The 57,671-nt window shown below is 41.7% G+C and carries 61 protein-coding genes (2 of these 61 only partly in view); 53 read left to right on the top strand and 8 right to left on the bottom strand.

The window, feature by feature from the left end; translation table 11 throughout:
* Nucleotides 1-1,428, top strand: partial view of an arginine--tRNA ligase gene (argS, locus tag MHH41_RS17005; RefSeq protein ID WP_050944459.1) — the 3' portion only. The gene continues 246 nt to the left of window position 1, outside the view; only the last 1,428 of its 1,674 coding nucleotides appear in the window; the start codon falls outside the window, past its left edge; its stop codon occupies nt 1,426-1,428.
* 51 nt (nt 1,429-1,479) lie between these two features.
* On the opposite strand, the gene MHH41_RS17000 is transcribed toward argS, so the two are convergent.
* Nucleotides 1,480-1,797, bottom strand: a complete 318-nt coding sequence (locus MHH41_RS17000) for a hypothetical protein (protein WP_003215379.1) — start codon at nt 1,795-1,797, stop codon at nt 1,480-1,482.
* 405 nt (nt 1,798-2,202) lie between these two features.
* Nucleotides 2,203-3,174, bottom strand: a complete 972-nt coding sequence (locus MHH41_RS16995; protein ID WP_340866584.1) for a S66 family peptidase — start codon at nt 3,172-3,174, stop codon at nt 2,203-2,205.
* Between the two features lie 152 nt (nt 3,175-3,326).
* On the opposite strand from MHH41_RS16995, the gene cls (MHH41_RS16990) reads away from it, so the two are divergent.
* The 3 genes from cls (MHH41_RS16990) (at nt 3,327) to MHH41_RS16980 (ending at nt 7,727) form a co-directional block, all read left to right on the top strand.
* On the top strand, nt 3,327-4,829 hold the full coding sequence (cls, locus tag MHH41_RS16990; RefSeq protein WP_284907440.1) for a cardiolipin synthase: 1,503 nt from the start codon (nt 3,327-3,329) through the stop codon (nt 4,827-4,829).
* 105 nt (nt 4,830-4,934) lie between these two features.
* Nucleotides 4,935-6,650: an ABC transporter ATP-binding protein gene (locus MHH41_RS16985; protein ID WP_050944708.1), complete on the top strand. Its 1,716-nt coding sequence runs from the start codon at nt 4,935-4,937 to the stop codon at nt 6,648-6,650.
* A gap of 78 nt (nt 6,651-6,728) precedes the next feature.
* Complete coding sequence (locus MHH41_RS16980; protein WP_340866583.1) at nt 6,729-7,727, top strand: S66 family peptidase; 999 nt, start codon at nt 6,729-6,731, stop codon at nt 7,725-7,727.
* 29 nt (nt 7,728-7,756) lie between these two features.
* Here the strand turns inward: MHH41_RS16980 and MHH41_RS16975 are convergent, their stop codons facing one another.
* The 3 genes from MHH41_RS16975 to cls (MHH41_RS16965) all read right to left on the bottom strand — a co-directional run bounded on the left by MHH41_RS16975 (nt 7,757) and on the right by cls (MHH41_RS16965) (nt 10,256).
* A complete protein-coding gene (locus MHH41_RS16975) occupies nt 7,757-8,011 on the bottom strand; it encodes a hypothetical protein (RefSeq protein WP_003215306.1) in 255 nt (84 codons plus the stop codon).
* Between the two features lie 73 nt (nt 8,012-8,084).
* Entirely contained in the window at nt 8,085-9,047 is a 963-nt protein-coding gene (uvsE, locus tag MHH41_RS16970) for a UV DNA damage repair endonuclease UvsE (RefSeq protein WP_340866582.1), read from the bottom strand.
* A gap of 12 nt (nt 9,048-9,059) precedes the next feature.
* The gene (cls, locus tag MHH41_RS16965; protein WP_340866581.1) at nt 9,060-10,256 is read right to left on the bottom strand and encodes a cardiolipin synthase; all 1,197 of its coding nucleotides are present in this window, start codon (nt 10,254-10,256) and stop codon (nt 9,060-9,062) included.
* Between the two features lie 143 nt (nt 10,257-10,399).
* Between cls (MHH41_RS16965) and MHH41_RS16960 the strand changes: the two genes are divergently transcribed.
* The 14 genes from MHH41_RS16960 to pyrG all read left to right on the top strand — a co-directional run bounded on the left by MHH41_RS16960 (nt 10,400) and on the right by pyrG (nt 24,877).
* Nucleotides 10,400-12,511 (top strand): heterodisulfide reductase-related iron-sulfur binding cluster, encoded by a 2,112-nt coding sequence (locus MHH41_RS16960; protein WP_340866580.1) that lies wholly within the window; start codon nt 10,400-10,402, stop codon nt 12,509-12,511.
* Nucleotides 12,512-12,613: 102 nt separating this feature from the next.
* Entirely contained in the window at nt 12,614-13,789 is a 1,176-nt protein-coding gene (locus tag MHH41_RS16955) for an acetyl-CoA C-acetyltransferase (protein ID WP_340866579.1), read from the top strand.
* Between the two features lie 19 nt (nt 13,790-13,808).
* The gene (locus MHH41_RS16950) at nt 13,809-14,672 is read left to right on the top strand and encodes a 3-hydroxybutyryl-CoA dehydrogenase (RefSeq protein ID WP_003214728.1); all 864 of its coding nucleotides are present in this window, start codon (nt 13,809-13,811) and stop codon (nt 14,670-14,672) included.
* 11 nt (nt 14,673-14,683) lie between these two features.
* A complete protein-coding gene (locus MHH41_RS16945) occupies nt 14,684-15,796 on the top strand; it encodes an acyl-CoA dehydrogenase family protein (RefSeq protein WP_137054270.1) in 1,113 nt (370 codons plus the stop codon).
* A 16-nt stretch (nt 15,797-15,812) separates the two neighbouring features.
* Nucleotides 15,813-16,955 carry an acyl-CoA dehydrogenase gene (locus MHH41_RS16940; RefSeq protein ID WP_340866578.1) on the top strand — a complete coding sequence of 381 codons (1,143 nt, stop codon included), beginning with the start codon at nt 15,813-15,815 and terminating at the stop codon, nt 16,953-16,955.
* Nucleotides 16,956-17,307: 352 nt separating this feature from the next.
* On the top strand, nt 17,308-17,499 hold the full coding sequence (locus MHH41_RS16935; RefSeq protein ID WP_310425428.1) for a hypothetical protein: 192 nt from the start codon (nt 17,308-17,310) through the stop codon (nt 17,497-17,499).
* A gap of 1,051 nt (nt 17,500-18,550) precedes the next feature.
* Nucleotides 18,551-18,841, top strand: coding sequence for an uberolysin/carnocyclin family circular bacteriocin (locus MHH41_RS16930; protein WP_025093875.1), 291 nt, complete (start codon nt 18,551-18,553; stop codon nt 18,839-18,841).
* Nucleotides 18,842-18,990: 149 nt separating this feature from the next.
* Nucleotides 18,991-19,170, top strand: a complete 180-nt coding sequence (locus MHH41_RS16925; protein ID WP_310425431.1) for a hypothetical protein — start codon at nt 18,991-18,993, stop codon at nt 19,168-19,170.
* A 695-nt stretch (nt 19,171-19,865) separates the two neighbouring features.
* The gene (locus MHH41_RS16920; protein WP_339206223.1) at nt 19,866-20,312 is read left to right on the top strand and encodes a hypothetical protein; all 447 of its coding nucleotides are present in this window, start codon (nt 19,866-19,868) and stop codon (nt 20,310-20,312) included.
* A gap of 13 nt (nt 20,313-20,325) precedes the next feature.
* Nucleotides 20,326-20,859: a stage II sporulation protein M gene (locus MHH41_RS16915; protein ID WP_310425435.1), complete on the top strand. Its 534-nt coding sequence runs from the start codon at nt 20,326-20,328 to the stop codon at nt 20,857-20,859.
* A gap of 30 nt (nt 20,860-20,889) precedes the next feature.
* Nucleotides 20,890-21,504 (top strand): ATP-binding cassette domain-containing protein, encoded by a 615-nt coding sequence (locus MHH41_RS16910; protein WP_335365250.1) that lies wholly within the window; start codon nt 20,890-20,892, stop codon nt 21,502-21,504.
* Nucleotides 21,483-21,986, top strand: coding sequence for a hypothetical protein (locus MHH41_RS16905; RefSeq protein ID WP_310425439.1), 504 nt, complete (start codon nt 21,483-21,485; stop codon nt 21,984-21,986). Before MHH41_RS16910 ends, MHH41_RS16905 begins: the two co-directional genes overlap by 22 nt.
* Before the next feature lie 505 nt (nt 21,987-22,491).
* Nucleotides 22,492-23,031, top strand: coding sequence for a DNA-directed RNA polymerase subunit delta (gene rpoE, locus MHH41_RS16900; RefSeq protein WP_003214586.1), 540 nt, complete (start codon nt 22,492-22,494; stop codon nt 23,029-23,031).
* Between the two features lie 238 nt (nt 23,032-23,269).
* On the top strand, nt 23,270-24,877 hold the full coding sequence (pyrG, locus tag MHH41_RS16895) for a glutamine hydrolyzing CTP synthase (RefSeq protein ID WP_003215143.1): 1,608 nt from the start codon (nt 23,270-23,272) through the stop codon (nt 24,875-24,877).
* Between the two features lie 42 nt (nt 24,878-24,919).
* On the opposite strand, the gene MHH41_RS16890 is transcribed toward pyrG, so the two are convergent.
* Nucleotides 24,920-25,450, bottom strand: coding sequence for a DUF2529 domain-containing protein (locus MHH41_RS16890; RefSeq protein WP_050944447.1), 531 nt, complete (start codon nt 25,448-25,450; stop codon nt 24,920-24,922).
* 180 nt (nt 25,451-25,630) lie between these two features.
* Between MHH41_RS16890 and MHH41_RS16885 the strand changes: the two genes are divergently transcribed.
* From MHH41_RS16885 to MHH41_RS16840, 10 genes are all read left to right on the top strand, one after another.
* On the top strand, nt 25,631-26,005 hold the full coding sequence (locus MHH41_RS16885) for a response regulator (protein WP_003214681.1): 375 nt from the start codon (nt 25,631-25,633) through the stop codon (nt 26,003-26,005).
* A gap of 178 nt (nt 26,006-26,183) precedes the next feature.
* Nucleotides 26,184-27,041 (top strand): class II fructose-bisphosphate aldolase, encoded by an 858-nt coding sequence (locus MHH41_RS16880; RefSeq protein WP_003214879.1) that lies wholly within the window; start codon nt 26,184-26,186, stop codon nt 27,039-27,041.
* A gap of 112 nt (nt 27,042-27,153) precedes the next feature.
* Complete coding sequence (gene fsa, locus MHH41_RS16875; protein WP_003215343.1) at nt 27,154-27,792, top strand: fructose-6-phosphate aldolase; 639 nt, start codon at nt 27,154-27,156, stop codon at nt 27,790-27,792.
* Nucleotides 27,793-28,039: 247 nt separating this feature from the next.
* A complete protein-coding gene (locus MHH41_RS16870) occupies nt 28,040-29,329 on the top strand; it encodes a UDP-N-acetylglucosamine 1-carboxyvinyltransferase (protein WP_003214820.1) in 1,290 nt (429 codons plus the stop codon).
* A 32-nt stretch (nt 29,330-29,361) separates the two neighbouring features.
* Entirely contained in the window at nt 29,362-30,327 is a 966-nt protein-coding gene (glpX, locus tag MHH41_RS16865; RefSeq protein ID WP_003214904.1) for a class II fructose-bisphosphatase, read from the top strand.
* Between the two features lie 364 nt (nt 30,328-30,691).
* Nucleotides 30,692-31,975, top strand: a complete 1,284-nt coding sequence (gene rho, locus MHH41_RS16860) for a transcription termination factor Rho (RefSeq protein ID WP_003215202.1) — start codon at nt 30,692-30,694, stop codon at nt 31,973-31,975.
* A 130-nt stretch (nt 31,976-32,105) separates the two neighbouring features.
* Nucleotides 32,106-32,306 carry a 50S ribosomal protein L31 gene (gene rpmE / locus MHH41_RS16855; RefSeq protein WP_003215407.1) on the top strand — a complete coding sequence of 67 codons (201 nt, stop codon included), beginning with the start codon at nt 32,106-32,108 and terminating at the stop codon, nt 32,304-32,306.
* Nucleotides 32,307-32,393: 87 nt separating this feature from the next.
* Nucleotides 32,394-32,996: a thymidine kinase gene (locus MHH41_RS16850; RefSeq protein WP_003214626.1), complete on the top strand. Its 603-nt coding sequence runs from the start codon at nt 32,394-32,396 to the stop codon at nt 32,994-32,996.
* Nucleotides 32,997-33,275: 279 nt separating this feature from the next.
* A complete protein-coding gene (gene malS / locus MHH41_RS16845) occupies nt 33,276-34,976 on the top strand; it encodes an oxaloacetate-decarboxylating malate dehydrogenase (protein ID WP_003215037.1) in 1,701 nt (566 codons plus the stop codon).
* An 88-nt stretch (nt 34,977-35,064) separates the two neighbouring features.
* Nucleotides 35,065-36,021, top strand: a complete 957-nt coding sequence (locus MHH41_RS16840; RefSeq protein WP_003214757.1) for an AEC family transporter — start codon at nt 35,065-35,067, stop codon at nt 36,019-36,021.
* Nucleotides 36,022-36,056: 35 nt separating this feature from the next.
* On the opposite strand, the gene racA is transcribed toward MHH41_RS16840, so the two are convergent.
* The gene (gene racA / locus MHH41_RS16835; protein ID WP_340866577.1) at nt 36,057-36,605 is read right to left on the bottom strand and encodes a chromosome-anchoring protein RacA; all 549 of its coding nucleotides are present in this window, start codon (nt 36,603-36,605) and stop codon (nt 36,057-36,059) included.
* Between the two features lie 210 nt (nt 36,606-36,815).
* Between racA and prfA the strand changes: the two genes are divergently transcribed.
* The 21 genes from prfA (at nt 36,816) to MHH41_RS16730 (ending at nt 53,770) form a co-directional block, all read left to right on the top strand.
* Nucleotides 36,816-37,883: a peptide chain release factor 1 gene (gene prfA / locus MHH41_RS16830; protein WP_050944445.1), complete on the top strand. Its 1,068-nt coding sequence runs from the start codon at nt 36,816-36,818 to the stop codon at nt 37,881-37,883.
* On the top strand, nt 37,873-38,757 hold the full coding sequence (prmC, locus tag MHH41_RS16825) for a peptide chain release factor N(5)-glutamine methyltransferase (RefSeq protein WP_340866576.1): 885 nt from the start codon (nt 37,873-37,875) through the stop codon (nt 38,755-38,757). Before prfA ends, prmC begins: the two co-directional genes overlap by 11 nt.
* Nucleotides 38,758-38,899: 142 nt before the next feature.
* A complete protein-coding gene (locus MHH41_RS16820) occupies nt 38,900-39,379 on the top strand; it encodes a hypothetical protein (RefSeq protein WP_003214608.1) in 480 nt (159 codons plus the stop codon).
* Between the two features lie 118 nt (nt 39,380-39,497).
* Nucleotides 39,498-40,154 (top strand): stage II sporulation protein R, encoded by a 657-nt coding sequence (gene spoIIR / locus MHH41_RS16815; protein WP_339206217.1) that lies wholly within the window; start codon nt 39,498-39,500, stop codon nt 40,152-40,154.
* A 63-nt stretch (nt 40,155-40,217) separates the two neighbouring features.
* Nucleotides 40,218-40,661, top strand: a complete 444-nt coding sequence (locus tag MHH41_RS16810) for a GNAT family N-acetyltransferase (RefSeq protein WP_340866575.1) — start codon at nt 40,218-40,220, stop codon at nt 40,659-40,661.
* Nucleotides 40,662-40,822: 161 nt separating this feature from the next.
* Nucleotides 40,823-41,875: an L-threonylcarbamoyladenylate synthase gene (locus MHH41_RS16805; protein WP_339206213.1), complete on the top strand. Its 1,053-nt coding sequence runs from the start codon at nt 40,823-40,825 to the stop codon at nt 41,873-41,875.
* Between the two features lie 60 nt (nt 41,876-41,935).
* Nucleotides 41,936-42,490: a manganese efflux pump MntP gene (locus MHH41_RS16800; RefSeq protein ID WP_137054279.1), complete on the top strand. Its 555-nt coding sequence runs from the start codon at nt 41,936-41,938 to the stop codon at nt 42,488-42,490.
* A gap of 63 nt (nt 42,491-42,553) precedes the next feature.
* Nucleotides 42,554-43,012 carry a low molecular weight protein arginine phosphatase gene (locus MHH41_RS16795; RefSeq protein WP_284907427.1) on the top strand — a complete coding sequence of 153 codons (459 nt, stop codon included), beginning with the start codon at nt 42,554-42,556 and terminating at the stop codon, nt 43,010-43,012.
* A gap of 140 nt (nt 43,013-43,152) precedes the next feature.
* A complete protein-coding gene (gene rpiB / locus MHH41_RS16790; protein WP_003214714.1) occupies nt 43,153-43,602 on the top strand; it encodes a ribose 5-phosphate isomerase B in 450 nt (149 codons plus the stop codon).
* Nucleotides 43,603-43,614: 12 nt separating this feature from the next.
* The gene (locus MHH41_RS16785) at nt 43,615-44,154 is read left to right on the top strand and encodes a TIGR01440 family protein (protein ID WP_003214786.1); all 540 of its coding nucleotides are present in this window, start codon (nt 43,615-43,617) and stop codon (nt 44,152-44,154) included.
* A gap of 177 nt (nt 44,155-44,331) precedes the next feature.
* Nucleotides 44,332-45,579: a serine hydroxymethyltransferase gene (gene glyA, locus MHH41_RS16780; protein ID WP_012011552.1), complete on the top strand. Its 1,248-nt coding sequence runs from the start codon at nt 44,332-44,334 to the stop codon at nt 45,577-45,579.
* A gap of 148 nt (nt 45,580-45,727) precedes the next feature.
* The gene (gene upp, locus MHH41_RS16775) at nt 45,728-46,357 is read left to right on the top strand and encodes a uracil phosphoribosyltransferase (RefSeq protein ID WP_003214553.1); all 630 of its coding nucleotides are present in this window, start codon (nt 45,728-45,730) and stop codon (nt 46,355-46,357) included.
* A 496-nt stretch (nt 46,358-46,853) separates the two neighbouring features.
* A complete protein-coding gene (locus MHH41_RS16770; RefSeq protein WP_003215321.1) occupies nt 46,854-47,237 on the top strand; it encodes an ATP synthase subunit I in 384 nt (127 codons plus the stop codon).
* Nucleotides 47,238-47,244: 7 nt separating this feature from the next.
* Nucleotides 47,245-47,979, top strand: coding sequence for a F0F1 ATP synthase subunit A (atpB, locus tag MHH41_RS16765; RefSeq protein ID WP_003215198.1), 735 nt, complete (start codon nt 47,245-47,247; stop codon nt 47,977-47,979).
* Between the two features lie 48 nt (nt 47,980-48,027).
* Nucleotides 48,028-48,240 (top strand): F0F1 ATP synthase subunit C, encoded by a 213-nt coding sequence (gene atpE, locus MHH41_RS16760; RefSeq protein WP_003214968.1) that lies wholly within the window; start codon nt 48,028-48,030, stop codon nt 48,238-48,240.
* Between the two features lie 120 nt (nt 48,241-48,360).
* Nucleotides 48,361-48,882 (top strand): F0F1 ATP synthase subunit B, encoded by a 522-nt coding sequence (atpF, locus tag MHH41_RS16755; RefSeq protein ID WP_003214532.1) that lies wholly within the window; start codon nt 48,361-48,363, stop codon nt 48,880-48,882.
* Nucleotides 48,879-49,424 carry a F0F1 ATP synthase subunit delta gene (locus tag MHH41_RS16750; protein WP_012011549.1) on the top strand — a complete coding sequence of 182 codons (546 nt, stop codon included), beginning with the start codon at nt 48,879-48,881 and terminating at the stop codon, nt 49,422-49,424. Before atpF ends, MHH41_RS16750 begins: the two co-directional genes overlap by 4 nt.
* A 16-nt stretch (nt 49,425-49,440) precedes the next feature.
* Nucleotides 49,441-50,949, top strand: coding sequence for a F0F1 ATP synthase subunit alpha (gene atpA / locus MHH41_RS16745; RefSeq protein WP_003214775.1), 1,509 nt, complete (start codon nt 49,441-49,443; stop codon nt 50,947-50,949).
* 88 nt (nt 50,950-51,037) lie between these two features.
* Nucleotides 51,038-51,904, top strand: a complete 867-nt coding sequence (locus MHH41_RS16740; RefSeq protein ID WP_003214656.1) for a F0F1 ATP synthase subunit gamma — start codon at nt 51,038-51,040, stop codon at nt 51,902-51,904.
* Between the two features lie 24 nt (nt 51,905-51,928).
* Nucleotides 51,929-53,350, top strand: coding sequence for a F0F1 ATP synthase subunit beta (gene atpD, locus MHH41_RS16735; RefSeq protein WP_034660283.1), 1,422 nt, complete (start codon nt 51,929-51,931; stop codon nt 53,348-53,350).
* Between the two features lie 24 nt (nt 53,351-53,374).
* Complete coding sequence (locus MHH41_RS16730; RefSeq protein ID WP_050944437.1) at nt 53,375-53,770, top strand: F0F1 ATP synthase subunit epsilon; 396 nt, start codon at nt 53,375-53,377, stop codon at nt 53,768-53,770.
* A gap of 42 nt (nt 53,771-53,812) precedes the next feature.
* On the opposite strand, the gene MHH41_RS16725 is transcribed toward MHH41_RS16730, so the two are convergent.
* Complete coding sequence (locus MHH41_RS16725) at nt 53,813-54,295, bottom strand: hypothetical protein (RefSeq protein WP_445661615.1); 483 nt, start codon at nt 54,293-54,295, stop codon at nt 53,813-53,815.
* Nucleotides 54,296-54,456: 161 nt separating this feature from the next.
* Between MHH41_RS16725 and MHH41_RS16720 the strand changes: the two genes are divergently transcribed.
* The 4 genes from MHH41_RS16720 to spoIID all read left to right on the top strand — a co-directional run.
* On the top strand, nt 54,457-54,687 hold the full coding sequence (locus tag MHH41_RS16720) for a DUF1146 family protein (RefSeq protein WP_003214947.1): 231 nt from the start codon (nt 54,457-54,459) through the stop codon (nt 54,685-54,687).
* A 128-nt stretch (nt 54,688-54,815) separates the two neighbouring features.
* Nucleotides 54,816-55,550, top strand: a complete 735-nt coding sequence (locus tag MHH41_RS16715; protein WP_050944436.1) for a YwmB family TATA-box binding protein — start codon at nt 54,816-54,818, stop codon at nt 55,548-55,550.
* Nucleotides 55,551-55,582: 32 nt separating this feature from the next.
* Nucleotides 55,583-56,890: a UDP-N-acetylglucosamine 1-carboxyvinyltransferase gene (murA, locus tag MHH41_RS16710; protein ID WP_003214862.1), complete on the top strand. Its 1,308-nt coding sequence runs from the start codon at nt 55,583-55,585 to the stop codon at nt 56,888-56,890.
* Between the two features lie 256 nt (nt 56,891-57,146).
* A protein-coding gene (spoIID, locus tag MHH41_RS16705) for a stage II sporulation protein D (RefSeq protein WP_044140138.1) crosses the window boundary here: on the top strand, nt 57,147-57,671 show its 5' portion. It continues 501 nt past the right edge of the window; 525 of the gene's 1,026 nt are visible here — the first part of the coding sequence; its start codon is at nt 57,147-57,149; the stop codon falls past the right edge of the window.

Genomic DNA, 57,671 nt, shown 5'->3' with positions numbered 1-57,671 from the left:
CTGGATATCGCAGGTCCAGGGTTCATTAATATTTATATGAACAATCAGTATTTAACAAAGCTGATCCCAGCTGTCCTTGAAGCAAAAGAGGCATATGGTGAAACGAATACAGGCGGCGGCCAAAAGGTGCAAGTTGAATTCGTCTCAGCCAACCCAACAGGTGACCTTCACCTTGGACATGCCCGCGGAGCAGCTGTAGGTGATTCTCTTTGCAACATCCTTGATAAAGCAGGGTTCGAGGTGAGCCGTGAATACTATATCAACGATGCAGGCAATCAGATCAATAACCTCGCTTTATCTGTAGAGGTACGTTACTTTGAGGCGCTCGGTCTTGAAAAAGAGATGCCTGAAGACGGTTATAGAGGAGAAGACATCAAAGGCATCGGGCAAAAGCTGGCAGATGAATTTGGTGACCGTTTCGTGCATGAGCCAGAAGAAGAGCGTATGATGTTCTTCCGTGAATACGGCTTAAAATATGAGTTAGAGAAATTACGTGTAGACCTTGAGAATTTTCGTGTCCCATTTGATGTATGGTATTCAGAAACCTCTTTATATGAAAACGGAAAAATCGAACCAGCGCTGGAAACTCTTCGCGCTAAAGGCTATGTCTTTGAAGAAGACGGCGCAACGTGGCTGCGTTCAACTGATTTTGGCGATGACAAGGACCGCGTGCTCATTAAAAAAGACGGAAGCTTCACTTACTTGCTTCCAGATATCGCATATCATAAAGACAAATTAGACAGAGGCTTTGATCAGCTCATTAACATTTGGGGAGCGGACCATCACGGCTATATCCCTCGAATGAAAGCGGCGATTCAAGCACTTGGATATCCTGCTGGCAAGCTTGAAGTAGAAATCATTCAGCTCGTTCACCTATACAAAAACGGTGAAAAGATGAAGATGAGTAAACGTACAGGAAAAGCCGTCACCATGCGTGATCTGATTGAAGAAGTAGGCCTAGATGCCACTCGTTATTTCTTCGCGATGAGAAGTGCGGCGACACATATGGACTTTGACCTAGACTTAGCGATTTCTACGTCTAACGAAAACCCTGTGTACTACGCACAATATGCCCATGCGAGAATTTGCAGCATGCTGCGTCAAGGGGAAGAAAAAGGCTACGAGCCAAACCTTGAAAAAGCAGATTTCTCTCACATTCAATCGGAAAAAGAATACGATCTTCTCAAAATCATTGGTAGCTTCCCAGAAGTTGTAGCAGAAGCAGCTGAAAAGCGTATTCCGCACCGTGTGACAAACTATATTTATGACCTTGCATCAGCCCTTCACAGCTTCTACAATGCCGAGAAGGTCATTGATGTAGAAAACGAAACAAAAACAACAGCACGTCTTTCACTCATGAAAGCAACACAAATTACGCTTGCGAATGCATTAAAACTCATTGGCGTATCGGCACCGGAAAAGATGTAAGAACACGAAGAAACCCGCTCGGAACGAGAGTGGGTTTCTTCGTGTTTTTCATCAATCAGCTTTTAAATCACTTTTATTTCTCTGAAAAATCTCAATTTCATAATCCTCTAATGCTTGTTTAGGAAGTTTCTTTTCTAAGACAGATTGCAAACTTGCCATATCTTTTGAAGTATCGATGCCGATGGAAATTGTGGGATCAGTCTTGATAATTTGATAGTTAAACAATGCATGCTCTTCCCATAATGAGTCCAATACGTGGATGACCTTTTCATCTAATTCCTCTTCAGAAAGGGTGAGAGTTTTTGAAGTGAAGCTTAATCCAACAATACAAAGAGTAATAAAAAACAAACCAATCAAACGTTTTATCATTATATCTCCTTCATATAGTTAATATATTCCTTTAATAGATCATAACATCCAATTGGATTTGTAGAAACAAGTTCATAAAAGGTCTTTTGAATTGATGATAATCAAACAAGGTTCCTTATAATTATTTAAATTGACTCCATTCAGAATATGTTAAATAAAAACATCCGCAATCTACTAGAGACAGCGGATGTTGAACATTACCCAAGCGTATTAATAATGTTAGAAATAGAATCAAATAATTGACTAAGTACATCAGAAAACATGTTTTTGCCTCCTCTCTTTTCTTTTTACATCTACTTAACGAAGGGGATGGAGGGTTGGATCACTTTTTCTAAAAAATTTTTAAAAAAGTTGGTGGCATAGAAAAAAGCACCACATATTCGGGTGCTTTTTGGCTTTTATTAGTTATGAATGAATACGCAGCTTCACGTCTCCATTTTCACACGCTAGCTGAACGTTTCCGCCAATCGGTAAGGTGAAGACCGGCTGTGTATGTCCGATATCGACATCGTAGATCACTGGAATGTGTTTGAGCATTGGGTGCTTATCTAGGATGAATCTCAAATGTTCCTCTGTCATCTTGGATTTCTTCTGAAAGCGTCCGATGATCAGCCCTTTAATGGATTCTGCATGCTGTAAGAGGGATGTGAGGTCTCTGGCGAACATTTCAGGGAAAACCAAATCATCATCCTCCACAAATAAGATGGCATCCTTAATATGAGGCATAAACGACGTCCCTTGCAGTAAGTTCAGTGTACAAAGGTTACCGCCATACAAGGTACCTTCGGCTGTTCCCTCTTGATATATTCCCCATTTCGTCGGATGAAACTGTCTGTTCGCTTGATCAAGATACCACGCATCATCACTCCACTTTGTCGAAGGATTCACATTAAAAGACTCACTACCATTCATCAAGCAGGCTTGAAACATAGCGGTCTGCTCCTCTTGTCCCTGTTCCATTTGAAAGCTGGAGAAATGGGGTCCAGAGTATGTCACCATCTCACATTTGGCAGTAATAGCACTTGCGAGTGCGGTAATATCACTGTAGCCGCAAAGAACTTTAGGATGCTGACGAATCAAGTCGTAATCAATATAAGGCAAGAGTTCATTGCAATTGAAGCCTCCAATGGCAGTCAAAATACCGTCAACTTCATCATTTGTGAACGCCTCATGCAGATCAGACAAGCGGTGTTCAATAGATGATGAGGAATGAAGATCACATTCAAATGCGTGCTGTCCAAAGGAGACAGTGAAGCCTAACATCTCTAAACGCTTTTTTGCTTGAGCGATTCCTTCTTTTGATAAAATGCTGGCACTTCGGCTTGGGGCAATGACACGAAGATGACTGTCTTTTTTTAAAGGAGGTGGTGTATGCATAAACAAATCTTCCTTTCCATCACATATTTATCCATTATATCGGATCAAATGGTCCAAGTCTGTAAAAGCTAGAAGAAAGAGGTGGACCGTGCGTTTCATACAAGCTGTGCAAAGGGTATGGAAAAGAAAAAGACAGAATGAGGGCGAAGAATGTGAAAAAGAGGAGACTGGAATTTTTATTTTTATATTTTATGATATTCGGGGCATATGTGGTGTATTGGTGGCCGGTTCCAGCGTGGAGTGTTCAGCTGTACGCAGCAGTTTATCTGGCCATTATTTTATTTAGTATCATCTCGCTCATGCTAGAGAACCGTACATCACAGCACACACTCTTATGGATGTATGTGCTAATCTTTTTCCCGATCATTGGCTATATGTTTTATTTGTTCTCGGGACAGCTCTATGTGAAAGGTCATTTATTCAAATCAAAAAGAATGTACAACCGTGAAAAACTACGCAGAATATCTGAGCTTGAGAGCAAGCCGGATGAATCAAGTCTAACCGAAAATCAGCGGACTTTTTTTCATTACACAGAAAAAGCAACAGGCATGCATGTGAACACAAATAGTGATATGGACATTTTAAAAAATGGGGAGGAGACGTTTCCCCGTATTTTTGAAGAATTAAAAAAGGCAAAATCGTTCATCCATATAGAATACTACATGTTCAAATCGGATTTCCTCGGGCACCGGATGATGGAGATTTTGATAGAAAAAGTGAAAGAAGGGGTAGAGGTTCGCTTCATCTATGATGCGGCTGGCAGCATTCGCTTCTCCCGAAAAGATATTAAACGCTTGAAGCAGGCAGGAGTCAAGGTCGCTCCTTTTCTGCCTTTAAAATATGGTTTCTTTAATCAAAAAATCAATTTCCGCAATCACCGAAAAATCGTGATCATTGATGGGAAGACAGGATTTGTCGGCGGGTTAAATGTCGGAAAAGAATATGTCGGACGTGATGAAAATATCGGTTTTTGGCGTGATACGCATACGATGTTAAAGGGTGAGGCTGTCCAAACCCTTCACTCTGTGTTTATGCTCGACTGGGAGTATGTTTCAGATGAAGTATTAATTGATGATCCGAAATATCATACTCCGCATCCTGTGACGGGAGAGGATGTCATTCAGGTTGTACCAACTGGACCCGATATGAAAGAAAGTATGAGTGATTTATATGATGCACTCATCTCAAATGCGAAACAATTTGTCTGGATTGCGACACCTTATTTTGTCCCAAATGAATCCCTTCGTACGGCATTGAAAATTGCTGCGACAAGAGGGGTGGATGTCCGGGTGATGGTTCCGGAGATCAATGATGGCTTTCTCACACAATACGCCACACGGTCCTATTTTTCTGAGCTCCTAAAAGAGGGCATCAAGGTGTATCACTATCAAAAGGGCTTCATGCATCAAAAAGTGATGATTGCAGATGGAGAACTTGCCTCTGTCGGTACCGCAAATGTGGATATGAGAAGCTTTCAGCTCAATTTTGAGGTCAATGTCTTTACGGCCGCGAAAAAGCCTATTGAGCAGCTGATGGCACATTATGAAGAAGATATGAAAGAATGTGAGCAAATGGGACCTGTTCATTTTTATAAAAGAGGCTTAAAAGAGCGATTAAAGGAATCGTTTGCTCGGTTGTTTTCTGGCGTTCTATGAGGATTTCTAGTCAAAGAAATCATTTCCTAATCTAGTATTTTGAAGAGGATTCCTCTATAATTGAAAATGATTATCAATTATAGAGGAAATGAGGTTCTTTTACATATGTTAAAACGCTTTTTCGCCTATTACAGGCCCTATCGAGGTCTGTTCTTTTTAGATTTCTTTTGCGCTGTCGCCGTTGGATTGATGGAACTGGGTTTCCCGCTTATCGTGAACTACTTCATTGATACATTGTTGCCAACAGGGAACTGGACAGTCATTGTCTGGACGGCACTTGCGCTGTTTGTCATTTATGCCCTCAGCTCGGTTATGCAATTTATTGTGTCGTATTGGGGGCATATGCTTGGCATCAATATTGAAACAGATATGAGGAAAAAGCTGTTTGATCACTTTCAGCGACTATCCTTTAAATTCTTTGACAACAACAAAACGGGGAAGCTCATGTCACGGATGACAAACGACCTCATGTACATTGGAGAAGTGGCGCATCACGGTCCTGAAGATTTGTTTATAGCGATTATGACAATTCTCGGTGCCTTTGCAGTCATGCTGATGATTAACTGGCAGCTGGCCATTTTAACCTTCCTCATCATGCCTGTCATCATTTGGCTCGCCCTACATTTTAATAAAAAGATGACGAAGGCGATTACACAGCTCAACAATGACATTGGAGACTTTCATGCGAGGGTTGAAAACAATATCGGGGGCATTCGTCTTGTTCAAGCTTTTGCCAATGAACATTTCGAGAAAAAGCGTTTTGCGGAAAACAACAACCGTTTTCGTAAGGCGAAGCTTCTTTCTTATAAAATTATGTCGGTCAATGGATCGATCAGCTATATTCTCACACGTCTTGTGACACTGTTTGTCCTTCTCGCAGGTACATGGTTTGTCCTGCAAGGTCAATTAACGGCAGGTGGCTTTATCGCATTTGTTCTGATCACAAATGTTTTATTTAGACCGATTGATAAAATCAACACGGTCATTGAAATGTATCCGAAAGGCATTGCGGGCTTTAAAAGCTATGTCGATTTGCTAGACACAGAGCCGGATGTGAAGGATACAGAGGGAGCACGTGATGTACACGGATTGAAAGGTGAAATTGAATATCGAAACGTAACATTTGGCTACGATGAACACAGTCATGTGTTAAAGAATATCGATTTAAAGATCAAACAAGGAGAGACGGTTGCGTTTGTCGGCCCTTCAGGAGCGGGGAAATCAACAATTTGCAGTCTGCTGCCTCGTTTTTATGATGTGGATGAAGGGGAGATCACGATTGATGGTATAAGCACAAAGTCGATGACATTGTCTTCTTTAAGGCAGCAGATCGGTATTGTGCAGCAGGATGTCTTTTTATTCTCAGGCACCATTCGTGAAAACATTGCGTACGGGAACTTAGAAGCCAGCGATGCAGAGATTTGGGAGGCTGTAAGAAGTGCGCATTTAGAGGAACTCGTTCAGCGTTTCCCAGAAGGGTTAAATACCGTGATAGGTGAGCGCGGCGTCAAACTGTCAGGCGGTCAAAAGCAGCGTCTATCAATTGCACGGATGTTCCTGAAAAACCCGTCCATTCTCATTCTAGATGAAGCCACATCAGCACTTGATACAGAAACAGAAAAAGCCATACAGGATGCACTGAGCGAACTAGCTGTCGGCAGGACGACACTCGTCATTGCCCACCGCCTTGCAACAATTAAACACGCCGATCGTATCATTGTCGTGACAGAGGAAGGTATTGAAGAACAAGGCCGCCACCAAGATTTAATTCAAATGGGCGGCGTATATAGCAGACTACACGAAGCGCAGTTTGGTCATTAAAAAGAAAGATAAAGCCCTTTTGATAAGGGTCTTTTTTTGTTAGGATAGAAAAAACTCGTGTAGGAAGGATCTGATGGAATGAAGGGGCTTCAGCGATTACAAAAAGGCGATAAGATCGGTATTTTTTCACCTTCAAGTCCTGCATCAGCGACCTCGCCTCTTAGGTATGAGCGGGCGAAGAAGTGGCTTGAGCAAAAAGGATTCTTTGTGGTACCAGGATCATTAACAGGGAAAGAGGATCACTACCGTTCAGGTACAATTCAAGAACGAGCCAATGAGTTGAATGAGCTAATGGCTCGAGAGGACTTGGCGTGCGTCATGTCAATGATTGGCGGGACAAATTCAAATAGTTTGCTGCCTTATCTTGATTTTGAGCTGCTGAAACAACATCCGAAAATCATGATCGGTTATTCAGATGCGACAGCGATTCTTTTAGCCGCTTACGAAAAAACGGGACTGCCTGTATTCTACGGACCGGCGCTTGTTCCATCTTTTGGGGAGTTTGAACCGTTCGTTGCTTATACATATCAGTCCTTCGAAGACATCCTGATGCAGCCTCAATCCATTCCTTATCAGATCAAAAAACCACCCTTTTGGACGGATGAACGAATCAATTGGGAAGAAAAGACGCGTGATAAAGGGCAGCGTCCGAACGATTGGCTGTGCGTCATAGAAGGACAGGTAGAAGGCAGGTTGATCGGTGGAAACCTGAATGCAATGTACGGCATATGGGGCAGTGGATTCATGCCAGCGATCCAAACAGGAGACATTCTCCTCATTGAAGATTGTATGAAAACCGCTTCAGTTGTAGAAAAAAACTTCTCTTTATTGAAAGTAAATGGAGTGTTTGAGCGGGTATCAGGGATTCTTTTGGGGAAACATGAGCTGTTTGATGATGAGGGAACGGGCAAAGAACCTTACGAGATTTTACTTGAGGTGCTTGGAGAGACAAAGAAACCGCTCATCGCAGATTTTGACTGTGCCCATACACACCCGATGCTTACGATGCCAATTGGGGCACAAGTGAAAATGGATGCAGCTTCAAAACAAGTGTGGTTAACGAAAGAGTGGATATAACAAAAGAGCGGCCTGATGGCTGCTCTTTTTTATGAAACCTTCTCTTTTTCAAATGGCTGCAAGAGATCTTGCGCTTTTTTTCCCTCTACGACAATTAAGTAGTCAGATTCTAAATGAGTGAGCCTGAAGGTTTCAAGCTCTACGATGTTCTTGATGTTACACATTGTTTTTTTAGAATACACATATAGACGATGTTGAGCCTGGTGGCATTTTTCATAAAGAGAAATAAGCTTATGTAAATTCAATGCTTTCGCAGCGATTTGGATTGAATAGATCTGAGACATCTTCATATCCTCCTGTTGATTACTTTCTCACAATAGCTTTGTTACCCCTGTTTGCACAGAGATAAACCTTTCTCTATGATTTCCACTCAATGGTTCCCCCGCCGGTTCGCTTGTTGCCTCTTATCGCAGACAGTTCTTCGACGAGTCTAAGAAGGGCCTGATCCTTTGACTTCGCCTCAATCATAAAATCTACATCACGCCCATACGGTTTTAATGCATGAAAAAGCGGTAAGACAAAGGACATATCTACACCATCTGCATGACTGCGTATGGCTTTTTCTGATTTCGGTGAGGATAAATGAATTTTAGGCGGAATACCAGTGCTCGTCCAAGTGCCGAACATTCTTGGCAGGATGTCTTCAAGCGCGGCATCGTCATCTTTATTGGCCACGTGATGATGGTAATCAAAAACAAAGGGAATACCGTGCTTTTCACATACACCAAGCGTTTCTAACGACGTATACGTTTTGTCATCATTCTCAAGCGTCATCCTCGCCTTGATATGCGCTGGTAGCTGTTTGATATTTTCATCAAAACGTTGAAGCGCCGATTCTTTATCACCGTACGCACCGCCCACATGAATGTTCATATAGCCTTCCTTTTCGAGCTTCATCGCCTCAAGCATTTGATAATGGTACGTCATGTCGATCACGGCATTTTCTGTGATTGAAGGCTTAGGGCTAGTAAACAAGGTGAATTGATTAGGGTGAAAGCTCACACGCAGCCCATGCCGTTTCACCAACTCGCCAATCTCAAGAAACTCCTTTTGGAAAGGTGTCACAAAGTCCCAGCGCACCTCGGGATGGGTCGCAAGCGGGACGATCGAACTCGAAAAACGGTAAAGCGGGATATCATGGGCGATGGCGAAATAGAGCGTTCTTAATGTATTCACAAGATTGGCTTTCGTTGTTCGCAATAAAGCCTCTTCTCTCTCTTCCTTCGAGAGCTTACTGTATCTTGCAAAGGTCAGCGACTTGGCAGGAGAAGCCTCCCACAAGGTGACGGCATTGGATACATAACCGAATCGATAACGCATAGGTCATCTCCTTTATAAAAAATAAGAGAACATGGCGGCAACCCATTCAAGCGGACGTGACAGAAGCGGACGCTGTGCCAATTTCTCTTCTGTCATAAGCTCAGACACTTCTATGTGCTCGCGAATCCTTTCCTCTACGTGGGCAGTAAAGTCGGTATCATCAATGGCGACGTCTACTTCCTCGTTTAAAAACAAGCTGCGTTTATCAAAATTTGCCGTACTGATCATAGAGCGTCTCTGGTCAATTAGAATGGCTTTCGCATGATAAAATCCTTTATAAAAACGATAAACAAGGCAGCCGGAGGCAATGAGGTCCTTCAAATAATGAAATCCAGCCTCTTTGACGAGTGGATGATCTGCTTTCATTGGGATGATGATTTCAACCGTGACGCCTCGATTTCGTGCATCAAGCAGTGCACTTAGAAGAGGAGCAGATGGAATAAAGTAAGGTGTACAGATGATGATCTGTTTCCTCGCCTGCTGAATATCTTTGAGGAACAAAGCTTCTAAAGAAAAACCAGCAGTCGCGCGTGTTGTGCATTGTAGTGTTCCCGGTTCCAAAGCAGGAAAAACCTCATATTGCAGCTGATGAATACCAGATGTCCGGTATAAATCATTCAAAAACACATGCTGGAGATCTGCGACAACTTGCCCCGTCATGCGCAAATGATAATCCTTCCAAATGCCAAACCGACCCTTTTTCCCAACATATTCATCGCCAATATTAAACCCGCCAATATAGCCAATCTTTCCATCAATTACCGTGATTTTACGATGATTTCTCATGTTTAACCGATATATCAAAAAAGGGAAACGAGGCTTATTTAAAAAGTAAAATTGGATGCCGCTTTTCTCCAGCATATCAATGGACTTTTGATCAAACGGATAGGACCCTAATCGATCGGTCAGTAAAAAGACGGAAACCCCTTGTTCCGCTTTTGCTTTGAGAGCTTGTAACACCCTTTGACCAATCTTGTCGTTCTTTACAATAAAGAACATCATATGAATAGAAGAAGAGGCGTGCTGAATATCGGTGAGCAGCTGATCAAAAAATGGTTCGCCATCATGATAAAAAACGGCATCACCGCTTGTTTGGTCAAAAGATCGTTCAAAAGCGCGGGTAGAAAAATATTTCTTTCCCATATAAAGGTCTAACAATATGAGACAAACGATGATAACGAGTACGAGTAGGATGATCAATGCGATCATAAAGCTTCCTCCTTTTTTGCATATTTCAATAGTGTACCCAAACGTGTAAAAAATATTGACTGAATACTCATTCATTATTTATGATAGAGGTACAACATGGAAACGGAACAAAGTGGGTTTTGGGGAATGAAAGGGGGAGCAAGATGAATAGCCTTTTAATCATGAACATGATCGCATTTGCGGCGGTGACCGCTTACGCTGTGTATTTGTTTATTTATCTCATTCGAACACGAGCAGCGTACATTCGTCTTGGCAAAAAAGAAGAGTTCCAACAAGACATGAAAAAACGCTTAGAGCGTGTTTGGGTCAATGTATTTGGGCAAAAGAAGCTGTTAAAGGACAAGAAGAGCGGCATCATTCATGTGCTGTTTTTCTACGGATTTATCCTTGTACAGTTCGGAGCCCTTGATTTTATTATGAAGGGACTCGTTCCAGATAGCGGACTCCCTTTAGGTCCGCTTTACGGTGTCTTTACCTTTTTCCAAGAGGTAGTCACACTTCTCATTTTAGTAGCTGTTGTTTGGGCGTTCCATAGAAGGTATGTGGAGAAGCTTGTCCGTTTAAAGCGTGGCTTTAAATCCGGTCTAGTGCTTTTATTTATTGGCGGCTTGATGCTGACCGTTTTACTTGGGAACGGGATGAATATCATCTGGCATGGACACTCTTTATCACCAACTGAGCCAATCGCATCCAGTGTTGCTTTCTTGCTGGGCGGTATTTCACCTCTTGCGGCAACGGTCGTTTTTTATGTCGCATGGTGGGTGCATCTCCTGATTTTGCTGACATTCTTAGTGTATGTCCCGCAGTCAAAGCATGCTCACCTCATTGCAGGGCCGGTGAACGTATTTGCCAGCAGATTAGACCCGCCAGGCAAGCTGCAAAAAATTGATTTTGAAGATGAGACACAAGAGACCTTCGGTGTGGGAAAAATTGAAGACTTCCGTCAGTCACAGCTGATCGACCTTTACGCCTGTGTGGAATGCGGGCGCTGCACAAATATGTGCCCAGCAACAGGTACAGGGAAAATGCTGTCTCCTATGGATTTGATTTTAAGGCTAAGAGATCATTTAACCAATAAAGGGGCCGCCATTACATCGAAGACGCCTTGGGTTCCGCAGCTTGCCTTCAGGCAGACAACAGGAAATCAGCTGGCGCTGCAGGCGAGAGGAGCAGGTGCAGAGGAATCGGCTGCCAGCTCGATGTATCATCCTTCTCTTATTGGTGAAGTCATTACAGAGGAAGAAATTTGGGCATGTACGACGTGCCGAAACTGTGAAGACCAATGCCCTGTCATGAATGAACACGTCGACAAGATTATTGATATGCGCAGATATCTTGTGCTGACCGAAGGGAAAATGGATGCAGATGCACAGCGTGCCATGACAAGTATAGAGCGCCAAGGGAACCCGTGGGGATTGAACCGGAAAGAAAGAGAAAATTGGCGTGAACTGAGAGAAGATGTGCACGTGCCGACAGTAAAAGAGCTGAAAAAAGCAGATCAAACCTTCGATTATTTATTCTGGGTTGGTTCAATGGGGGCATATGACAATCGAAGCCAAAAGATTGCGCTTGCCTTTGCAAAGCTTCTCAACGAAGCAGGAGTCTCCTTTGCCATCCTAGGCAATAAGGAGAAAAACTCTGGTGATACACCAAGAAGGCTTGGAAACGAATTTTTATTCCAAGAGCTTGCTGCGAAAAACATTGAAGAATTCCAGAAAAACGGTGTCACAAAGATCGTTACGATTGATCCGCACGCCTATAATTTATTTAAAAATGAGTATCCAGACTTCGGGCTTGAGGCAGAAGTGTACCATCATACAGAATTACTGGCAGAGCTAGTGAAAGAAGGGAAGCTAATGCCTGTACATGATGTGAATGAGGTCATCACCTTCCACGACTCTTGCTACCTAGGCAGATATAACGAAGTGTATGATCCACCGAGAGACATTTTAAAAGCAATCCCTGGTGTGACGCTGAGAGAAATGGAACGTCATCGTGAAACTGGTATGTGCTGCGGTGCAGGCGGGGGCTTAATGTGGATGGAAGAAGAGACAGGTACCCGAATTAACACTGCCCGAACGGAGCAGGCGTTACAGGTGCAGCCGTCCATCATTAGCTCAGGGTGTCCTTATTGCTTAACGATGCTGGGAGATGGCACGAAGGCAAAGGAAGTAGAGGATCAGGTAGGTACATTTGATGTCGCAGAGCTTCTTGAAAAATCAGTGTTTGGCGAGGCTGGAAAGCAGGTTTCGTAAACAAAACAGGCCGATGAATAGAATGTTCATCGGCTTATACATGGCGCTGTACATCTGCTGTTTAGATAATATGTAAGCGGTAACAAACGGGAGGGAACATACATGAGTCAGACGGTCATTGTATCTGGAGCAAGAACACCATTTGGAAAACTAGGCGGTGCTTTCAGTGGGTTGACTGCCGCAAAACTAGGCGGAAGGGCCATCAAGGCTGCGCTGGAAAGAGTGCAGGGATCACATCATGTGGATGAGGTCATCATGGGAAGTGTTTTGCAGGGAGGACAAGGTCAGATTCCTTCAAGGCAAGCAGCAAGATATGCTGATCTTCCGTGGTCCGTTCCGACGCAAACCATCAATAAAGTCTGTGCATCAGGAATGCGCAGTGTGAGCACAGCAGATCAAATCATCCGAGCTGGAGATGCGGAGGTCATCGTAGCGGGCGGTATGGAATCCATGTCACACGCCCCTTATTTGCTAAAAAAAGCGCGATGGGGCTACAAAATGGGAGATGGTGCGGTACAAGATGCGATGATTTTAGATGGATTAACCTGTTCGTTTACAGGCGTTCATATGGGTGAGTATGGGAGCATGGCTGCGAAGGAGCTCGGTATCACGCGGGAAGAGCAAGACCTTTGGGCATTAAGAAGTCATGAACGGGCGATCGAAGCGCAGAGAAACGGCTTTTTCCAGCATGAAATCACCCCCGTCACCGTCAAGACGAAAACGGGAGAGCGGCTGATCACAGAAGATGAATCCCCGCGGCGTGATACGTCATATGAACGGCTGTCAAAGCTCATGCCTGTTTTTGATCAAACGGGTACCATTACCGCTGGAAATGCACCAGGTGTCAATGATGGAGCAAGTGCGCTTCTTTTAATGAAAGACACATATGCAAAGCAGCATGACGTCATGCCAATGGCAGTCGTGCTTGGTCATACGCAGGTAGCTGTAGAGGCAAAGGATTTTCCGAAAACACCAGCCTTTGCTATCGAGAAAATTTTACAGAAAACAGGCAAGCGTCTAGAGGATATTGATCTATTTGAAATCAATGAGGCCTTCTCAGCTGTGGCGCTGGCATGTGAAAAAATAATCGGGCTGGACCGGCGGAAAATGAATATCAACGGTGGTGCAGTTGCGCTTGGTCATCCCATTGGAGCAAGCGGAACACGGATCATATTGACCTTGATTCATGCATTAAAACAAAGAGGCGGCGGTATTGGCATTGCGGCGATTTGCAGTGGAGGCGGTCAAGGAGATGCCATCATGATAAAGGTAGATTAAAAGGGAGGCGTTCATCGTCATGAGTACAGAAGAAACCGTCATGGTCGTTGGAGCTGGTCAAATGGGATCAGGCATTGCCCAAGTTTTTGCTCAGTCTGGCTACACAGTCCTGCTGCATGATGCATCTGAAAAGCAAATTCATCGAGCCATTTCCTCCATGACCAAACAACTGACGAAACGAGCAGAAAAAGGAAAGCTAGCCCATCAGGCAGTTCGAGATATTACGCAGCGGCTTGCCGTATCTACAGATTTAAAGGACGTGCAGCAGGCACGTTTAGTGATTGAAGCTGCATCTGAACAAATGAGTGTGAAAAAACAAATCTTTGAGACACTCGATCAATTTGCAGAGGCGAAGACGATATTTGCAACAAACACATCCTCCTTGTCGATCACAGAATTAGCAGCTGTTACGAGTAGACCGGAGCAAGTGATTGGCATGCACTTTATGAATCCGGTGCCTGTCATGAAACTCGTTGAGGTCATTCGAGCGCTGCAAACGAGTGACGACACGTATCAACTCGTTTGTGAAACAGCAAAGACATTAAACAAAACCCCAATTGAAGTGGAAGACTTCCCAGGGTTTGTATCAAACCGCATATTGATGCCAATGATCAATGAAGCCATTTACACCCTTTATGAAGGCGTGGCAGATGCAGAAAGCATTGACGGTGTCATGACGCTTGGAATGAATCACCCAATGGGGCCACTTCGTCTCGCTGATTTCATCGGACTAGATACATGTTTATTTATTATGAATACCCTTCATGAGGGACTTGGGGATAGCAAATATCGACCTTGTCCTCTTTTGAAAAAATACGTGAATGCAGGCTGGCTGGGCAAAAAGACAAAGAGAGGTTTTTACACATACCACGACCACTCATAGGGGGAGTCAAAATGGATGTTTTGCTTACGGATCAACAGCGACTCTGGAGAGAACAGGCAGCAGAATTTGCAAGACAGCGTATATTCCCTGAAGTGGAAGCCATGGAACAAGGTCAGTTCCCAAGAACACTTTTAGCAGAAATGGGACGACAAGGCTTTCTGGGGATTCCAATACCAGCTTCGTATCAAGGCTTAGGAGCAGATTTTACAACGTATATCATCGCCATTCATGAATTATCCAAAGTGAGTGCGACCATCGGTGTCATTGTGTCCGTTCATACATCTGTTGTGACGATGCCTATTTTGGCTTTTGGAACGAATGAGCAAAAAGAATCCTATGTTCCGCTGCTTGCATCTGGGCAGAAACTGGGAGCATTTTGCCTGACTGAACCGAAGGCAGGCTCAGATGCCTCCAGTATTCAGTTAAGAGCAGAGCGGGCGGGCGACCATTATGTGTTAAATGGTACAAAAATGTTTATCACAAGCGGCGGGGAAGCAGAACTGTATCTTGTCTTTGCCGTGACAGATCCTGCTTCTGCGAAAAAAAATATATCGGCATTCATTGTTGAGAAAGATACACCAGGATTTACGATCGGAAAAGATGAGAAAAAGATGGGACTGCACGGGTCAAAAACCGTTACGCTTCATTTTGATGCTGTGCGGATTCCAAAACAGCAGCTGCTCGGTGCAGAAGGAGAGGGCTTTCACATAGCCATGTCTAGTTTAAATGCGGGGAGAATCGGTATCGCGGCTCAAAGCCTCGGCATTGCAGAAGCCGCATTAACTGAGGCAGTGACTTATTTAAAGCAGCACCCGGCAGGTCTAGAAACGACCATTCGGCTGGGTGATTTGGCAGCGAAGCTTGAAGCAGCCAAACTATTAGTCTATCAAGCGGCTTCTTATAAAGAGGCGAATCGTCCGGTCACAAAGGAAGCATCCATGGCAAAGCTATTTGCCTCAAGAACGGCAGTTGAGATCAGTACAGAAGTGATCCATTTGCTCGGCATGGATGGTTATACGAATCGCTATCAAGCACAACGTTACTTTCGTGATGCGAAAGTTTGTGAAATCTATGAAGGAACAAGTGAAATTCAAAGGCTGGTCATTTGTAAACAGCTAATATGAAACGAGGTGGCTCATGATGCAGTTTCAATTAAGTGATGAACATGAAATGATTCAAAAAATGGTGAGGGATTTTGCGAAAAATGAAGTAGAGCCAACAGCAGCAGAGCGGGATGAGACAGAAACGTATGATCCAGCTATTTTTCGCCAAATGGCGGAGCTCGGTTTAACGGGCATTCCTTGGCCGGAAGAGGTAGGCGGGATCGGTAGTGATTATTTAGCCTACGTCATCGCAGTGGAGGAGCTTTCAAGAGTGTGCGCCTCTACAGGCGTCACCCTCTCCGCCCACACCTCTCTCGCCTCGTGGCCTATCTATACTTTCGGAACAGATGAACAAAAAGAGATCTATTTAAAGCCGCTTGCAGAAGGACAGAAGGTAGGGGCATATGCACTCACTGAGAGCGGTTCGGGTTCAGATGCCGGCGGAATGAAGACAACGGCAGTAAAGGCAGGCAATGAATACGTCCTGAACGGTGCGAAAATCTTTATTACAAATGGAGGCATTGCGGATTATTATATTGTGTTTGCTGTGACAGACCAAGAAGCTGCATCTCGAAATACGACTGCCTTTATTGTAGAAAAAGAGACACCGGGCTTCTCTGTTGGCAAAAAGGAAAGCAAACTGGGCATTCGCTCATCGCCAACGACCGAAATTCGATTTGAAGATTGCCGGATTCATGAAAGGAACCGGCTCGGACAAGAAGGAGAAGGCTTTAAAATAGCGATGATGACCCTCGATGGCGGAAGAAACGGTATTGCTGCACAGGCTGTTGGGATTGCACAAGGCGCTCTTGATGCAGCGGTCCAATATGCGAAGGAGCGCAAGCAATTCGGCAAACCAATTATTCAGCAGCAAGGAATCGCTTTTAAGCTCGCAGATATGGCAACCGCAATTGAAGCCTCCAGGCTGCTCACTTATCAGGCAGCATGGCTCGAAACGAAAGGGCTTCCGTATGGAAAGGAATCAGCTATGTCCAAGCTCTTTGCTGGAGATACAGCCATGAAGGTAACAACAGAAGCCGTCCAAATCTTCGGCGGCTACGGCTATACAAAGGATTACCCAGTCGAAAGATACATGCGTGATGCGAAAATCACCCAAATTTATGAAGGCACACAGGAAATCCAGCGCCTAGTCATCTCGCGCAAACTGCTAGATATGTAGAAACAAAGCAAAGACCACCTGGTGTGAGGTGGTCTGTTTTGGGTTTGGTTCATGAAGTATTAATCATTAGCATCATCCAAAGTTTTTTTATTTTAGGGTTGTAAAAGGATAGTGTCGGCAACAGGAAACAGCTTTAACGTATGAGTGATTTGTAACTGATGAAGTAGTGAGTATTGGTACATGTGAATTGGCAATATACCTACTAAAGAATTAGACCTCAAGAATAATATAGCGATAACCCACATACAAGGTAATAGTCAGGTTTTCCTGAATTTAAGATGATTTCCAGTATTGAGCCATATTATATTAGCCTTATGTTAAAATTGAGAAAATAAAAATATGGGAGGTTATTATGACCACAACTACTACTATCTTAGCGATTGTAACTTTGGTGATATGGATCATGGTTTCCACAGAACTTTCGAAGTCTTCAAAGAAAGATCAAAATGAAAAAGAAAATAGCCGTAGAAAATTAATTGTTTTAATGTTTGCAGGCATTATATTGACCATAGCAATAGTCATTTCATTAATTCAGAAACTCTAGCTTTAAAATAAACGAAAAAAGTGTATCGTTATGAAAGCTGTTTGAAAATTATATAAAAAAGTTCATCTCATTCACTAATGTGTTTAAACTTTGCAGAATTGTCACAGTTCAGCCTCATTTCTAACGTGTTGGTTATGATTCTTCCTACATAAATAAGCAATTCTTTTTTACCCGAATAGCTGAATCTTCTAAAGAAAATACAGAAAAATGAATATACAGAGGATTAATGCAAAAAGCAGCCATTATTTTTCATCATACGTTCAAGGATTTGAATAAAGGGTATCTATTTTGATATCAAACCGAAGTCGAGACAACTCAATATGAGTATCTCGATTTTTTTTGGAATTGAGGAAATTGATTCAACTTGACTAGGTAATTTAATCCATTTTATTCTTTTTTCACTTCAATTAGTAGGGACTTATGTTGTGTTTTAGAAAATAGTATATTTATCACATTTTCTAAATGTTACAATTTTTCAAAAGCTATGATAGGAACTGAAATGTATAAAGATACCTGATATATTTCCAAAAATGAATCACTTTTTCATACAGATACGGTTCTTCGCTCCTTAGGGTCAATGTGTATAACTGTACTTCCCATTCATCACTTCACTTGAATTCAAAATAAAATCAACTCTTTTTTCACATCCATCATGATTATTCAGTTAATTTTTGAACTTGGGCTCTGTCAACGGATGAACTCCGATTGTTCAAGAATATTTCAGTAATAATTGAAGGACTACAACGAGCATCTCTCAAAAAAATTCATCATGAAAGTTTACCTGCCTCTAAAAAAAAGCACTGAAGATTTGAAACGAATTGAATTTTGATAGTGTTTATCAGAAATTCTGACTAGATTTGAATGAATCAGAGCATTTTATGCTATTACATAAGTGCCCAGTAAAAATGGAAAATGAACGTAAATCATGATAAAAACTGATTACAAATACCGTTAATTAAATAAATATTACAAATTTTCCAAAAAAATATTGAAATGTAATTTACTTCTTGCTAGACTAAAGAAGTAGTAAATAATCGAAGGAGGTCATATTATGACGAAAGCAACAGATTCTAAGTTTTATGCTTTATTATCGCTATCACTTCTTGCGGTAACATTAGTAGCTTTAGTGATTGGTAATGGTTCTTTGATTGCAGCAAATCTAGGTGTTAGTACTGCAACTGCGGCAACAGTAGTTAATTTCTTAGATACTTGGTCCTCAGTAGCGACAGTCATTACAATCGTTGGTGTTTTCACTGGCGTAGGCACAATTAGTTCAGGTGTAGCTGCTACTATTTTGGCTATCCTTAAGAAACAAGGAAAAGCGAAAGCTGCTGCTTTTTAAACTAAAAAAAAATCATCTCAATCTTTAATTGAGATGATTTTTTTTCCAAAAGTCAGGTGAAATGGCGCTGATAGACAATGATTTGAAAACTAATTTAACGTTTTATGCCCATGTGGCTTGTAATAAAACATTAATTAGGAGGAAATTTCATGATGAAAGCAAATAAACTTGGCTCATTCTCACTATTGTTATTTGCAGTTACAATGGCATCTTTATTCGTTGGAGATGGTTCTTTGATAGCAGCCAATCTATGTGTTATTACTGTGGCTGCCGCTGCGATTATGGTTGTACATAAAAAACAAGGAGAAGTGAAAGCTGCTGCTTTTTAAGATGACTTATGCATAAAACTAATAAACTATTTAAAATATATGATCAAAGTATAATGGGGTACCTCAATTATATTGGGATGGTTCTTTTTTCTTTCATTGTGATGGGAGCGTTGATTTTATATCGGAGTGAGATTCCCGGCACTTACCTAAACAGCTTTGTTTTTATTTCAATATACATTGTAGCTACAGCTAATATTAATCGTTGTGTATTACCGTATAGAAGACAGCAGCCAGGCTTGGTCTTTGTCTCTAAACAATTGTTGTTGAAACATTTATTCTTTACGATTAAAAAAGGATATTCAGTTCAATTACTTTTGGCTTGTTTCATTGCTTTAACCTTTTTGTTAGTAGAAAATCAATATTTCATTATCATACTAGCACTTATTGTCGTGCTGCTTTCTTTTGCATCTCAATTATTGTCGGGTCTATTCAATATCATAAACAGAATACTTCTTTTGTTGCAATTTTGGTATATCATAACGTCCACTTTTGAAGCAGTTATGATACTGCAAATAGTACAGTTTCTTCTTATTTACATTTACATAAGTAATTCTCATAGGATACCTTTGACAACTGGACTTTCCTTCCTAAAAAGTGCGAATAAGCAATATAGGTCTGGAAATATTCTGTGTTTATTTTTGTCTTATATCGCTAGTAATAAAATATTAATCATTTTAATAGGCGCCTTAGTATCAGTGATTACTTATTTCGCCCAATCCTTTTTAACGAAAATAGAAAATCTACCTGCGCTCATTTTAGTCTATATAAACTTTATTACGATCTTAGAAATCTTAATAGGGTCGAAAAAGGAAGAGATTGTACTTGATAGGGCAAGAATCGAGACGTTGCAATCCTCTTTGATTGTGAGTCCGTACGAGAGGTTTAAATCCAGTACGATTTATTTACTATGTCTCGTACTGATTTTTGTAAGTATGTGTGGAATAGTCGGAGTAATGATCAACACGTCTGATATCTCAATCATTCTTAAAAATACGTTATCGCTGCCTTTAATCATCTTTATTGGGGTCGTATATTTCAGAAAAACAGAACTATTAATCAACGATTATGAACATAAGTTATTGAAGCTGTCCTTGCCAATTTTATTACTCATATGCATTACAATTTTCACGATTACTTCATGAAAAGAGGAGGAAAATGATACATAAAAGATTGAAGTATTTTCTGTGGTACTACTCTATCTACTGTATATTGCTGATAGGTACAGGGATTTATCTAGGGAATATAGTCAACAAAGATTTATTTGAAGCCGCACCACCAACTTCGGGTCAGGAATTTATGTCTGTAGTCCTGACACATAACTTAACGAACTTTGCGATGTATTTACTGGGGTTCTTGTTGTCACCGTTATTTCAAATAATGGATTTTGGAGGTTCGTCCTTCGTCATTACGATGGGTTTTAGAACGCTAGGAGCACAAGAAGCTTTAGGTAAACTAATTCCTCATGGGCTATTAGAATTTCCAAATATGTTGTTTTATCAAGGAATCAGCCAGTATGTGCTTTTCACACTAATTTATACGAAATCAATTAAAGCTGCTTTAGGTGTCATGAAAAAAATGATTCCTTATTATCTACTATCGTTAGTCATCCTAATAATAGCTGCTTTTATTGAAGGGTATGATTCTTTATTATTTTCTATCATGATGATCAATAATAGATGGTTTTATTGAAGACTCTATACGACAGAGAAGGGGATTCAAGTGGGATTAGAATTTGTAGAATGTACGAAGAAGTTCAGAAACAATACCATACTAGATAAAGTGAATTTTTCAATTCCAACAGGTCTCTTTCATTTAGTGGGGAGAAATGGTGCAGGTAAAAGCACTCTCCTTAAAATGATAGCTGGTTTAGATAAGAGGTACTCTGGAGATATTGAGGCAAACAAAGAATCGACTCTTTATTTAAATGTGGATCCTATTGGCATTCACCCATTTACAATTAGAGAAAACCTAGAGATTCTGTGGAATACGTTTAAAATTGTGCCGACTGAAGAACAGATGGGGAAAGTGAATGATTTTTTTGATGGTAACCTAGATGGTTCGTATAGCAGAGCATCTACGGGTATGAAAGCAAAGGTAGGATTATCTTTATTATTCGTGAAAGATTGGGAAACCATACTAATTGATGAAACCATGTCATCTCTAGATTCAGAGAGTATAGAGATGCTATCTGAGAGGCTAGTGAATCTCTCTATTAAAAAAATTTCAACCATCATATATGTTTCCCATAGCATGGTGAATAAACGATTAAACGATCATTCAAGCATTGTGAGTATAGGGGATGGGAGGCTATTATGGAACAACGTCCAAGAATAACATCACTGATATCATTGGTCATTTTTATTCTGGCCAATTATTATTTCGTTACTTTTGCTATTGAGTTGAATGGCTACATTTCGCAACTAGATGATTTAAGAGCTTTGTTAGAGGATATGTCCTATGAAACGATGCTGAATCTAATTGTTGTCATTACAACAATTCTAACCACCATCAGCCTATTAGTTCAGTATCTCATCGCAAAATTCCTATTAATCATCTTTACTCCAGAGGTTAAGGGTCATTTGTTTTATGCTCTAATTCCTAAGATCATCATTATGTTTATTAATGTAATATGTATGGGGATCTTGCAAATACAAAGCTTATGGCTGTACCTTTTCACGGCACTCATAGGAGCAGTGTTGATCTTGTTCTTTTTTCAATACAAAAAAGCGAACTGGAAAGCATCGATTCTCTTTGCAGCACCATTTATTATAGATGCTTTCATTTCCTTAGGAAAAGAAATAGTCGCTGTACTGTAATGAATAATAAATAGAGCATGAATTTTCAAGTGAAACAAAGCTTGCGAAAAGAAGTAACGGTATTCGCATAAAAGTGAATTCAAAGTTATTTGAGAAAAAAGGTTTTATACAATTTTTCATTATAGGTACACGTAAACTGAACCTGTTGACGTGTGCCTTTTTATACGCTTTATAAAAAATGGACAATCACTTCATTCGAATGATAGCCAAAATTTATTCATTCACCATTGCTGCCTCTAATTGTTCCCATTTTTTCGTTTGGAATGAATAAAACGGTTTACAAAATGCATGCCGGACACAAAAGCTAGACCCATTTCACCTAAATGATGAACCATTAGGTGAGCCCCTTGAGAAAAAATCAAAAATTAACATGATTAAAGGTGGCATAAACTCCCCTAATTTGTTTATAATGAGAGGTATGGTTTGTCGTAAAAATAAGGGATAAACACTTATTATTTCACTGATAAATGGATACATACATGTAATAGAAAGGGAGTGTCTGACCTTGAGTTTGAAAGAATACTCACAGGAACAGCTCAAGCACATGTCTTTAGTTGAACTTGCTTATGAAATTTTCAGAGACAGCAAAACACCGATTACGTTTTCCGAGTTAATAGATGAAATGGTCCGTTTACAAGGAATACAAAAATCTGATCTTGATGATCGCCTTGCTCAATTTTATACAGACTTAAATATAGATGGCCGCTTTATTTCGTTAGGTGATCAGAGATGGGGACTTCGCAGCTGGTATCCAGTTGATCAAATCGAAGAAGAAGTTCAGCCAGCTGTGAAAACAAAAGCGAAAAAGAAAAAAACAAAAGCAGCTGTCGTTGAAGAAGACTTCGATGAAATTGAAGAGGAAGAGGAAATCGAAGAGCTTGAAGAAGACCTTGATCTTGTTGAAGACGACGATGATCTCGACCTAGACGATGATGAGGAAATTGAGGAAGATATAGAAGAATTCGACGAAGATGATGACGAAGATGATGACGGCTTAACAGAAATTGACGAAGACGATTTAGACGATAAAGAGGAAGAGAAATAACCCTCATAAACCGGTCCTCAAAACAGGACAAAACCGTCTTGACTTTCGAGAGCGAACTATGTAGTATGTATTTTGGGCTCTCTAAAAAGAGTACGTAAAGATACGTTCATTTACGCTCCCTTTCATTTATTTGAAAGGGAGCTTTCTTATTTTTCAAGAGATTTAGGGATACACTCTAAAAAGGATGAAGCTGTGCATGTCTAGTCATGCAAGGGTAAAAAAGAGAGGAGCATACGAAATGACAAAGTATATTTTTGTAACAGGAGGAGTTGTTTCCTCACTTGGAAAAGGGATCACGGCTGCCTCGTTAGGCCGCCTTCTGAAAAATAGAGGGATGGATGTCACCATTCAAAAATTCGATCCATATATCAACGTAGACCCAGGGACGATGAGTCCATATCAGCACGGTGAGGTTTTCGTCACAGATGACGGTGCTGAAACAGACCTTGATTTAGGTCACTATGAGCGCTTCATTGATATTAACTTAAATAAGTACAGCAACGTCACAACAGGTAAAATCTACTCTACTGTTCTGAAGAAAGAGCGCCGCGGTGACTATTTAGGCGGAACTGTACAGGTTATTCCCCATATTACAAATGAAATTAAAGATCGCGTGTACCGTGCCGGAAAAGAAACAGGTGCAGATGTGGTCATCACAGAAATCGGAGGAACAGTAGGAGACATCGAATCCCTTCCTTTCCTTGAAGCGATTCGTCAAATGAAGAGTGACATTGGCCGTGAAAACGTGATGTACATTCATTGTACGCTTGTTCCTTACATCCGAGCAGCAGGTGAACTGAAAACAAAACCAACACAGCATAGTGTAAAAGAACTTCGCAGCCTTGGTATTCAGCCAAACGTTATTGTGGTTAGAACTGAAATGCCAATGACCCAAGACATGAAGGACAAAATTGCGTTATTCTGTGATATTGATACAAAAGCTGTTATCGAATGTCAGGATGCAGACACGCTGTACTCTATTCCGCTTGATTTACAAAAACAAGGACTAGACAAGCTTGTATGTGAACATATGAAACTTGATTGCCAAGATGCAGACATGACGGAGTGGACAGCGCTAGTCGATAAAGTGCAAAACCTCTCAAAACAAGTCACAATTGGTCTAGTAGGAAAATATGTTGAATTGCAAGATGCATACATTTCTGTCGTTGAATCACTTCGCCATGCTGGTTATGCATTTGATGCAGACGTTCAAATCAAATGGATCAATGCAGAAGAAGTGACAGCAGAAAATATGGCTGATTTCGCGCAAGATGTAGACGGCATCATCGTTCCTGGAGGCTTCGGAGACCGCGGAGTGGAAGGGAAAATTATTGCTACACAATATGCCCGTGAAAACAAAGTGCCATTCTTCGGAATTTGCTTAGGAATGCAAGTTGCGTCAATCGAATATGCACGAAACGTACTAGGCCTTGAAGGAGCTCATTCAGCGGAAATTGATCCTGAAACAGCATTCCCAATTATTGACCTTCTTCCAGAACAGAAGGATGTAGATGATTTAGGCGGAACACTTCGTCTTGGTCTGTATCCATGTAAATTAAATGAAGACTCCAAAGCATTTGCTGCATACAATGATGAAGTGGTCTACGAACGCCACCGCCATCGCTATGAGTTTAATAATGAATTCAGACAGCAAATGGAAGCGGCAGGATTTGTTTTCTCTGGTACAAGCCCAGACGGACGTCTTGTTGAAATTATCGAGCTGAAGGATCATCCTTGGTTCCTTGCTTCTCAATTCCACCCAGAATTCGTCTCAAGACCGACAAGACCTCAGCCATTATTTAGAGATTTCGTTGGTGCTTCACTGCAAGCATCTGAATCAAAATAAAACAAAAAAACTGCCGAGAATATCATCTTCTCGGCAGTTTTTTTATTCATATTCCTCAACGATTTCTTTCACAGTAAACGATAGAGCGTGGTAGACGTATAAGCATGTCATTAAAGCAGGATAACCGAACCTTGTTCCGTCATCAGCGGGCACAAGCGGTTTCTTGAGCTGAAAATCAATATGGACATCACAAAGCTCTTCAATCATGGACGGCTCCTTTTGTGCCGGCCCGACACCAACAACGGGCGTCCCTTGCGCGTGCAGTTCTTTTACAAGAGATTGAATCTCCTCGTCTTCTGGGTCTGAATAAAATAGCAGCACTCTATCGCTTGGATGAAGCAAGCTGCGCTCCATTTGATCAAGCGGCAGCACTTTCGCACCTGGAAATGGCTCCTTGCTTTCAGTTGCCTCTAGGGCTACAGCAGCCAGTTCATTCTTCCCGTGAAAATAAACAGCATGTCCACTGACAATGGCTTGTGCAAGAAGGCGTGCACCATCCTCGATCGCTTCAGCCTGCTTTTCTCCAATACGTGAAAAAATACCTGATAACTGGGTCGTGAAAATTTTTAACAAGACTGATTTCCTCCTTCGGTCAGATCATTTTATAATAGAATATAAAGAGAATATTAGGAAAAATGCTCAGAAAATGTCGTAAAGTAAACTATTATAAATAAAGGAAATGTGAAAATCAAACAGAATTATTTAACAACAGCTCTTTTTATGGCGAAAAATGAAAGCAATGGGGTGTAACAGATGAATGAGAAAATTTTAATTGTCGATGATCAATATGGTATTAGAATATTATTGAATGAAGTGTTTCATAAAGAAGGCTATCAAACCTTCCAAGCAGCCAATGGACTTCAGGCGTTAGATATTGTGAAAAATCATAGACCAAACCTTGTGCTGCTTGATATGAAGATTCCCGGAATGGATGGAATTGAAATTTTAAAACGCATGAAATTAATTGATGAAGACATCCGTGTCATCATTATGACAGCCTATGGCGAATTAGACATGATCCAAGAATCCAAAGAACTCGGTGCTTTGACGCATTTTGCGAAACCTTTTGATATTGATGAGATCCGAGATGCTGTCAAAGAATACTTACCGCTCGAAACAAACGGTTAGATGGAAATGATTGAATCGAGTCATTCTGTTGCCGATTTGTCGAATAATTGGTATCCTAGATAAGAAGAAGAAAGCGATCTGACTTTGAAAGTTTACATATGGCGAGAAATTCTGGTCATGCTAGGGTGGAGAGCTTTTTTTAGTAAGCAAATTAGCTACATAGGGAGGATTTTTCATCATGCCTTTAGTTTCAATGACAGAAATGTTGAAAGACGCAAAGGAAAAAGGTTACGCTGTTGGACAGTTTAACTTAAATAATTTAGAATTCACGCAAGCGATTTTACAAGCTGCTGAAGAAGAGAAATCTCCAGTTATCTTAGGAGTATCTGAAGGAGCAGGACGCTACATGGGCGGCTTCAAAACAGTTGTCGCAATGGTTAAAGCGTTAATCGAAGAATATAATGTAACAGTTCCTGTTGCGATTCATTTAGATCACGGTTCAAGCTTTGAATCTTGTGCAAAAGCAATCCATGCAGGATTTACTTCTGTCATGATCGACGCTTCTCACCATCCATTCGATGAGAACGTAGCAACAACTGCAAAAGTAGTTGAGCTTGCACATTTCCACGGTGTATCTGTAGAAGCTGAGCTTGGAACTGTTGGCGGACAAGAAGACGACGTCATCGCTGAGGGCGTTATTTATGCTGATCCAAAAGAGTGCCAAGAGCTTGTAGAACGCACTGGCATTGACTGCCTTGCACCTGCATTAGGTTCAGTACATGGTCCATACAAAGGTGAACCAAACCTTGGTTTCACTGAAATGGAAGAAATTGGTAAAATGACAGGTCTTCCACTTGTTCTTCATGGCGGAACAGGTATCCCAACTGCTGACATCAAGCGCTCAATTTCACTTGGTACAGCTAAAATCAATGTAAACACTGAAAACCAAATTGCTTCTGCGAAAGCAGTACGCGAAACACTTGCTGCAAAAACAGAAGAGTATGATCCACGTAAATATCTTGGACCAGCTCGTGACGCAATTAAAGCGACTGTTATCGGCAAAATGCGTGAATTTGGTTCTTCTAACCAAGCATAATTTGATGAGAACCGAAAGCCGCCTGAGTCACAGGCGGTTTTCTCCATATCTTGAGAAAGCGCAATCAAAATTTACATTTCAGACAATTTATTGATAGGAGAGTGGCACGGTTATGTTATTTTTCGTAGATACAGCGAATATCGCAGACATCAAAGAGGCGCACGAGCTTGGCATTTTAGCAGGCGTCACAACAAACCCTAGTTTAGTAGCGAAAGAAAAGGACGTATCATTCCACGACCGTCTTCGCGAAATCACTGACGTGGTATCAGGTTCTGTCAGTGCGGAAGTCATTTCCCTCAAAGCAGAAGAAATGATTGAAGAAGGAAAAGAGCTTGCTGCCATCGCACCAAATATCACGGTTAAAATCCCAATGACAACAGATGGTCTTAAAGCTGTCAAAGCGTTAACAGACCTTGGAATCAAAACAAACGTCACTTTGATTTTTAGTGCAAACCAGGCACTTCTTGCAGCTAGAGCTGGTGCGACGTATGTCTCTCCATTCCTCGGCCGCTTAGATGACATTGGCCAAAATGGTCTCGATCTCATCAGCGAAGTGAAAACCATTTTTGATGTTCATGGCTTAGATACACAAATCATTGCTGCATCCATTCGTCATCCGCAGCACGTGACAGAAGCTGCACTTAGAGGTGCTCATATCGGCACAATGCCGCTGAAAGTCATCAAGCAGCTGACGAAACACCCATTAACGGATGCGGGCATTGAGCAATTTTTAGCAGATTGGAATAAATAAGTGATTGTGGCAGGCGGGATTGTCTCCTGTTTGCCGCAGTTTTCCTTAAAAACGCTAAGAAATGTTTTGTGCAAAGAAGAGAACATCACAGCCTCGCAAAGCTTCGATTATTTTTCTTCCGACAAATTTCGTTTAACCTGTATTCTTTCTCTTGATATTGGCTAAATTTTGGACAAGACCTTTTAAAGCGCGACATCCACAAACAGTATAACTCCAACAGTGATCTTCTTTAAGAAGGGAGACAAATATGGAAAAGTTAAACATTGCCGGCGGTGACCCCTTACGCGGGACCGTACATATTAGTGGTGCGAAAAATAGTGCAGTGGCACTGATTCCTGCCACGATTCTCGCTGATTCTCCAGTAACGATTGAGGGCCTTCCGCATATTTCAGATATTGACACATTACGAGATCTGTTAGAAGAGATTGGCGGAAAGGTCACGTTTGAAAAAGGTGAAATGGTTGTCAATCCTGCTTCCATGATCAGTATGCCTCTTCCTAATGGGAAAGTGAAGAAACTGCGTGCGTCTTATTATTTAATGGGCGCTATGCTGGGAAGATTCAAGCAGGCTGTCATTGGGCTGCCAGGAGGGTGCCACTTAGGACCTAGGCCGATCGATCAGCATATCAAAGGCTTTGAAGCACTCGGAGCCGAGGTGACAAACGAGCAGGGTGCCATTTATTTGCGCGCTGAAAAATTAGTCGGAGCCCGTATTTACCTTGATGTGGTCAGTGTAGGTGCGACCATCAATATCATGCTGGCAGCCGTACTGGCTGAAGGAAAAACGGTCATTGAAAATGCCGCAAAAGAACCCGAAATTATTGATGTAGCGACACTGCTTGCAAGCATGGGAGCCAAAATCAAAGGTGCGGGTACTGATGTGATTCGAATCGAAGGTGTAGAATCTCTTCATGGCTGTAAGCATTCCATCATCCCTGACCGTATAGAAGCAGGCACATTTTTAATTGCTGGTGCTGCGATGGGAGATGAAGTTGTACTTGATAATGTGATCCCAACTCATTTAGAATCAATTACGGCGAAACTTAGAGAGATGGGGTTCACCATTGAAACGAGCAACGATCAGATGCTGATCGTTGGCAGAAACGAAGGACTCAAGCCTGTCGATATCAAAACCCTTGTGTATCCGGGCTTTCCGACGGACCTTCAGCAGCCGATGACGGCGCTGTTAACAAAGGCGAAAGGCACGAGTGTGGTCACAGATACGATCTACTCAGCCCGCTTTAAGCACATTGACGAATTGCGCCGAATGGGTGCAAACATGAAGGTCGAAGGAAGATCTGCCATTATCACTGGACAAACGCAGCTTCAAGGAGCAAAAGTGAAAGCAAGTGACCTGCGTGCAGGTGCTTGTCTCGTCGTTGCAGGGCTAATGGCAGACGGTGTGACCGAAATCACAGGGCTTGAACATATAGACAGAGGATATAGTTTGCTTGAGAAGAAGCTTGAAGGCTTGGGTGCAACCATCTGGCGTGAAAAGCTGAGTGACCAAGAAATAGAAGAACTTCAAAATTCATAAGGCTTTGACTGTGAGAGGAGATTTGGACAAAAATGGAAAGAAGTTTATCGATGGAACTAGTACGGGTGACAGAAGCAGCCGCATTAAAATCTGCTCGTTGGATGGGAAGAGGATTAAAAGACGAAGCGGATGATGCTGCAACAAGTGCAATGCGTGATGTATTTGATACCATTCCGATGAAAGGAACAGTGGTCATTGGCGAGGGGGAAATGGACGAAGCACCAATGCTTTATATTGGGGAAAAGCTTGGGAACGGATACGGACCTCGCGTGGATGTAGCTGTTGATCCATTAGAAGGAACAAATATTGTGGCAAGTGGCGGCTGGAATGCCTTAGCTGTTATTGCAGTTGCAGATCATGGCAACTTGCTGAATGCACCTGATATGTACATGGATAAGATCGCAGTAGGTCCAGAAGCGGTAGGCTGCATCGACATTGAAGCGCCTGTCATTGACAATCTTCGCGCTGTAGCAAAAGCAAAAAACAAAGATATTGAAGATGTGGTTGCAACGATTTTAAACAGAGATCGACATGAGAAAATCATTGCTGAACTGAGAGAAGCAGGAGCAAGAATCAAACTGATCGATGATGGTGACGTTGCAGGAGCCATTAATACAGCATTTGATCATACAGGTGTTGATATTCTATTTGGTTCAGGCGGAGCGCCCGAAGGTGTCCTTTCTGCTGTTGCGTTAAAGGCACTTGGTGGTGAAATCCACGGAAGGCTTCTTCCTCAAAGTGAAGAAGAATTAAGACGCTGTGAGAAAATGGGGCTAGATGTTGGCAAAGTCCTAAGAATGGAAGACCTCGTGAAAGGCGACGACGCCATTTTTGCAGCGACTGGTGTAACAGACGGTGAGCTATTAAAAGGTGTTCAATTCAAAGGCTCTGTTGGAACAACACATAGCGTTGTTATGCGTGCGAAATCAGGTACAGTTCGTTTCGTAGACGGCAGACATAGCTTAAAGAAAAAACCGAATCTTGTCATTCGTCCGTAATCTGAAAGCGGGTATTTATTACCCGCTTTTCATATAGGTGTCAAATGTATATCATTTTCTTTTTAAAGTTGAATATTCTCTGCAAATGAGGTAAAACTAAAGAGTGCTGCGAAATTTTCTGCGAATTTACTTCTTTTAAGCTTCAACAAGTTTAAATACTGCCGCATCATGACGATATACTCATTATCCTTCTCTATGTTGACAAAGCTCGAGTTCACATTGTTCCTATCTTTACGATAAAACGAGTGGGAGCGTTACCATGAGAGCGAGGTCATTCCAACAAAAACGGAATTAAAAGCTAATCAAATACAATGGTCATGCATTTGTAATGAAATACATTGACTAGAAAAGTGTGGTGTCCATATTGAAAGATGTTTCGATTTCATCTTTGGAAAATATGAAATTAAAAGAGCTGTATGAGCTAGCAAAAAAGTACAAAATCTCTTATTACAGCAAACTAACAAAAAAAGAATTAATCTTTGCCATCTTAAAGGCGAACGCTGAGCAAGAGGATCTTTTATTTATGGAAGGGGTTCTTGAAATTATTCAGTCTGAGGGATTTGGTTTCTTAAGACCAATTAACTACTCCCCAAGTTCTGAAGACATTTATATTTCAGCTTCACAAATCAGACGCTTTGATTTACGAAACGGAGATAAGGTGTCTGGAAAGGTACGACCTCCAAAAGAGAATGAACGCTACTATGGACTCCTTCATGTCGAAGCGGTAAATGGGGACGACCCAGAATCAGCTAAGGAACGTGTTCACTTTCCTGCACTCACGCCGCTATTCCCTGATCGTCAAATGATTCTTGAAACACAGCCTAATCACCTGTCTACTAGAATTATGGATATGATGGCGCCAGTTGGGTTTGGGCAGCGTGGTTTAATTGTTGCACCGCCTAAGGCTGGGAAAACCATTTTGCTCAAAGAAATTGCCAACAGCATTTCTGAAAATCATCCAGAGTCAGAGCTGATTGTCCTTTTAATTGACGAACGCCCAGAGGAAGTAACAGATATCGAACGTTCTGTTGCAGGGGATGTTGTTAGTTCAACCTTTGACGAAGTACCGGAAAACCACATTAAAGTAGCAGAGCTTGTATTAGAGCGTGCCATGCGTCTTGTCGAACATAAGAAAGATGTCATCATCTTAATGGACAGCATCACAAGGCTTGCTCGTGCGTACAACCTTGTCATCCCGCCAAGCGGCCGAACGCTTTCCGGCGGTATTGATCCAGCGGCTTTCCACCGTCCAAAACGCTTCTTTGGTGCTGCGCGTAACATTGAAGAAGGCGGAAGCTTGACGATTTTAGCCACTGCGCTCGTTGATACGGGATCACGTATGGATGATGTGATTTATGAGGAATTTAAGGGAACGGGGAACATGGAGCTTCATTTGGACCGCTCTCTTGCAGAAAGAAGAATTTTCCCAGCGATCGACATTCGTCGTTCTGGTACGAGAAAAGAAGAACTGCTTGTACCAAAAGAGCATCTTGATCGTTTATGGGCGATGAGAAAATCGATGTCAGATACACCTGACTTTGCTGAGAAGTTCATGCGCAAAATGAGAAAAACAAAGACAAACCAAGAATTTTTCGATATTTTAACGCAAGAATGGAAACAAGCGAACATGTCTGCATCAAGAAGATAGCTTGTTGAAAAAATACATTTGCAATCATAGACTCACACTGTTATAATTTCATCATGTGCGTTTCAGAATTTATTCTGAGATATTAACTCTGTTTCCGAATTGGATTCAGGGCGGAAGGAGATGACAGTAGATGAAAACAGGAATTCATCCTAACTACAAAAAAGCTACAGTCAAATGCGCTTGTGGAAATGAGTTTGAAACTGGATCAGTAAAAGAAGAGGTACGCATCGAGATTTGCTCTGAGTGCCATCCTTTCTATACAGGCCGTCAAAAATTCGCTTCTGCTGATGGACGTGTTGACCGCTTTAACAAAAAATACGGTCTTAAGTAATAATAGATACAATAAACAGGCAGGAATCCGTTCTTGCCTGTTTTTTTACGTGGATTGATGGAACTTTAAAACGGGGGAGAAGACCTTATGTATGTGATGAAACAAAGCGGTTGGCTTGAAGTCATCTGCGGAAGTATGTTTTCTGGAAAGTCGGAAGAATTGATTCGGAGAGCCAAAAGGGCCACCTTTGCCAAACAAGAAGTAAAAATATTCAAACCAGCGATTGATAACCGATATAGTACAAGCTCAGTTGTTTCACATAACGGTTCATCGGTCGATGGGATTGCAGTAGCCTCACCAAAAGACATAATAACGCACATATCAGAAAGAACCGATGTCATTGGCATAGATGAGGTGCAATTTTTTGATGAGACAATCATTGACATTGTCACTCAATTGGCTGATAAAGGTTACCGAGTCATTGTTGCAGGCCTTGATCAAGACTTCAGAGGAGAGCCATTTGGTGTTGTTCCGCATTTAATGGCATGTGCAGAGCTTGTAACAAAACTTCAAGCAGTTTGTTCGGTATGCGGCTCCCCAGCGAGTAGAACACAACGCTTGATCGACGGTAAACCCGCCTCCTATGATGATCCCATAATTTTAGTAGGTGCGCAGGAATCATACGAAGCACGATGCAGACATCACCATGAAGTACCAAGACTTGACGTTGGTACAACACTTGACAATTAAAAAAATAGCAAATGCCGCTGTGTTTCGTTTTTCGAGATTTTGGCTGAACACCCATCATTTGTACTTAAATAAATTAAATAACGCTACGAAAAAATTATCTAATTTTCAACGCTTGCGTTTTAGTATAAGCAGGCATAAAATGACTAACTGTAGTGTAAAGCATTTTAACGAAAAGTTCGATTTCTTGTCATAATTTTTTTGATTAAGGATTATTCTCCTTAATCGTTCTTTAAATTAATAGTTCACTTTATTTATATTTTAGAAAGAGGGTAGTTTTTGATGAACAACGTGAAGAAAACAAAAGAAGGGTACCTCGAAACCACTTTGACAGGTAAAGATGTATTATCGATTCCAACGTTGAACAAAGGCGTTGCTTTTTCTGAAGAAGAAAGACAAGAGCTTGGACTAGAAGGCTTACTTCCTCCAACTGTTCTCACTTTAGAACAACAAGCGGAGAGAGCGTACAAGCAATTCCTAGCACAGCCAGATCGTCTTCGTCAAAACGTATACTTAAGTGATTTGCAAAACCGTAACGAAGTATTGTTCTATAAGCTTATATCAGACAAGCTTCGTGAAATGCTTCCTGTTGTGTACACACCAACTGTTGGTGAAGCGATTCAAGAATACAGCCATGAATACAGAAGACCTCATGGTGTCTATCTTTCAATCGAGAACATTGACGGCATTGAGAAAGCATTTGAAAACTTACATGCAACAGCAGGAGATATCGACTTGATCGTAGCAACTGACTCTGAGAGCATTCTTGGAATTGGTGACTGGGGTGTTGGTGGTATCAACATCGCAATTGGTAAATTAGCTGTTTACACGGCTGCTGCAGGTATTGATCCAAGCCGCGTGATTCCAGTCGTATTAGATGTTGGAACAAACAATGAAAAATTATTGAATGATCCATTATACATCGGAAACCATCACAAACGTGTACAAGGTGAAAAATACGAAGAATTCATTGATGCATATGTAAAAGCAGCGCTTAAATTCTTCCCGAAAGCATTGCTTCACTGGGAAGACCTTGGAAACAAAAATGCGCGTAACATCATGAAAAAATACAATGATAACATCTTAACATTCAATGATGATATTCAAGGTACTGGTGCCATTACTTTAGCGGGTGTTCTTGCAGCTGTCAAGAAAACTGGTACTCAATTGAAAGATCACCGTGTGATGATCTTCGGAGCTGGATCAGCTGGAATCGGAATCGCAGATCAAATGCGTGACACAATGGTTCTTGAAGGTCTAAGTGAAGAAGAAGCAAACAATGCTTTCTGGACATTAGACTACAGAGGATTACTGACAGATCAATTCGAAGATGAAGTGTTTGATTTCCAAAAACCATACCTTCGTTCTTCTGATGAAGTAGAAGGCTGGGCACGTGATGAAAAAGGGCAAATCTCATTTGCTGAAACTGTTCGCAGGGTGAAGCCAACGATTCTAATTGGTACATCAGGTCAAGGCGGTGCATTCACTGAAGAAATCATTAAAGAAATCGCAGCACATACAGAGCGTCCAGTGATCATGCCAATGTCTAACCCAACACCACTTGCGGAAGCTGTTCCAGAAGATCTATTCAAATGGACAGACGGCCGTGCACTTGTTGCGACAGGAAGCCCGTTCGAAAACGTTGAGTATAACGGAATTGAACATGAAATTGGACAATCAAACAATGCGTTCGTTTTCCCTGGACTTGGTCTTGGCTCAATCGTAACGGAATCAAAAATCATCACAAAAGGCATGTTCGTTGCTTCTGCAGATGCGATTGCTGAAATGGTTGATCATGATAAACCAGGTGCTGGTCTTCTTCCAAGCATTGATAAATTGCAAGAAGTTTCTATCAAAGTGGCCATTGAAGTGGCAAAAGCAGCAATTAAAGATGGTGTCGCAAGAAGAACGCCTGACGACATCGAACAAGCTGTGAAAGATGCAATGTGGATTCCTGAATATAAAAAAATTGTAAGAGCATAATAAATTGTGTAACGCGGCATTGTTTAGGGTAATTTAAACAATGCCGCAATAAATAGAAACTTGTAAGGATTTAAGGAGGAAGAGTAAGGTGGACTTTTTAAATATTTTGATCCTCCTAGCACCGATTTTTTTCGTTATCGCGCTGGGTTGGTTCGCAGGACACTTCGGTAGCTATGACGCTAAATCTGCAAAAGGTGTAAGTACACTTGTGACAAAGTATGCTTTGCCAGCGCACTTTATCGCCAGCATTCTGTCAACACCAAAAGATAAATTCTATAGTCAAATTCCATTTTTCGTTGCATTGATTTTAGGAATCGTAGGTTTTTATATCATTATCCTTCTTGTTACGAAATTTGCTTTTAAATACGATTTAACAAATTCATCTATTTTCTCGTTAAACTCAGCTCAACCGACCTTTGCATTTATGGGGATTCCAGTCCTAGGCAGTTTATTTGGGGCTCAAGAAGTTGCAATTCCGATTGCAATTACCGGAATAGTTGTAAATGCAATGCTTGATCCAATTGCGATTATTGTGTCAACTGTCGGTGAAAAAACAAAAGGAAAAGCCAAAGACGGCGAAAGTTTCCTTAAAATGACGACGAAAGCTATTTTGCACGGTTTATCAGAGCCGCTTGCACTTGCACCACTAGCAAGTATCATTCTTGTTCTTTTAGGATTTAAACTTCCTGAAATTGGACATGAAATGTTAGAGGAAATTGGAAGTGTTACGTCAGGGGTTGCGCTATTTGCAGTCGGTGTCACTGTTGGTATCCGTAAAATTAAATTAAGCCTACCAGCATTCAGTATCGCATTGCTAAAAGTAGCTGTACAACCATTGCTTATGTATTTTATCGCCATTTTCATGGGTCTTTCGGCTGATGAAATTACAAAAGCTGTATTACTTGTTGCCTTCCCAGGTTCAGCTGTTGCAGCCATGATCGCAACCCGATTTGAAAAACAAGAAGCAGAAACTGCATCCGCATTTGTGATCAGTGCAATCATGTCATTAATTTCATTACCGATCATTATTGCACTTACCTCATAATAAAGTAGAAAGGCTGCCTCATGAGGCAGCCTTTCTTAGCGAAATGAATGAAACAGAGGGAAGAGCGCACGCTTTTTTTTGATGTTAGTGTGCGTGATTTCCTTTTTTTCTTCTATTTGAGAGGGTTGTTTCAAGCTCGCAGCAAGACGCTCAAGTTTAGTGGTGAGATCTTCAATTTCTCTACGGTGCTGGAGCAGCTGATAGGATACACCTTCATCTGCTTTTTTAGCCAGTTTCCGTTCGAGTTCTTGCAGCCGTTTTTCTACATCAGTGCTGTGCAATTGCTGCTGAATGAGCTGATTCACCTGCTTTTCCAATGCTTCGATCCGCTTTGTGGAGGCAGCAGTTTCTGCAGCAGGCGATAACTGTTGAACGGTTTCCGTGTGGATTGGCAGTCGAATGTCTTGAAGGATCACACCTTCACTCATTTGGTGTTTGACTTCTTTGAGAAGCTGTACAATATCTTCATGAAATTCATAATGTCCAAGTTCATTCCGGGCGACAGGGATGTTGAGCTGTTTAACCCAACGCTGAATCGTTTTTGAAGAAACGCCAATTTCTTTTGCAACCTCATTTGTATTCAAACCAAATGCCCTCCCTTTTTTCAATTATAAGTACCATTCTCTTCAAGAAGGAACTGTTCCTTCACGTTAGACAAAACAAGTAACCAATCGCCAAAGATCGTGTTTTCTAGTGGGAAATTGCAGAAAATCAATTGTTTTGGAAATTTTTTTGACTGTCATACCCCGCTATACTATAATTAGACTGTTACGCACAAAACAGAGGTGAAGACCATGTTAGACCGTTTAAAATCAATTGAAGAACGCTATGAAAAGCTAAATGAATATTTGAGTGACCCTGAAGTGGTGAACGACCCTAAGAAGCTTCGTGAATATTCGAAGGAACAATCTGATATTCAAGAAACTGTTGAGGTATATAGACAATATCGTGCGGCATACGACCAGTTGAGCGAAGCGAAAGCAATGCTGGAAGAAAAGCTGGATGCCGAGATGCGCGACATGGTCAAAGAAGAAATTTCAGAGCTCACAGAGGAAACGGAACGTTTAGAAGACGAGCTGAAAATCTTGCTGATCCCGAAAGATCCGAATGACAACAAAAACGTTATTGTGGAGGTTCGTGGTGCAGCAGGAGGAGAAGAGGCCGCGCTTTTTGCTGGAAATCTTTACCGTATGTACAGCCGTTATGCTGAAATGCAGGGCTGGAAAACAGAAGTAATGGAAGCGAATGTGACTGGAACTGGCGGTTATAAAGAGATTATCTTTATGATTAGCGGGAAAGGCGCATATTCTAAACTAAAGTTTGAAAACGGTGCACACCGCGTGCAGCGTGTTCCGGAAACGGAATCAGGCGGACGGATTCATACATCAACAGCGACAGTTGCTGTCTTGCCCGAGGCTGAAGAAGTTGAAATTGATATCCACGAAAAAGACATCCGTGTAGATACTTTCACATCAAGCGGACCTGGCGGACAAAGTGTTAACACAACCATGTCTGCTGTTCGATTAACTCACCTTCCAACAGGCGTGGTTGTTTCCTGTCAGGATGAGAAATCACAAATCAAAAACAAAGAAAAAGCCATGAAAGTATTACGTGCGAGAATTTATGATAAATTCCAGCGTGAAGCACAGGCTGAATATGATCAAACGCGTAAATCTGCTGTTGGAACAGGGGATCGTTCAGAGCGTATCCGTACGTACAACTTCCCGCAAAACCGTGTAACAGACCACCGCATCGGATTAACGATTCAAAAGCTTGATCAAATTTTAGAAGGAAAACTTGACGAGGTCATAGATGCATTAATTATGGAAGACCAAGCAAGAAAGCTTCAAAATGCAAAATAATCAGCGTACCAACTTTGAAGCCCTTAAATGGGCTTCTTCTTTGTTAACGGAAGCCGGTAGAGACCAAAACGCAGCAGAGCTCCTTTTGATGCATGTACTGGACTTAAGCAGAAGTGAACTTCTTGCACGTTTTCATGATCAGCTGCCAGAGGAGCAAGATCGGTTATTCAGCGAGTTTGTCACGCAGCACAAGAAAGGGGTGCCTGTTCAGCATCTAACAGGTATTGAATTTTTTTACGGCCGTCCCTTCGAGGTGAACAAACATGTTCTCATTCCTCGCCCTGAAACGGAAGAGGTTGTTTTGGCGGCACTGAATTTGATGAGTGACATCTTCCCGCACGATCAGCCGCTCAAAGCAGTAGACGTTGGCACCGGAAGCGGGGCAATTGCGATTACGCTCGCTCTTGAAAAAGAAACACTATCTGTCACAGCAACGGATATTTCACATGAAGCACTTGCGGTAGCAAAGCGGAATCAGCAAGCGCTAGGTGCAGACGTCCATTTTTTACAAGGGGACTTACTCGAACCTATCAAGGATCAGGGCAGCAAAGTGGATCTGTTTATTTCCAATCCACCTTATATTGCGGCAGAAGAAATGGACAGCTTGTCAGAGGTGGTTACGAAGCATGAGCCAGTAAATGCGCTGACAGATGGACGTGATGGTCTGTGGTTTTATAAGCGTCTCATTCGTGATCTTCACCATGTACTTCATAAGCAGTCGGTGGTTGTCTTTGAAATTGGACATACGCAAGGGCAAGATGTAAAAGTACTTCTCTTGCAGTCATTTCCCGCGGCAGATGTCCGCATCGTCAAGGATATTAACGGGAAAGACCGAGCTGTTTGCGCACACATTCAAAACGGAAAGTCCGGCTGAATAAAGTCGGACTATTTTATTATGTAAAGATGAAACTTATGGTAAAAGAGAAACGTATATATAGAAGAATGAACATTCTGATCATGATTTTTTTACATAAATTTGTTTTGAAGGAGCGAATGGTGTGAACAGAAGGTATGCGATGGTGTTGGTCATCGTCAGTGTACTATTAATTGTGAGTGCTTGTGGCAAACCGAGCTTTAAAAAAGAAGCAGCAGCATTTGGAGAAAGCTATAAAAAAGCACAATACACAGTGAATCGAACAGATGACCTAACTGACATGAAGGAGAAGCTGAAGTCTTATTTAACCGAGCATGAATATCAAGAATATACACAAGACAGCATGTTCCCGAGCGTGTTAGAAGCAGCAAAGGATCAAGATTGTCAAATTAAGCTGAAGAAAATTACGTTTACGCCTTCAGATGAAAGCGATGACAGAATTGAATTTAACTATGAAATGATGATTCAATTTATTAATCAGAACGGAAAAGTCAAAAAAGAAATCAAGAAAAAAGGAGCAATGACTGTCATCAAAACAGATGCAGGGTTAAAAATCAGCCGAGATTGGGATGGAAGACTGTACCCTTCCGATTACCAATCCTCACTCCAAAGCCGTTCTTAATGGAACGGTTTTTTTCATTTGACTTATAATCTATTAAAAAAATCATTTTTTCTGTTTATGAGATGGGTTTCCTGGACACAATGTTTGTAGCGAAGAGAAAAAGTGGGGGGAACACATCATGTTTAAAAGTAAAATGATGATTTGTCTTTATATGTTTCTATTATTATGCGGTGCTTTTGCAAACCTTGGCAGAGAGGAGACAGCGGCTGCTTCTGCAAATCAGCCTGTTGTGATACCAGAGGAAGCCATTCGATTACGCATTTTAGCAAATAGTGATCGTTCAGCAGATCAGGATGTGAAAAGAAGCATTCGAGACGAAGTCAATGCCAATATGACAGAATGGGTCAAAGACCTTACATCCATTGAAGAAGCAAGACGTGTGATTCGGTCCAAGCTGCCAGAAATCAATCGCATTGCCAAAGCGAAATTGAAGGAGCAGCACATTGATCAATCCGTATCAGTCAGTTTTCAAAAAGCCTCATTTCCAACAAAGCTCTATGGAAATTTCGTCTATCCTGCAGGGAAATATGAAGCCATTTTAATTACGCTTGGAGAAGGGGATGGAGCCAATTGGTGGTGTGTGTTATTCCCGCCGCTCTGCTTTATCGATTTTTCAAATGGAGAAGCTATCGTATCGCCAGAGGGGGATGAGGATTCCGAAGTGACAGCACAGCAAACAGATGAGTCTGTGAATGAAGTGGTCAAAGAAGAGAAAGAAGAGAAGGGTGAAGTGAAATTCTTTTTATTCGAATGGGTCTCTAGTCTTTTCTCCTAAAAAAGGTATAAATCTGTTTTTGCCTCATAGAGTTGAAGTAAGAGATCAAAAAGAGGTGAAAGCATGTTTTATCAATTAAGAATAGCCACAGAAGAAGATGCCCCAGCGATCAATGCTTTTCTTGAAAAAGGACAAGCGAAAGGCGGCGTCACGCTTGCAGAGCGTACGACATTTGTTGTCATGGAAAATGCAGAAGGTCAGCTGGCAGGGTGTTTAGGTCTTGAACAGCTTAGTGAACAAGAGGGCCTGCTGCGGTCTCTTGTCATATCAGATAAACTAGGTCAGGGACACATCGTATCTTTGTTCCAAAGTGTTCAAACGCTCGGAGGGAAAATAGGTGTGGATACGTTTTATGTCGTCACCAACCACTCCTCCTCACATGACTTTTTGGCATTGATGGGCTTCACGGCTTTAGAGGATATTCCAGAAAGCATGTGGGTATCTGCACATGCAAAAGAGATCTTAGCGAAAGAACAGGCAGTGGTTCTTCAAAAAAAAGCCAGTTAATCACAATATATTGAACTTATACACATACTTATCCACCGTTAAACAAGCGTTATCCACAAATTGTGGACAACGCTTGTTTTATTGATCATCATCTTTTATACTTTCAAAAGGATAATTGAGATATATCAACAGTTTTATCTTTTTTAAAAGGAGTTTGTATGATGTTAAATACAAGAAGGTGGTCTGTGGATTTAGAAAAGAATTTATCCACATACTATCCACAAATTGAACAGGCAGCGTTGTTATTGCAGCAAAACGAAGTGGTCGCTTTTCCGACAGAGACGGTGTATGGACTAGGGGCTAATGCGAAAGAGACAGAAGCTGTCATGAAAATATATGAAGCGAAAGGGCGTCCAAGTGATAATCCATTGATTGTCCACATTGCGGAAATTGAGCAGCTTCATGAATTTGCGCAAATAGAAAGCGAAAAAGCAAAGGCATTGATGGATGCCTTTTGGCCGGGTGCATTAACCATTGTTCTTCCGTGTAAGCCGGGCACTTTATCAAAGCAGGTCACGGCAGGTTTATCCACGGTCGGTGTGAGAATGCCTGACCATCCGATTGCGCTTGAGCTCATCCGAACGGCTGGCCTGCCGATTGCCGCACCAAGTGCCAACCGTTCAGGCAAACCATCACCAACACAAGCTGACCATGTAGCGAGTGATCTCGATGGAAGAATCGCTGGAATTGTCGATGGTGGTTCAACTGGTATTGGCGTTGAGTCAACGGTTGTATCCTGTGTCGACGAGATTCCAGTCATCCTAAGGCCGGGCGGGATTACAAAAGAAGCTTTAGAAGAGGTAGTAGGAACGGTTAGTATTGACCCAGGGCTGACAAAAAAGGACGAAGCGCCTGTATCGCCAGGGATGAAATACACACACTACGCCCCTGAAGCTAAGATGTATCTCTTTTTTGGAAGTGATGAAGAGATGCAGCGTCACATTCAAACATATCAGGCGGAAGGTTTCAAAGTTGGCGTGCTGACAACAGAAGAAAAGAAATCGTTGTTTGCGGCAGATGTTGTTTTCAGCTGTGGGTGGAGAGAAAAACCTGAAACGATAGCGGCGAACTTATATCGTGTACTAAGACAATTTGATGAGACAGATGTAGATGTCATTATTTCAGAATCCTTTTCAGAGCATGGGGTTGGTTCAGCAATTATGAACCGTCTGCAAAAAGCGGCAGGAGGGCGCACTCTCTCTTCATTCAAATAGTTCTAACCCTTCTTGGACAAACATAGGTTAAAGGAGAATGCGTGTCCAAGGGGGATTTACATGTACGAACTAGCTGGCGAATTGCTGACGCTCAGCATCATGGCTTTTGCACTGGGGATGGATGCTTTTTCGGTTGGACTTGGCATGGGAATGATTCAACTGAGGTTTTGCCAGATCATTTATATTGGACTTGTCATTGGGATATTTCATATGTTTATGCCGCTTTTTGGCATGCTAACAGGTCAGCTCCTATCAGGCTGGCTCGGTCTCCTTGCCACCTATATCGGCGGGGCGCTGCTTTTGGTGCTCGGGCTGCAAATGATCATTGCGTCTATTCGCAAAGAAGATAAACCATTTATCGCACCTGTTGGCGCTGGTCTTGTTCTTTTTGCAACAAGTGTCAGCTTAGATAGTTTTTCCGTTGGTTTAAGCCTCGGAATTTACGGTTCTCGCGTATGGATGACCATTTTATTGTTTGGTTTTTTTAGTATGATCCTCACATGGCTTGGATTATTACTCGGTAAACAGGTCCGTTCATGGGTGGGATCATATAGCGGAGCGCTTGGCGGAATCATTTTACTAGCCTTTGGTATCAAATTATTATTTCCGCTCTAGTCAGTCTCCTTACATAACATGTAGAATGAAATGCTATATAATAGAAGAAAAGGAGGGCGAAAGATGAAAATCTTATTTGTTTGTACGGGAAATACATGCAGAAGTCCGATGGCTCAAGCCCTTTTTGCTTCAATTGCACAAGAGAAAGGTTTAGAGGTCACTGTTAAATCAGCGGGCATTTTTGCCTCAGATGCTGGGAAGGCTTCTCCTCAAGCGGTCGAAGCACTATTTGAGAAAAGCATTCCACTGAATCACTCTTCAGCAAAACTGACAGAGGATCTTCTGCGAGCAGCTGATTACGTCTTCACCATGACCATGCAGCATAAACAGTTGATTGTGGAGCAATATGCACATGCAAAAGACAAGATTTTCACTCTAAAGGAATTCGCGACAGGGACAGAAGGCGATGTATCCGATCCATTTGGAGGAAGCCTGTCTGTTTATCAGGAAACACGTGATGAACTTGAAGCATTGCTCCAGCAGCTGGCTGAGAAATTGAAAAAGGATCAGACGTCCTCATAATGGACAACCTGTAAAACCGTTGCATCAACGGTTTTTCTGCTTTTGTTTGCAAATGACTAAGCAGAGGTTAAAATATAACTGTAAATAAAGAATAAATGTAAGGCATAACAGATCAACTCACCCTTAGGAGGAATTGCCCGATGAAAGTAGCTATTGCATCCGATCACGGCGGAACGAATATTCGTGAAGAAATCAAACAACTGATGGATGAATTGAAGATTGAATACATTGATATGGGTTGTGAATGTGGATCAGGTTCTGTAGACTACCCAGATTATGCTTTTCCTGTAGCTAACATGGTGGCAAACGGAGAAGTGGACCGCGGCATTTTAATTTGCGGGACAGGCATCGGTATGAGTATCTCAGCAAACAAAGTAAAAGGAATTCGCTGCGCGCTGGCACATGATACATTTAGTGCGAAAGCGACTAGAGAACATAATGATACAAACGTCCTTGCAATGGGAGAACGAGTCATTGGACCTGGATTAGCACGTGAGATTGCACACATTTGGCTGACAACAGAATTTACGGCAGGACGACATGCTGTACGGATTGGTAAGATCGCTGATTACGAAGAAAAGCACCTATAAGGAGCGCTTAACATGAACATTGGTCAAGATTGGCTTGAAATGTTAAAAGAGTTTCATCAAATGGTCGAACTGCGTGCTGGGCAAATCTTAGTGATCGGCTGCAGTACATCAGAAGTGGCTGGTGAGCATATTGGGACAGCAGGAAGTGAGCAAATAGCTGCGTCCATTTATCAAGAATTGGATCAGCTAAGACGAGAGACCGGCATTGAGGTCGCTTTCCAGTGCTGTGAGCATTTGAATCGTGCTCTTGTTGTGGAGGAAGAAGTGGCTTTCCGGCTTAATCTAGAGATTGTGGCGGCAGTACCTGTCCGAAAGGCGGGTGGTTCGATGGCGGCTCATGCGTATCAGCACATGGAACATCCTGTGTTAGTTGAATCCATCGAGGCGCATGCTGGGATCGATATCGGTGATACATTCATTGGGATGCATCTAAAGAGAGTCGCTGTACCTGTTCGCCTTAGTCGGCATCAATTAGGACATGCACATGTGACGTTTGCGAAAACGCGTCCGAAGCTGATTGGCGGAGAACGAGCGGTTTATACAAAATCTTAGCTAAGATATATTTCTAATATAATGTTGAATGATGAAGGCGCTTCACCACTTGAATATTCGGTTTTTCGCAAAAAAAGAAGTCAATTTTCCAAAAAAACTTTTACATTTCACTCAAAAACCGTGTACAATGAGATGGTGAAAACATCGAATGGAAATAGATTGGAGAGGATTTCGCTGATGAAACATTTACCTGAGCAAGACGCACAAGTATTCAAGGCAATTCAACTAGAGCGGAAACGCCAGCAAGACAAAATTGAATTAATTGCATCAGAAAACTTTGTAAGCGAAGCAGTCATGGAAGCGCAGGGCTCTGTATTAACAAACAAATATGCAGAGGGTTACCCTGGTAAACGCTACTATGGCGGTTGTGAACATGTAGACGTTGTAGAAGATATCGCACGTGACCGCGCAAAAGAAATTTTTGGCGCTGAGTATGTGAACGTACAGCCTCACTCAGGTGCTCAAGCGAACATGGCCGTATACTTTACCATTCTTGAGCATGGCGATACAGTGCTAGGTATGAACTTATCACATGGCGGGCATTTAACGCACGGAAGCCCTGTTAACTTTAGTGGTGTACAGTACAACTTTGTAGAATATGGTGTTGATAAAGAAACGCAGCATATCGACTATCAAGATGTACTTGAAAAAGCACGTGAACATAAGCCAAAGCTAATTGTTGCGGGTGCAAGTGCATACCCACGTCAAATTGATTTCAAAAAGTTCCGTGAGATTGCGGATGAAGTCGGTGCTTACTTTATGGTCGACATGGCTCACATTGCAGGTCTTGTTGCAGTAGGTCTTCATCCAAATCCAGTTCCTTATGCAGATTTTGTGACAACGACGACTCACAAAACATTGCGTGGACCTCGCGGCGGAATGATTCTATGCCGTGAAGAGTTTGGTAAAAAGATCGACAAATCGATCTTCCCTGGTATTCAAGGTGGACCACTGATGCATGTCATCTCTGCAAAAGCTGTTTCTTTCGGTGAAGTATTGAACGGAGATTTCAAAACATATGCACAAAACGTCATTGACAATGCAAAGCAGCTAGCTGAAACCCTTTTATCTGAAGATATTCAGCTTGTGTCCGGTGGAACGGATAACCATCTTGTTCTCATCGACTTGCGTTCTCTTGGTATCACAGGAAAAATTGCAGAAAATGTTCTTGATGAAATCGGTATTACAGTGAACAAAAATGCGATTCCTTATGATCCAGAAAAACCTTTTGTCACAAGTGGTGTACGTGTTGGCACAGCAGCAGTGACAAGCCGCGGTTTCGATCAAGAGGCAATGAAAGAAGTCGGTTCCATTATTGCGCTTGCTCTAAAACATCATGAAGATGAAGCGAAATTAGAAGAAGCGAAAAAGCGTGTATCTGATCTGACTGCCCGCTTCCCTCTATATAACGAATTAGATTATTAAAAAGCAGACCCATTTGCCTATTTTTGGCATGTGGGTTTTTTTTTGTAGGATTTGCGAATCATATTGAAAGATGATGTCTTTTTATGTAGAATTGTAGGAAGTGTGCAAAGTTCACCGGAAGATGACAGAAAAGGAGTTGTAGCAAGCAATGGCAAAGGTTTATGTATTTGATCACCCGCTTATTCAACACAAACTTACATATATTCGTGACGTTCATACAGGAACAAAAGAATTTAGAGAGCTAGTGGATGAAGTCGCAACATTAATGGCATTTGAAATCACAAGAGACTTACCGCTTGAAGAGGTAGATGTAGAAACACCTGTACAAGTAGCGAAATCAAACGTGATCTCAGGGAAGAAACTCGGTGTTGTGCCAATTTTAAGAGCAGGTCTTGGTATGGTGGACGGGATTTTGAAACTCATTCCAGCTGCTAAAGTGGGACATGTCGGTTTATACCGTGATCCGAAAACATTAAAGCCTGTTGAATATTATGTGAAGCTTCCATCTGATGTGGAAGAGCGTGAATTTATCGTAGTAGATCCAATGCTTGCAACTGGCGGTTCAGCAGTCGAAGCATTGAACAGCTTGAAAAAACGCGGAGCGAAAAACATTCGCTTCATGTGTCTGATTGCTGCTCCTGAAGGTGTAGAAGAAATGCAAAAGCACCATCCTGACGTTGATATCTACATTGCAGCATTAGATGAGAAATTGAACGAAAAAGGCTACATTATCCCAGGTCTTGGTGATGCTGGTGACCGTATGTATGGAACGAAATAACATGTTTTAATAAAAGCCCACATGCAAACGTGCATGTGGGCTTTTTGAAATATATGACAAACGGTTGATATCGTTCTTAGAAAAATCAATGTATACTGAACATTAGCTGTTTTTTTCAATGAATGTCACGTGTCTCCTAAAGTTTGATGAAATTGTGAACATTTTGTGTGCTCTATCATTATAGAAAAGTTTTTTAACTTTCAACGGATTGACACATCATAGACGCTATTGTATGCTAAACGAGGGTATTATGGTAAGGTTTTCATAGCCTATAGCACTCTACTAATCCTCATTGTGAACCCTTTAATTATCAGGGTTTGTATCAGCGAATGAAGCAACATCCCATAGATCTTTAGATTTCAAGTCTGATTGTGCAATTAGACCGATGGGTGATTGATTTTTTTCGAACAGGACTGCTTATCATAAGCGTCTTCTACGCAGTTTTCATCACCATTTATTACCTTTTTTACAATATTTTTCATCGGGAGTCAGATGAATGAACGATCCAAACGCGATTTTCCGCAGACAGAGTAAATACATGTTCTATCTATTGGCAATTTTTGTGTTTGGCTATGCCATGCCTGGTTTTAAACCACTGTTTCTTGGTTTGATTATCGGCACAATTTTTGCTTTCTTTAATTTATTCCTACTTATACGGAGAATGCACGCTTTTGATCGAGCGGTTAAAAAAGGAAAATCCATTCGTTCAATGGGAAGTACAGCCAGGTGGGCCAACGCAATTCTCGCAGTAGCGATTGCTTGGCGTTACCCTAATGAAGTTCATCTGGCAGGTGTTGTTATAGGATTAATGACAATATATCCTGTCATTATGATAGATTCCTTCATTCAACTTAAACGTTCTACTATGGAAGAGAGGTGAATACTCTTTGGGTCACAGTTCAAAAACGACAGAATTTTTAGGGTTAACGTTCAACTTATCCAATGTTCTCATGATTACGATTGCTAGTATCATCGTTCTTCTCATAGCGGTGCTGACTACTCGTGTTCTGTCTATTCGTCCGACAAAGGCGCAGAACTTCATGGAATGGATTGTTGATTTTGTTCGAAATATCATAGGTAGTTCGATGGACATGAAAACAGGAGCCCCATTTCTAGCGCTTGGCGTTACATTACTCATGTACATATTTGTTTCAAACATGCTTGGACTGCCATTTTCGATTACGGTCGATCACAACTTGTGGTGGAAATCACCAACAGCAGACCCTGCAATTACAATGACACTAGCGATTATGGTCATGGGATTGACACATTACTACGGTGTCAAGGCAAAAGGAGTCAAGGAATATACGAAAGACTACTTTAGACCAATTCCGCTTTTAGTACCATTGAAACTTATTGAAGAATTTGCAAACACGCTAACACTTGGTTTGCGTCTTTATGGAAACATTTTTGCTGGAGAGATTCTTCTTGGTTTGCTTGCAGGACTTGCGACCAATTTCTACACGCAAAACATTGCGCTTGGTATTGTTGGTACATTAGGTGCCATCGTGCCGATGATTGTATGGCAGGCATTCAGTTTGTTTGTCGGAACAATCCAAGCATTTATCTTCACCATGCTGACAATGGTGTACATTTCTCATAAAGTCAGCGACGAACACTAAAAAATTGAGAGTCCAAAAAGGACGTTATTTTAAAGGAGGAGCTTTTTAATGAATTTAATAGCAGCAGCAATTGCAATCGGTTTGGGAGCACTAGGAGCAGGTATTGGTAACGGTCTAATCGTATCTAAAACAGTTGAAGGAATCGCTCGTCAGCCAGAAGCTGGTAGAGAACTAAGAACTCTTATGTTCATCGGGGTAGCTTTAGTTGAGGCACTTCCAATTATCGCTGTCGTTATCGCATTCTTGGCATTCTTTGGTTAATATGTGAGAAGCGTTCTAATATGAATTTTAATGGCGAAGATCAGATTAGTTCGAAACTTCGCCATTCCTTTATGTTTTGTTTCTTAACATATTATTTAAAGAAGGGAGTTGCCGTACTAAATGTCTCAGTTACCAGTGGTTTTAGGAGCAGGTGGCTTAAGTTTCAACGCCGGGGATATGATATTCCAGCTGATCGCTATGCTCATCTTGCTTGCACTTTTAAAGAAATTTGCGCTTAAGCCTTTATTAGGGATTATGAAACAGCGTGAAGATTATATAGGAAATGAAATTTCAAGTGCTGAACAAAAGCACGTTCAAGCTGAAAAGCTTCTTGAAGAACAACGTGTCTTATTGAAAGAAGCACGCGAAGAATCACATACACTCATCGAAAATGCGAAAAAGATTGGTGAGAAACAAAAAGAAGAGATCATTCAAGCAGCACGTCAAGAGTCAGAGCGCTTGAAAGAGTCTGCTAGAACTGAAATCGTGAAAGAAAAAGAACAAGCTGTGGCTGCACTGCGCGAGCAGGTTGCATCACTATCTGTACTTATTGCATCTAAAGTGATTGAAAGAGAACTTGATGAGCAAGCACAAGAGAAATTGATTCAAGAGTATCTTAAAGAGGCAGGCGAAAGCCGATGAGCGTGACTATTGTCTCTAAGCGTTACGCTTCTGCTCTTTTTGACATCGTTCTTGCTTCTTCGGCAGTAGACGAAACTGAAAAAGAGCTGAATGAGATCAAAAAAGTTCTAAAGGCTGACCAAGAATTGAATGACTTTCTTGTTCATCCAAAGATTACGGCAGACAAAAAGAAACATTTGATTGCAGAAGCTTTCAAAGGTGTTTCGACACATGTATTGCACACAATGTATTTATTGATTGACCGCGGACGCACGAATATTTTCTCTGAAATGACGTCTGAGTTTGTGAAACTGGCAAACCGCACGAAACAAATAGACGATGCGATCGTGTATTCAGTGAAACCGCTGAGCGGTGCTGAAATTCAATCTTTATCTGAAGTATTTGCCAAAAAAGCCGGAGTCACATCACTGCGTGTTGAAAATGTGATTGACAAGGATCTAATAGGCGGAGTGAAAATCCGTATCGGAAACCGCATTTATGACGGCAGTGTCAGCGGAAAGCTTTCCCGCATTGAACGTCAGCTTGCAGGCGAAAATCGTTAGAAGGGGTGAAACCTTAGTGAGTATCAAAGCTGAAGAGATTAGCGCGCTGATAAAGCAGCAAATCCAAAACTATCAATCTGAAATTGAAGTAAAAGATGTCGGTACAGTCATCCAAGTAGGGGACGGTATCGCGCGTGTACATGGCCTTGACAACATTATGGCAGGAGAGCTGGTTGAGTTCTCTAACGGTGTAATGGGTATGGCTCAAAACCTTGAGGAGTCTAACGTAGGTATCGTTATTTTAGGACCTTACAAAGATATCCGCGAAGGTGACGATGTAAAACGTACAGGTCGTATCATGGAGGTTCCAGTTGGTGAAGAGTTAATCGGACGTATTGTGAACCCACTTGGTCAGCCTGTTGATGGACTAGGTCCAATTTTAACAAGCAAAACTCGTCCAATCGAAAGTGAAGCACCAGGCGTTATGGATCGTAAATCTGTTCATGAGCCGCTTCAAACAGGGATTAAAGCAATTGATGCCTTGATTCCAATCGGACGCGGACAGCGTGAATTGATCATTGGTGACCGTCAAACAGGTAAAACATCTGTTGCAATTGATACGATCCTAAACCAAAAAGATCAAGACATGATCTGTATTTATGTAGCAATCGGACAAAAGGAATCAACGGTTCGTGGTGTTGTTGAAACACTTCGTAAGCATGGTGCGCTTGATTACACAATTGTAGTCACAGCTTCTGCATCACAGCCAGCCCCACTTCTTTACCTTGCTCCTTATGCAGGTGTAACGATGGGTGAGGAATTCATGTATAACGGCAAGCACGTACTTGTTGTATATGATGACCTTTCTAAACAAGCGGCAGCTTACCGTGAGCTTTCATTATTGCTTCGTCGTCCTCCAGGTCGTGAGGCATTCCCTGGTGATGTTTTCTATCTTCACTCTCGTTTATTAGAGCGTGCAGCGAAGCTTAGTGACGAAAAGGGTGGCGGTTCTATCACAGCATTGCCTTTCGTAGAAACGCAAGCTGGCGATATCTCTGCATATATCCCAACAAACGTTATTTCAATCACAGATGGACAGATTTTCTTACAATCTGACCTCTTCTTCTCAGGCGTACGTCCAGCAGTAAACGCAGGATTGTCTGTATCCCGTGTAGGTGGTTCTGCACAAATCAAAGCGATGAAAAAGGTAGCAGGTACACTTCGTCTGGATCTTGCTTCTTATCGTGAGCTTGAAGCATTTGCTCAATTTGGATCTGATCTAGACCAAGCGACTCAAGCAAAATTAAACCGTGGTGCTAGAACAGTTGAAGTTTTAAAACAAGACTTGAACAAACCGCTTAAAGTTGAAAAACAAGTAGCGATTCTTTATGCACTTACAAGAGGATACTTAGACGATGTCGCGATTGCTGATGTCAAACGTTTCGAAGCTGAGTTATTTATGTACATTGAAGAAAACCATAAAGGCTTGTTTGACACGATCTCTCAAACAGGAAACATGCCTGCTGATGAAGAGTGGAATACAGCAATCGAAGGCTTTAAACGTACGTTTGCACCAAGCAACTAATTAGTAATCTTTCCGAGAGAAAAAGATTCTCTTTTTCTCTCTTTTCACGTAAATGAACACGGATTCCTGAAAAAAGGTGGTGAAATCTTTGGCCTCATTACGCGATATAAAGTCAAGGATCACGTCAACGAAAAAATCGAGTCAGATCACAAAAGCGATGCAAATGGTATCAGCTGCGAAACTGAATCGTGCTGAAAACAATGCGAAGTCTTTTGTTCCTTACATGGAAAAAATCCAGGAAGTCGTTGCTGCAATCGCAACTGGAACAAGTGCTAAGCACCCAATGCTTCTTTCAAGACCTGTCAAGAAAACAGGGTATCTCGTCATTACATCTGATCGAGGACTTGCAGGACCTTTTAACAGCTCGATTTTGCGTGCCGCTTACCAAACCATTCAATCTCGTCATCAATCTGCTGATGAATATGCGGTGATTGTGATTGGTAAAATCGGACGCGACTTCTTCAAAAAGCGCGGTATTCCAGTTATTTCTGAAGTCACAGGGCTTGGAGACGAAGTAGCGTTTGCTGATATTAAAGAATTAGCAAGCAGTACAGTTCAAATGTTCTCTGATGAAGCGTTTGACGAACTTTACATGTTCTACAACCACTTTGTCAGTGCCATTTCACAAGAAGTAACAGAGAAGAAATTATTGCCGCTAACGGACATTTCGGCCGCAGCGACACCCAATAAACGTTCCGCATCTTATGAGTTTGAGCCTTCTGAAGAAGAAATTCTTGAAGTTCTCCTTCCTCAATATGCAGAGAGTTTGATTTTCGGTGCGCTTCTTGACAGCAAAGCAAGTGAACATGCTGCAAGGATGACAGCAATGAAGAGTGCAACAGACAACGCAAAGGAATTGATCGACGGCCTGACACTCTCTTACAACCGTGCTCGTCAAGCAGCGATTACACAAGAGATTACAGAAATTGTCGGCGGAGCAGCTGCCTTAGAATAGAAATAATTGTCAGGAGGGAATGCAATGAAAACAGGACGCATCAGTCAGATCATGGGACCAGTCGTAGACGTTCATTTTGAAGACGGTCACTTGCCTGAGATTTATAATGCGATCAGAGTTTCGCATAAAGCGGAAAGTGAAAGTGAAGTTACGATCGACTTAACTTTAGAAGTAGCACTACATTTAGGTGATAATACAGTCAGAACCATCGCAATGGCATCAACAGATGGTGTGAAGCGCGGTATGGAAGCTGTAGACCTTGGAAAACCAATTTCAGTACCAGTTGGTAACGTAACACTTGGACGCGTATTCAACGTACTGGGAGATAATATTGACTTAGATGAGCCACTTGGTGTGGAAGCTCAAAGAGATCCAATCCACAGACAAGCGCCTTCTTTTGATCAACTTTCTACAGAAGTTGAAATTCTTGAAACGGGTATTAAAGTTGTTGACCTTCTTGCTCCTTACATCAAGGGCGGAAAGATCGGTCTATTCGGTGGAGCCGGTGTAGGTAAAACCGTTCTGATTCAAGAATTGATCAACAACATCGCACAAGAACACGGCGGTATTTCTGTATTCGCTGGTGTTGGAGAGCGTACACGTGAAGGAAACGACCTTTACTACGAAATGAAAGATTCTGGCGTTATCGAAAAAACAGCCATGGTCTTCGGTCAAATGAACGAGCCACCAGGTGCACGTATGCGTGTTGCCCTAACTGGTTTGACAATGGCAGAGCATTTCCGTGATGAACTAGGTCAAGACGTATTGTTCTTCATCGATAACATCTATCGCTTTACACAAGCAGGTTCTGAAGTATCAGCCCTTCTTGGACGTATGCCTTCAGCGGTAGGTTATCAGCCGACACTTGCAACAGAAATGGGTCAGCTGCAAGAGCGTATCACGTCTACAAACGTAGGATCGGTTACATCGATTCAAGCGATCTATGTACCTGCGGATGACTACACGGATCCAGCTCCAGCAACAACGTTCGCTCACCTTGATGCAACGACAAACCTTGAGCGTAAGCTGACTGAAATGGGTATTTACCCAGCGGTTGATCCTCTTGCTTCAACATCTCGTGCACTTGCACCTGAGATCGTTGGCGAAGAGCACTATGCCATTGCGCGTGAAGTGCAGCAAACATTGCAGCGTTATAAAGAACTACAAGATATCATTGCCATTTTAGGTATGGATGAATTATCAGAGGACGATAAGCTTGTGGTACACAGAGCGCGTCGTGTTCAATTCTTCCTATCTCAAAACTTCCACGTAGCAGAGCAGTTCACTGGCCAAAAAGGTTCTTACGTGCCATTGAAAGAAACTGTTAAAGGCTTCAAGGAAATCTTATCTGGTAAATACGATCACCTTCCAGAAGATGCATTCCGCTTAGTTGGACGCATTGAAGAAGTGGTTGAAAAAGCCAAAGAGATGGGTGTAGAGGCCTAATCTGGTCCTTAGGAGGGTAAAAGCATGAAGACCGTTCAAGTCAATATCGTTACTCCCGACGGCCCAGTGTATCAAGCGGATGTGGAAATGGTCAGTGTCAGAGCAGAAAGCGGTGAGCTTGGTATTTTAGCTGGCCACGTTCCAATGGTTGCTCCGCTAAAAATCGGTGCAGTTCGCTTAAAACATAGTGGATCAACTGAATTGGTTGCAGTCAGTGGCGGATTTGTTGAAGTCCGCCCTGAACAAGTAACCATTCTTGCTCAGGCCGCTGAAACATCAGAAAAAGTTGATGTCGATCGTGCGAAATCAGCGAAACAGCGTGCTGAAGAGCATTTGAACCACCCGAATGAAAGTGATGTACGCCGGGCGGAACTCGCATTAAAACGGGCATTAAACCGTTTAAATGTAGCAGGGAAATAAAACAGAAAATCCTTCTTATCACAATGATAAGAAGGATTTTTTTTAGAATGACATGAGAGATTGATACATCGACACATAAGGATGAGAATCCTGTGTTTCAAGATATAAGTGCTCGCAAAACTGCGTACTATGCCACGTTTTATTGTGCCGGCGCAAACCCAGCGTATATTGATGCGGAGAGTCCATATAAGGACGTACCACCCAGTCAGCATCCGAATGATGTCGGAGGACAACCTCTCCCATATACACACTCATCATCGCTTCTAATGCATCTATTGGCATTTTCCACTCAGCAAACAACTGCTTGGTAAATGCATCAAAGTAAAGTGTTTCTAACTGATACAGGCTCTCCTCAGAATAATCCAAAGAAATGTTATGAAAATGACACAATTGCGCTAATTCTTCTAGCTGTGTCTGTCTATAATCAAAGTAGAAAGCAATGGCCTCCCATTCATGATCAAATGAGGGAACCAGTTCTCCGTACAAATCAACAAAATCAGGAAAAGAATCTTTCAATATGTTCATCTCCTTCCACACGCAGTATATCATCTCCTTGGCACCAGGATAAGAGGGGATTTACTCTAAATGTAGCTCTTTTTTCCAAATGATTCATCTTTCCGATTTTCGAGGATATAATGAAAGGGAGTTTTCCTTTACAGAAATAAATATAAGGAGGATTCAACTGTATGGAAGACGTAGGACAACAAGCAATTGTTAGTATTGTGATCCACCTGTTTTTTATTGCGATTACATGGTGGGCATTGCTTGCCGTTAATATTGACCCACTGATTAAAAAAGGGAAAATCATTCAGGCAAGATTGCTGATGATGCTCATTACCATTGCTATTGCATCTGCAGTCAGCAATTTCTTCCTTGATTACTTAAATTTCTCCAAACAAATACCTTATATGTTCTAACATAAAAGGTTTGGTCACTGCCTTATGCGGGAACGTAAAAAGAAGTGTCAAAAGTATGGCCTTTGATGACTTTTCCACGTATGCATAGACCTCCTTGCGGCAACACTTGTAGCAAGGGGGAATGACAAGTGAGAAAGTATGTAAAAGGTTGGCCATTATTTGCGTTTATTCTTTTTTTTGTTCTGATGATTCAAGGTGTTCGTGCGGAAGAATCTTCTCCGCTCGTCCAAATAGCAGAAGGTTTGAAAAGCCAGCAAATTGAAGTAGATGGATGGACTCTTCACGCCAAAACAAATGTAGACATTTCATCCGAACAATTTTCAAAAAAAGTGAAACGTTTGAGAGACGAACTACGACAGTATGAGTGGACCGAAAAAGAAGAAAAACATGTCACCAAAGTCACAGGAATTTACAAAGATGAAAAAAATGATACATTATCAAAAATTTTACTCGTGAAGACCGACACAAAATCCAATCAAAAGTCGTATTTATTATATGAGCAAAAAGGTGCTCGCCCACTGAATACCTGGAAGCATACATATGATCAGTTCGTACGTCATGCAAAAAGCATATTACAAGAGAAATTTGTAATTTTTACTTGTCTCGATGGTCATGTAAATGGTATGATGGATGTTGTTTTGCAAAAAAAGGCTGAAATGTTAGCAAATGAATTTCAAGCAAAACCAGTTGAGTATCTCGTTGAGTCTAATTTTGTGTCGCTTTCCGCTTACACAGATAAGTGGGAACAGTTCATTATGACTTCAAATGATAAAATGAATGTTCAAATTGCCATCAGAAGTTCGGAAATGAACGAAAATCATACGATTACGGTTGGCACACCAATCGTAACGACTGAATATTAATATAGAGAATTTGGGACGCGGAGGGGAAGACCTTGGAAAAAATCATCGTCCGCGGCGGTCAAAAGTTAAACGGCACAGTTAAAGTAGAAGGAGCAAAAAATGCCGTTTTACCAGTTATCGCTGCATCTTTGTTAGCAAGTACAGAAAAAAGCGTAATTTGTGATGTACCTACGCTCTCCGATGTATATACAATCAATGAAGTGTTACGTCATTTAGGAGCAGAAGTACATTTTGAAAATAACGAAGTATCAGTGGATGCATCTCATGCACTAGAAACTGAGGCTCCGTTTGAGTATGTCCGTAAAATGCGAGCGTCTGTGCTCGTCATGGGACCACTTTTAGCAAGAACAGGTCATGCAAGAGTTGCATTACCTGGAGGCTGTGCGATTGGTTCAAGACCAATTGACCAGCATTTAAAAGGCTTTGAAGCAATGGGAGCTAAAATTCAAGTAGGAAATGGTTTCATCGAGGCTGAAGTTCAAGGCCGTTTAAAAGGTGCGAAAATCTATTTGGATTTCCCAAGTGTTGGCGCAACTGAAAACATCATTATGGCAGCAGCATTAGCTGAAGGAACAACGATTTTAGAAAACGTAGCAAAAGAACCTGAAATTGTTGATTTGGCAAACTACATCAATGCCATGGGTGGTAAGGTTCGCGGAGCTGGTACTGGTACAATCAAAATCGAAGGTGTGGAAACACTTCACGGTGCAAAACACAACATCATCCCTGACAGAATTGAAGCAGGTACTTTCATGGTGGCAGCAGCCATTACAGAAGGAAATGTTCTTGTGAAAGGCGCAGTGCCGGAGCACATGACATCACTTGTAGCAAAAATGGAAGAAATGGGTATTCAGATCATTGAAGAAGAAGAAGGTTTAAGAGTCATTGGACCATCTGAGCTCAAGCCAATCGATCTAAAAACAATGCCACATCCTGGTTTCCCAACGGATATGCAATCTCAGATGATGGCGCTATTGCTTCGTGCGAACGGAACAAGCATGATCACAGAAACGGTATTTGAAAACCGCTTTATGCATGCAGAAGAATTCCGCCGTATGAATGGTGATATTAAAATTGAGGGTCGCTCTGTCATTATCAACGGGCCGGTTCAACTTCAAGGTGCTGAAGTGTCAGCGACTGATTTAAGAGCAGGAGCAGCACTTGTACTTGCTGGATTAGTAGCAGAAGGTCATACACGTGTCACTGAGTTGAAGCATATCGATCGTGGTTATGTGAACTTCCACCAGAAGCTTGCAGCAATCGGTGCAGATATTGAAAGAGTAAATGATGAAACAGCAGATGTGACACAAGAACAAGTTGTATCAGATCTGAACGCGTAATCATAAAGAAATCAGTGTGTCCATTGGGGCATGCTGATTTTTTTTAAGAATCATAGAATGCTTTATTTTAAAAGCTTATCATTAGTGTATCCAACCATCTTAAATTTTATTCATAAAGACGAACAGTAAAATCAGTTGATAAAGAGTCTCTTATCTTCATCAAAAGACTTGTCCACTGAATGAAAGAAGCTGTCATATTAGCTTGTCCCCGCCCATAGGATAAAAGAGATTCAATGACAAATGGGGGCAGCCAAATATGAAACCAATGATATGGACAATCGCAGGAATATGCATCATTATTTTAATGATTCCAACTTTACTTGTGTTGCCGACGTTTCAAGGGAAACCGGAGGCAAGCCAGCATGTATCAGCGGAGCCATCAGTTAAAAAAGAAGTAAAGGGTACAGTCAAATTGAAGCAATCACCCGTCGCTATCCCCGTCTATCGTTCAGCTCATCAGCAGGTAGAAAACATCCCCTTAGAAGAGTATGTGATTGGTGTCGTAGCATCTGAAATGCCAGCTGATTTTGAGATGGAAGCACTCAAGGCACAGGCACTCGCCGCAAGAACGTATATCGTCAGACAAATGATCATCGATAAGACCGTCAAATCACCAAAGGGCTCTCTTGTAGATGATACCCAAATGTTCCAAGTGTATAAAAACAAGCAGGAACTCAAGAAAATTTGGGGAAAAGCGTACAATTGGAAGTTAAAAAAAGTCACAGAAGCTGTCGCCAGCACACAAGGAAAAGTGCTCACTTATGACGAGAAACCAATTGAT

The organism is Bacillus sp. FSL K6-1145 (assembly GCF_038003425.1).
Lineage (GTDB): Bacteria > Bacillota > Bacilli > Bacillales > Bacillaceae > Bacillus > Bacillus pumilus.
Note: the sequence above shows the minus strand (reverse complement) of the source record. Positions and strands in the feature narration are given on the sequence as shown.

Excerpts from the sequence above, each read along its gene's own strand:
- spoIIR (WP_339206217.1), top strand. The coding sequence starts at position 39,498 with ATGTTTAAAAGTAAAATGATGATTTGTCTTTATATGTTTCTATTATTA.
- atpE (WP_003214968.1), top strand. The coding sequence starts at position 48,028 with ATGAATTTAATAGCAGCAGCAATTGCAATCGGTTTGGGAGCACTAGGA.
- MHH41_RS16880 (WP_003214879.1), top strand. The coding sequence starts at position 26,184 with ATGCCTTTAGTTTCAATGACAGAAATGTTGAAAGACGCAAAGGAAAAA.
- prmC (WP_340866576.1), top strand. The coding sequence starts at position 37,873 with ATGCAAAATAATCAGCGTACCAACTTTGAAGCCCTTAAATGGGCTTCT.
- cls (WP_340866581.1), bottom strand. The coding sequence starts at position 10,256 with ATGATCGCATTGATCATCCTACTCGTACTCGTTATCATCGTTTGTCTC.
- MHH41_RS16905 (WP_310425439.1), top strand. The coding sequence starts at position 21,483 with ATGGAACAACGTCCAAGAATAACATCACTGATATCATTGGTCATTTTT.
- MHH41_RS16785 (WP_003214786.1), top strand. The coding sequence starts at position 43,615 with ATGAACATTGGTCAAGATTGGCTTGAAATGTTAAAAGAGTTTCATCAA.
- MHH41_RS16720 (WP_003214947.1), top strand. The coding sequence starts at position 54,457 with ATGGAAGACGTAGGACAACAAGCAATTGTTAGTATTGTGATCCACCTG.
- MHH41_RS16795 (WP_284907427.1), top strand. The coding sequence starts at position 42,554 with ATGAAAATCTTATTTGTTTGTACGGGAAATACATGCAGAAGTCCGATG.
- MHH41_RS16750 (WP_012011549.1), top strand. The coding sequence starts at position 48,879 with ATGAGCGTGACTATTGTCTCTAAGCGTTACGCTTCTGCTCTTTTTGAC.
- rpiB (WP_003214714.1), top strand. The coding sequence starts at position 43,153 with ATGAAAGTAGCTATTGCATCCGATCACGGCGGAACGAATATTCGTGAA.
- MHH41_RS16730 (WP_050944437.1), top strand. The coding sequence starts at position 53,375 with ATGAAGACCGTTCAAGTCAATATCGTTACTCCCGACGGCCCAGTGTAT.
- MHH41_RS16915 (WP_310425435.1), top strand. The coding sequence starts at position 20,326 with ATGATACATAAAAGATTGAAGTATTTTCTGTGGTACTACTCTATCTAC.
- MHH41_RS16985 (WP_050944708.1), top strand. The coding sequence starts at position 4,935 with ATGTTAAAACGCTTTTTCGCCTATTACAGGCCCTATCGAGGTCTGTTC.
- MHH41_RS16885 (WP_003214681.1), top strand. The coding sequence starts at position 25,631 with ATGAATGAGAAAATTTTAATTGTCGATGATCAATATGGTATTAGAATA.
- MHH41_RS16870 (WP_003214820.1), top strand. The coding sequence starts at position 28,040 with ATGGAAAAGTTAAACATTGCCGGCGGTGACCCCTTACGCGGGACCGTA.
- atpF (WP_003214532.1), top strand. The coding sequence starts at position 48,361 with ATGTCTCAGTTACCAGTGGTTTTAGGAGCAGGTGGCTTAAGTTTCAAC.
- malS (WP_003215037.1), top strand. The coding sequence starts at position 33,276 with ATGAACAACGTGAAGAAAACAAAAGAAGGGTACCTCGAAACCACTTTG.
- MHH41_RS16935 (WP_310425428.1), top strand. The coding sequence starts at position 17,308 with ATGACCACAACTACTACTATCTTAGCGATTGTAACTTTGGTGATATGG.
- glyA (WP_012011552.1), top strand. The coding sequence starts at position 44,332 with ATGAAACATTTACCTGAGCAAGACGCACAAGTATTCAAGGCAATTCAA.
- MHH41_RS16945 (WP_137054270.1), top strand. The coding sequence starts at position 14,684 with ATGGATGTTTTGCTTACGGATCAACAGCGACTCTGGAGAGAACAGGCA.
- MHH41_RS16950 (WP_003214728.1), top strand. The coding sequence starts at position 13,809 with ATGAGTACAGAAGAAACCGTCATGGTCGTTGGAGCTGGTCAAATGGGA.
- MHH41_RS16980 (WP_340866583.1), top strand. The coding sequence starts at position 6,729 with ATGAAGGGGCTTCAGCGATTACAAAAAGGCGATAAGATCGGTATTTTT.
- MHH41_RS16960 (WP_340866580.1), top strand. The coding sequence starts at position 10,400 with ATGAATAGCCTTTTAATCATGAACATGATCGCATTTGCGGCGGTGACC.
- uvsE (WP_340866582.1), bottom strand. The coding sequence starts at position 9,047 with ATGCGTTATCGATTCGGTTATGTATCCAATGCCGTCACCTTGTGGGAG.
- MHH41_RS17000 (WP_003215379.1), bottom strand. The coding sequence starts at position 1,797 with ATGATAAAACGTTTGATTGGTTTGTTTTTTATTACTCTTTGTATTGTT.
- glpX (WP_003214904.1), top strand. The coding sequence starts at position 29,362 with ATGGAAAGAAGTTTATCGATGGAACTAGTACGGGTGACAGAAGCAGCC.
- MHH41_RS16820 (WP_003214608.1), top strand. The coding sequence starts at position 38,900 with ATGGTGTTGGTCATCGTCAGTGTACTATTAATTGTGAGTGCTTGTGGC.
- MHH41_RS16975 (WP_003215306.1), bottom strand. The coding sequence starts at position 8,011 with ATGTCTCAGATCTATTCAATCCAAATCGCTGCGAAAGCATTGAATTTA.
- upp (WP_003214553.1), top strand. The coding sequence starts at position 45,728 with ATGGCAAAGGTTTATGTATTTGATCACCCGCTTATTCAACACAAACTT.
- MHH41_RS16925 (WP_310425431.1), top strand. The coding sequence starts at position 18,991 with ATGATGAAAGCAAATAAACTTGGCTCATTCTCACTATTGTTATTTGCA.
- MHH41_RS16930 (WP_025093875.1), top strand. The coding sequence starts at position 18,551 with ATGACGAAAGCAACAGATTCTAAGTTTTATGCTTTATTATCGCTATCA.
- pyrG (WP_003215143.1), top strand. The coding sequence starts at position 23,270 with ATGACAAAGTATATTTTTGTAACAGGAGGAGTTGTTTCCTCACTTGGA.
- MHH41_RS16725 (WP_445661615.1), bottom strand. The coding sequence starts at position 54,295 with ATGAACATATTGAAAGATTCTTTTCCTGATTTTGTTGATTTGTACGGA.
- MHH41_RS16995 (WP_340866584.1), bottom strand. The coding sequence starts at position 3,174 with ATGCATACACCACCTCCTTTAAAAAAAGACAGTCATCTTCGTGTCATT.
- prfA (WP_050944445.1), top strand. The coding sequence starts at position 36,816 with ATGTTAGACCGTTTAAAATCAATTGAAGAACGCTATGAAAAGCTAAAT.
- atpD (WP_034660283.1), top strand. The coding sequence starts at position 51,929 with ATGAAAACAGGACGCATCAGTCAGATCATGGGACCAGTCGTAGACGTT.
- MHH41_RS16770 (WP_003215321.1), top strand. The coding sequence starts at position 46,854 with ATGAACGATCCAAACGCGATTTTCCGCAGACAGAGTAAATACATGTTC.
- MHH41_RS16800 (WP_137054279.1), top strand. The coding sequence starts at position 41,936 with ATGTACGAACTAGCTGGCGAATTGCTGACGCTCAGCATCATGGCTTTT.
- MHH41_RS16850 (WP_003214626.1), top strand. The coding sequence starts at position 32,394 with ATGTATGTGATGAAACAAAGCGGTTGGCTTGAAGTCATCTGCGGAAGT.
- MHH41_RS16805 (WP_339206213.1), top strand. The coding sequence starts at position 40,823 with ATGTTAAATACAAGAAGGTGGTCTGTGGATTTAGAAAAGAATTTATCC.
- fsa (WP_003215343.1), top strand. The coding sequence starts at position 27,154 with ATGTTATTTTTCGTAGATACAGCGAATATCGCAGACATCAAAGAGGCG.
- MHH41_RS16955 (WP_340866579.1), top strand. The coding sequence starts at position 12,614 with ATGAGTCAGACGGTCATTGTATCTGGAGCAAGAACACCATTTGGAAAA.
- MHH41_RS16810 (WP_340866575.1), top strand. The coding sequence starts at position 40,218 with ATGTTTTATCAATTAAGAATAGCCACAGAAGAAGATGCCCCAGCGATC.
- MHH41_RS16940 (WP_340866578.1), top strand. The coding sequence starts at position 15,813 with ATGCAGTTTCAATTAAGTGATGAACATGAAATGATTCAAAAAATGGTG.
- rpmE (WP_003215407.1), top strand. The coding sequence starts at position 32,106 with ATGAAAACAGGAATTCATCCTAACTACAAAAAAGCTACAGTCAAATGC.